The following is a 57,671-nucleotide window of genomic DNA, read 5'->3' on the forward strand; positions in this document are numbered from 1 at the left end:
CGATCTGGGCGTCTTCCTCGCCCAGCAGCTCGGCGGCGAGGTCGTCAACGCCGACTCCATGCAGCTCTACCGCGGGATGGACATCGGCACCGCCAAGCTGACGCCCGAGGAACGCGACGGGGTCACGCACCACCTCCTGGACATCTGGGACGTCACGGTCACCGCCTCCGTCGCCGAGTACCAGCGGCTGGCCCGCGCCCGGATCGACGCGCTGCTCGCCGAGGGCCGCTGGCCGATCCTGGTCGGCGGCTCGGGGCTCTACATCCGCGGCGCCGTCGACAACCTGGAGTTCCCCGGCACCGACCCCGAGGTCCGCGCCCGGCTGGAGGAGGAGCTCACGCTGCGCGGCTCCGGCGCGCTGCACGCCCGTCTCGCCGCCGCCGACCCCGAGGCCGCGCAGGCGATCCTGCCGAGCAACGGCCGCCGTATCGTGCGCGCCCTCGAAGTGATCGAGATCACCGGCAAGCCGTTCACGGCCAATCTGCCCGGCCACGATTCCGTCTACGACACCGTCCAGATCGGCGTCGACGTCGCCCGTCCCGAACTCGACGAGCGCATCGCCCGCCGCGTCGACCGCATGTGGGACGCGGGACTCGTGGACGAGGTGAGCGCGCTGGAGGCGCACGGCCTGCGCCAGGGGCGTACGGCGTCGCGTGCGCTCGGCTATCAGCAGGTCCTGGCGGCGCTGGCCGGTGAGTGCACGCTGGACGAGGCGCGCGTCGAGACCGTCCGCGCCACCAAGCGCTTCGCGCGCCGTCAGGATTCGTGGTTCAGGCGCGACCCGCGGGTGCACTGGTTGAGTGGGGCGGTCGCGGACCGCTCGGAACTTCCGCAGCTCGCGTTGACGTTGCTCGAACGACCGGTCACAGCCTGATCACGTCATGGCATCGGGACGCTCAGGCCGTCATCCGGGCCTCCGACAGCGTGCCATCATCGAGCTTCGATCGACCAAGTGGAGTCCGAGTTGGGAGGGCGCGTGGCGATGGAGGCCGGCCCTCGCGACACCGCACAAGGCACCGAGCACCTCACCACCGAGCGGGTGGAACCGGAGCCGGAGGAAGTACGTCTGAGCCCCGACGGGCCGGACGACGCCGGGAGCGGTGTGGACGACACCCAGGACGGCGTGACCGACGACGGTCCCGAGCCTGAAGAGATGTTCGCGGGCGGCCCCGAGGTCGAGGTCGAGCTGCGCCCGCAGCGTCGCCTGCGGATCTGGCAGCTCGCCCCGATCGTGGCCCTGGCCGCCACCGGCTCCCTGATGTTCGCGTTCCCCCTCGCCTTCGACTTCGGCGACAGCGGGGCCGTGATCGCCATGCTGGGGCTGCTGATCTGCTTCTGCGCGGCCGGCTGGGGGATGACGGCCGCACGCCGCGTCGGTTACACGTGGCCCGGACTCCCTGCGCGCGGCTCCGGCCGCCGCCCCGACTGGCGCGTCGTCCTCGGGTACGTCGTCCTGGTCGCCGCCGTGGTGGTGCTGGCGGTCTGGCGCGTGGCCCGCCTGCGCTGACCCCCGCGCGCTGTCCCTCGCCCGCGAGCGCGCTGATCCCGGTGTCCGGAGTCCTGTCGTACCCACCCCGTACGATCGAGGAATGAGCACGCGGATCGCCTTCCTCAAGGGGCACGGGACCGAGAACGACTTCGTGATCGTCCCGGACCCCGAGAACGCCATCGACCTCCCCCCGGCCGCCGTCGCCGCCCTGTGCGACCGCCGCGCGGGCATCGGCGGGGACGGGCTGCTGCACGTCGTGCGCTCCGCCGCCCACCCCGAGGCGAAGGACATGGCGGCCGAGGCGGAGTGGTTCATGGACTACCGCAACGGCGACGGCTCGGTCGCCGAGATGTGCGGCAACGGCGTCCGCGTCTTCGCGCGCTACCTCCAGCACGCCGGGCTCGTCCCCGAGGGCGACCTCGCCGTCGCCACGCGCGGGGGCGTGAAGACCGTGCACATCGCCAAGGACGGTGACGTCACCGTCGGCATGGGCGAGGCCCGTCTCCCCGAGGGGGACGTCACCGTGAGCGTCGGCGAGCGCAGCTGGCCCGCACGGAACGTGAACATGGGCAACCCGCACGCCGTGGCGTTCGTCGACGACCTCGCGCACGCGGGCGACCTGCTCTCCCCGCCGCCCTTCAGCCCCGCCGCCGCCTACCCGGACGGGGTGAACGTCGAGTTCGTCGTCGACCGCGGCCCGCGGCACGTCGCGCTGCGCGTGCACGAGCGCGGCTCCGGCGAGACCCGGTCGTGCGGCACGGGCGCGTGCGCCGTCGCCGTGGCGACCGCGCGCAGGGACGGCGCCGACCCGGCCGTGACCGGCGCCCCCGTCACCTACACCGTGGACGTCCCCGGCGGACGCCTGCTGATCACCGAGAATCCGGACGGCGGGATCGAGATGACCGGACCCGCGGTCATCGTCGCCGAGGGCGAGATCGATCCCGAGTGGCTGGAAAACGCCGCCCGTTGAGCCGCCCGCGGGCTTGGCATCGCAGGCCGTGAAGCCCGGCGGCGCACATGAACGCCGCCGGGAACGCCACACGGAGTTGGAATGCACGACAAGCCCAAAGTCGGTTGGCGCAAACGGTAAACCTCAAAAGCGTCGCTCGAATGGGTGATCCGTTTCACGCTCGGCGAGAGGCGGCCAGTTGGGCGTGATGGGCTCGGTAGCATCAAGCACCGGCCCGGACGGGGGCGATGCCAGCCCCCTGAGCCGTGTCCGCCCTGGGGCACTCCGTCCGCCGGTCCACGCAGCCGGAGGTGCCCATGAGTGCGGAGGCCACGAACCCCGCGACCCCAGGCCCGGTAGTGCCTGCCGCTCCCCGCAGGCGCAGCCGCCCCCGGATCGACCTGCGCCGCCTGGGCAAGGCCGCGCTGCTCGGCCCGGCCACCCGTGGCCGGCTCCCCGACGCCATCGGCCACGTCGTCGAGGCGCACCGCGCCCACCACCCCGACGCCGACCTCGAACCCCTGCGCCGCGCCTACGTCCTGGCCGAGTCCTCCCACCGCGGCCAGATGCGCAAGAGCGGCGAGCCGTACATCACGCACCCGCTCGCCGTGACGCTCATCCTCGCCGAACTCGGCGCGGAGACCGTCACCTTGACGGCCTCTCTGCTCCACGACACCGTCGAGGACACCGACGTGACCCTCGATCAGGTGGGCGAGCAGTTCGGCGCGGAGGTCCGTTACCTCGTCGACGGCGTCACCAAGCTGGAGAAGGTCGACTACGGCGCCGCCGCCGAGCCCGAGACCTTCCGCAAGATGCTCGTCGCCACCGGCAACGACGTCCGCGTGATGTCGATCAAACTCGCCGACCGGCTGCACAACATGCGCACCCTGGGCGTGATGCGCCCCGAGAAACAGGCCCGCATCGCCAAGGTGACCCGTGAGGTCCTCATCCCGCTCGCCGAACGCCTCGGCGTGCAGGCCCTCAAGACCGAGCTGGAGGACCTGGTCTTCGCGATCCTCCACCCCGAGGAGTACGAGCACACGCGCGGGCTGATCGTCGACAACGCCGCGCGCGAGGACGACGCCCTCGCCGAGTTCGCCGAGGCCATGCGCGTGGTCCTGCGCGACGCCGACATCCAGGCCGAAGTCCTCATCCGGCCGCGCCACTTCGTCTCCGTGCACCGGGTCTCCCGCAAGCGCGGCCGGATGCGCGACTGCGACTTCGGGCGGCTGCTCGTCCTCGTCAACGAGGACGCCGACTGTTACGCGGTCCTCGGCGAACTGCACACCTGTATGACGCCGGTCGTCTCGGAGTTCAAGGACTTCATCGCCGTCCCCAAGTTCAACCTGTACCAGTCGCTGCACACCGCCGTGGCCCGCGCGGACGGCCAGGTGGCCGAAGTCCTCATCCGCACCCACCAGATGCACAAGGTCGCCGAGGCCGGCGTGGTCGCGCTCGGCAATCCCTACGCCGCGCCGGCGGAGGAGCCGGGCGGCGAGGGCGGCCGGGCGGTCGGGGGTCGCCCGGAGTCCGGCGCGGTCGTCGACGGCGAGCGCGTCGACCCCACCCGCCCGGGGTGGCTCTCCCGCCTCCTCGACTGGCAGGAGGCCGCGCCCGACCCGGACACCTTCTGGTCCACCCTGCGCGAGGACCTCGCCCAGGACCGGGAGATCACCGTGTTCCGGCCCGACGGCGGCACCCTCGGCCTCCCCGACGGGGCGACCTGCGTGGACGCCGCCTACGCGCAGTACGGCGACGACGCCCACGCGTGCATGGGGGCCCGCGTCAACGGCCGCCTGGCGACCCTGAGCACCGTCCTGCGGGACGGCGACACCGTCCAGCTCCTGATGGGCCAGGACCCCGCCTCCGAGCCCTCCAGGGAGTGGCTGGAGCACGCCCACACCCCGGCCGCCCGCATCGCCATCCAGCGGTGGCTGGCGGCGCACCCGGGGGCGGACGCCGCGTCCTCGTCCTCGGAGTCCGAGAAGCCCGCGTCCTCCGGGGAGCGCACGGCTTCCGGGGCGGCCGCCGCCTTCGAGGAGCCCGTGCCGCGTCCCGACACCGCGATCACCGTCGTGGACCGCCCGGAGGCGAGCGTCCGGCTCGCCGGCTGCTGTACGCCCGTGCCGTCCGACGAGGTGACCGGCTTCGCCGTGCGCGGGGGCGTGGTGACCGTGCACCGCGTCGAGTGCGCCGCCGTGGCACGCCTGGCGAGCGCGGGGCGCGCGGAGGTCGACGTGCGCTGGGGGGACACCACCGAGTGCCGGGTCACGCTGGTCGCCGAATCGTTCGGCCGCCCGCATCTGCTGGCCGACCTCACCGAGGCGATCGCCGTGGAGGGTGCGGAGATCGTCTCCGCGACTGTCGAACCCCCGAGCCAGCAACGCGTACGCCACACCTACACGCTGCAACTCCCCGACGCGGGCCATCTGCCCACCCTGATGCGCGCCATGCGCGACGTCGCGGGCGTGTACGACGTGAGCCGGACCCAGCACCACGCACCGGCTTCCTGAGGCGGGGGGGCAGGGGAGGGCGCTCGTGGAGGCCGGCGGGAGGGTGCTCGGGAGCGCTCGGGAGACGAGGGGCGTACGCCGGCCGGCGCGCTCCCGTCCGCCCCCCGCACCCGGGCAACCCGTTCGGGTGGGCCGGTCGCGCGCCGTCGCCGAGGCGCACGCGCGCGCTGATAGCGGTGGTGCATGCTGCTCACCCCTCGCGCTCTCGCCCGAGCCGGATCCCTCGCCCCGCTCCCCGCGTCACCGCGCCCGCGTGCCGCCTCCTCCCGGCGTCTGAAGTCGGCCCTCCTCGCCTCCGCCGTCTCCGTGTGCCTCGTCGCCGCGAGCGCCCCGGCGACCCCGCTCGGCGTCGGCGACCGTCTCTTCCCGCACCTGGGCAACCCCGGCTACGACGTGGCCTCGTACGACCTGGCCTTCACCTACTCCGGCAGCAACAGCGAGCCCCTCCAGACGGTCACGACCATCGACGGCTGGACCACCGAGGCCCTGGACCGGATCAACCTCGACTTCGCCCACGGCGAGGTCTCCTCCGTCGAGGTCGACGGCGAGCCCGCCGGTTTCACGAGCGCCGGCGAGGACCTGGTGATCACCCCGAAGGACGCGCTGCCCCGCGGCGACTGGATGCGCATCATCGTGCGGCACACCAGCGACCCGGTGAGCGGCGACCGGGACGGCGGCTGGCTGCGCACCTCCGACGGCCTCGCGATGGCCAACCAGGCCGACGCCGCCCACCTGGTGTTCCCGTCCAACGACCACCCCTCCGACAAGGCGATGTTCACCATCCGCGTCACCGCGCCCGACGGCTACACGGCCGTCGCCAACGGTCTGCCGACCGGCGTGCGGCGGGCCGCGGGCGCGACCACATGGACGTACCGCACGCTGCACCCCATGGCCACCGAGCTGGCCCAGGTCTCCATCGGCCGCTCCGCCGTCGTGCACCGCGAGGGACCGCGCGGACTGCCGCTGCGGGACGTCGTCCCCGCCAAGGACCGCGACCTCCTGGAGCCCTGGCTGGCGAAGACCCCCGAGCAGATCACCTGGATGGAGAGCAGGGTCGGCCCCTACCCGTTCGAGACGTACGGCCTGCTCATGGCCGAGGCCACCACCGGCTTCGAACTGGAGACGCAGACCCTCTCCCTCTTCGAGCGGGACCTGTTCACCGAGCCCGCCTACCCCAAGTGGTACATCGAGTCGATCATGGTGCACGAGCTGGCCCACCAGTGGTTCGGCAACAGCGTCAGCCCCCGCACCTGGTCCGACCTGTGGCTCAACGAGGGCCACGCCACCTGGTACGAGGCTCTCTACGCGGAGGAGAAGGCCGGCCGCACGCTGGAGGCGCGTATGAAGGCGGCGTACGGCGCCTCCGACCGCTGGCGCACCGCCGGCGGACCGCCCGGGGCCCCCAAGCCGCCCGAGCCCGGCAAGAAGATCGGCATCTTCCGCGCGAACGTGTACGACGGCGCGGCCCTCGTGCTGTACGCCCTGCGCGAGGAGATCGGCAAGCAGGCGTTCGAGCAGGTGGAACGGGTGTGGGTGCAGGAGCACCGCGACGCCGTCGCGAGCACGGCCGACTTCCGCAGCCTCACCGAACGGATCTCCGGACGCGACCTCGACGCCTTCTTCCAGGACTGGCTGTACGCCGAGAAGACCCCGCCGATGCCCGGCCACCCGGAGTGGAAGTCGGCGACGCCCGCCGCCGGAGCCCCCGAATAAGCCGGTGACGAGACGGGCCGTGCCGTGCGACCATCGTCAGGTCGGCGCGGCACGAGGCGCGGGAATCTCCCGGGGCGCTCGTGCGTTGTCCACAGTGACCGCCGAGATGACGGCCACAACGGCATCCCCAACGACGTAAGGACCCAATGACCTCCTCTTCTTCCCCTTCCCAGGACACCAAGCGCTTCGCGAACACCAACCCCGAGGGTTTTCGGGCCGATGCCCTGATGGAAGAGGACGTCGCCTGGAGCCACGAGATCGACGGAGAGCGGGACGGCGACCAGTTCGACCGCTCCGAGCGCGCGGCCCTGCGCCGCGTCGCGGGCCTCTCCACCGAACTCGAGGACGTCACCGAGGTCGAGTACCGTCAGCTCCGCCTGGAGCGGGTCGTGCTCGTCGGCGTCTGGACCTCGGGGACCGCGCAGGACGCGGACAACTCCCTCGCCGAACTCGCCGCCCTCGCGGAGACCGCGGGCGCGCTCGTGCTCGACGGCGTGATCCAGCGCCGCGACAAGCCCGACGCGGCCACCTACATCGGCTCCGGCAAGGCCGACGAACTGCGGGACATCGTGCTCGAAACGGGCGCGGACACGGTCATCTGCGACGGTGAGCTCAGCCCCGGCCAGCTGATCCACCTCGAGGACGTCGTCAAGGTCAAGGTCATCGACCGTACGGCCCTGATCCTCGACATCTTCGCCCAGCACGCCAAGTCCCGAGAGGGCAAGGCGCAGGTGGCGCTCGCGCAGATGCAGTACATGCTGCCGAGGCTGCGAGGCTGGGGTCAGTCCCTGTCCCGTCAGATGGGCGGCGGCAAGGGCGGCGGCCTCGCCACCCGTGGTCCCGGTGAGACCAAGATCGAGACGGACCGGCGCCGGATCCGCGAGAAGATGGCGAAGATGCGCCGGGAGATCGCGGACATGAAGACCGGCCGTGAGATCAAGCGGCAGGAGCGCAAGCGCCACAGGGTGCCGTCGGTCGCCATCGCCGGCTACACCAACGCCGGCAAGTCCTCGCTGCTCAACCGCCTCACCGGCGCGGGCGTCCTGGTGGAGAACGCCCTGTTCGCCACCCTCGACCCGACCGTGCGCCGGGCCGAGACCCCGAGCGGCCGGCTGTACACGCTGGCGGACACCGTCGGCTTCGTCCGGCACCTGCCGCACCACCTGGTCGAGGCGTTCCGCTCCACCATGGAGGAGGTCGGCGAGTCCGACCTGATCCTCCACGTGGTGGACGGCTCGCACCCGAACCCGGAGGAGCAGCTCGCCGCCGTGCGCGAGGTGGTCCGGGACGTCGGCGCGACCGACGTGCCCGAGATCGTCGTCATCAACAAGGCGGACGCCGCCGACCCGCTGACGCTCCAGCGGCTGATGCGGATCGAGAAGCGCTCCATCGCCGTCTCGGCCCGCACCGGCCAGGGCATCGGCGAACTGCTCGCGCTGATCGACGCCGAACTGCCGCGCCCCTCGGTCGAGATCGAGGCGCTCGTGCCGTACACCCACGGCAAGCTCGTCGCCCGTACCCACACCGAGGGCGAGGTGATCTCCGAGGAGCACACCCCGGAGGGCACCCTGCTCAAGGCCCGGGTGCACGAGGAGTTGGCGGCCGACCTCGCACCGTACGTCCCGGCCCAGCTCGCCTGAGCCCGACGATCGCACCGCCGAGGGCCCGCCCCCTGCACCACGCAGGGGGCGGGCCCTCGTCACGCACGGACCGTACGGAGTGCGCGGGGTGTGCGGCGTGTACGGCGTGTACTGGGGAAGATCACTCCCCGGCGTACTTCTCGCTCACCGAGTCGTACAGGCTCTTCGCCACCTCGCCCAGCCGCGGCCCCGCGAGCCAGCCCGCCTTCACCGGACCGATCGACGTGTTGGACACCAGCGCCGGCCGTCCGTCCGAGCCCTTCGCCACCCAGCCGCCGCCGGAGGAACCCCCGGTCATCGTGCAGCCGATGCGGTACATCGTCGGGTCCGTCGTGTTGAGCGACAACCGCCCCGGCTTGTCCTCGCACCGGTACAGCCGCTGCCCGTCGTACGGCGCCGCCGCCGGGTAGCCCGTGGCGGTGATGCTCTGCACCTTCGGCACGGCGGGCGCCGCGAAGTTCACCGGCAGCGCCGAACCGACCGTCTCTTCCAGCGACTTGCCCGATCCGCCCTCCTCGGGCGTCACATGGATGACGGCGAAGTCGTACGAGGCGCCGTCGCCGCCCGTCTGCCCGCCCTGCGCGATCCACTGGTCCGAGGTCCGCGCCCAGTCCGCCCACCAGACCCCGTACGGCGCCACCTCCTCCTTGGTGGCCGTCTCCAACTGCGCCGCCGACTTGCCCGCGTCGTTGTACGACGGCACGAACGCGATGTTGCGGTACCAGCCGCCCTTCTTGCCCGCGTGCACGCAATGCCCCGCCGTCCACACCAGGTTGGACTTCCCGGGGTGGGCCGGGTCCTTCACGACTGTCGCCGAACAGACACTGGTGCCCTCGGGGGAGTCGAAGAGCAGCTTGCCCGCCTCGGGCGCGTTCGCGTGGTACGTGGTCGGCACGGCCGCCGCGTCCACCGCCGCCGGCGCCGGGTCGGTCACGCCCTGGTCGCCCGAGAGGTCGCTCTCGTCGACGGCCCGGTCCGGCTCCTCGGCCTCACGCATCCGGTCCGGGTCCCACAGGCCCTCGATGATCGGGTTGATGTAGTCCTGCGCCTCGCGCAGCCAGTCGTCCTTGCTCCAGTCCTTCCAGGCGCCGTTCCTCCACTTGTCGAGATCGATCCCGTGCTCCTTGAGCCGGTCCTTGATGTCGTCCGGGATCGTGATCTTCCCGTCGCCCTCGGCCGATGCAGACGCCGAAGCCGACGCGCCGGTCTGGGCTCCCGCGTCGGCGTCGCCCGAGTCGCAGGCGGTCGCGGTGAGCGCGAGCGCCGAGGCGAGGGCCACGGCGCCCAGCACGGGGGAGGTTCTGCGGCGGGCGTCCCCGCTCCGTCGAGCACCGGACGACGGTCGTATGGATCGCATGGTCTGACTCCCCCTGCTGTCAACGAACTTGGAGCGGTGGCCGTCCCCGCCGCGGTGACTCACGCCGATTTCACGCCGGGTTGACGCGGGTCTCACGGCCATGTGGAACGGCATCACACGATATGCGTTCGCTGTGGGGGACTTCCCACGGGAGGGCAACGGTTCCGTCACGGCATGGATCTTGAAGCAACCCGTAACCCGTCGGACCGTCCGGGGTTGAGAGCCGTGGGGGCCTGCCGCCGCGCAGGCCGACTCCCCTCGGGACAGCGGGAAGCGGGGTCCGGGAGGACAGGAGGGCAGGGAGCCGTGGCCGTGACCGAGCCTGCGGACGCCGAAGACGGGGCCGCCGCCATGACGGGCGGGGCTCTCGCCGGGGCGGTCGCGCGATCCGCGCCCGACGGGATTCCCCGGAGGCAGTCCGCGCGGGAGCCGGCGGCGCGCACCTACGCTCGCGCCCTGCCGATCGTGCCGGTGCGGGCCCGCGGACTGACCATCGAGGGCGCGGACGGCCGCCGCTACCTCGACTGCCTCTCCGGCGCCGGCACACTCGCGCTCGGCCACAACCACCCCGTCGTGCTGGAGGCCATCCGCGACGTCCTCGACTCGGGCGCGCCCCTGCACGCGTTCGACCTGGCCACCCCCGTCGAGGACGCCTTCATCAGCGAGCTGTTCCGCACCCTGCCGTCCGGTTTCGCCGACCGCGCCCGCGTGCAGTTCTGCGGTCCCACCGGCTCGGACGCCGTCGAGGCCGCCCTCCGACTCGTCCGCGCCGCCACCGGCCGCACGGACGTCCTGGCGTTCACCGGCGCCTACCACGGCATGACCACCGGCTCCCTCGAAGCCTCCGGCCCCGCCGTCGGCGTCGCCGACCTCGTCGATACCGCCGACCGTCGGGTCGTCCGGCTGCCCTGTCCGCAGGACTACCGCTGCCCGTTCGGCGTCGGCGGCGAACGCGGCGCCGAACTCACCGCCCGCTGGACCGAGTCCGTGCTCGACGCCCCCGAGTCGGGCGTGCGACCGCCGGCCGGGATGATCCTCGAACCCGTCCAGGGCGAAGGCGGGGTCGTGCCCGCACCGGACGCGTGGATGCGGCGCATGCGGCGGATCACCGCCGAACGGTCCATCCCGCTCATCGCCGACGAGGTCCACACGGGCGTCGGACGCACCGGCGCCTTCTGGGCCGTGGAGCACAGCGCGATCGTCCCCGACGTGATGGTCCTCTCCAAGGCCATCGGCGGCAGCCTGCCCCTGGCCGTCATCGTCTACCGCGAAGACCTCGACGTCGGGGAACCCGGCGCCCACGCGGGCGCGTTCCGCGGCAACCAGCTCGCCATGGCCGCCGGCACGGCCACCCTCGCCCACGTCCGCACCAACGGCCTCGCCGAACGCGCGGCCACCCTCGGCGCCCACATGCTGGACCAACTGCGCCGTGTCGCCCGGCACTTCCCGTGCGTCGGCGATGTGCGCGGCCGGGGGCTGATGATCGGGGTCGAGATGGTCCATCCGGCGGGGGACAGGGGGCCGGGTTCGCCGGGGTTGGACGGCGGAGGCGGGGGTGGGGGCGTGGGTCGGCTCGGTGACGCCGCGTCGGACCTCGGCCCGCCGACGCACGGGCAGAGCGCCCCGGCGTGGGCGGCTTCCGCCGTCCGTCCGCACCCCGCCGCCCCCGAACTGGCCGCCGCCGTCCAGCGCGAGTGCCTCCGACGCGGGCTGATCGTCGAACTCGGCGGACGCCACGCGAGTGTCGTCCGCCTGCTGCCACCCCTGACGATCACCGACGAGCAGACGGCCGCCGTACTCGACCGGCTCGCGGACGCGCTGGAGGCCGTTGCCCGCGCGATTCCCTAGGCGAGGCCCCGGAGGCCCCGCACCGGACGAGCGGCCCGCACCGGACGCGCTGCCTGCACCGGAGGGGAGGCCCGTACTGGAGGGGAGGCCCAGGCCGGAGGGGAAGCCTGTATCGGACGCGCGGCCCTTACCGGATGTGCGGGCCGGGCCCGACGAGCGGCCCGTGCCGGATGGGCGGCCGGGGCCGGACACGCCACCCCTGGCACCCCGTCCCCACCAGCTCCATGACAGCCATGACAGCCAGCCGAGCAACAGCAGTTGTACGGCAGTACCCGCACCCGCACCCGCACCCCTACCCCCACCAGCACCAGCACCCCTACCCCCACCAGCACCAGCACCCGCGCCGAAGCCGGGACGCCACCCGGCCGACCTCACCCCCCACCCCACGAGGAGCCACCGTGAACACGCCCCCACAGCAAGCCGGTTCGCCGCCCCCGGCACCCGCCGCTTCCCCCGCACAAGCATCGCCCTCCTCCATTCCGTCACCGAATCCCGAACCAGCCCTTCGCGTCCCCCGCCAACAGGGACCCGCCCCCTCCGTCGACCTCCTGGACCATCCCGACCCGCACACCGCCGCCCAGGCGGCGGCCGTCGAGAACCTGCTGCGCTGCTGGACCCGCGAGACCGGCCTGTCCGCGCCCGCCGACGGCATGCTGCGCGTTCCTCTGCCCGCCTCCGGCACCGCTCTGCTCGTCCCCGTCCTCTACTGGTCACCCACCGGCTGGCACCGCTTCGGCCTCCCGCGCCTGGCCGACGCCCCGGAGACGGCCCCGCCCGTCGACGCGGTCACCCTCGCCGCCCTGCTGGCCCGCGAGTCCGCGGCGGTGCGGTACCCGGCCGCAGCGCAGGGCACCGCCGCTGAACAGGCGAGCAGCGAGAGCGTCGATCTCGTCGCCCGGGTGGCCGACTCCGTCCGCCGCACCGCGGCCTTCGTCGGCACGCGCTGGGACCGCCCCGCAGACGGGCCCGACCTGTTCCTCTCCGCCGAGCAGGCACTGCTGCTCGGACACCCCCTGCACCCGACCCCGAAGAGCCGTGAGGGCCTCTCCGAGGCCGAAGCGCACCTGTACTCACCCGAGTCGCGCGGCTCCTTCCCCCTGCACTGGCTCGCAGTCGCCCCTTCTGTACTCGCCACCGACTCCGCCTGGACCGAACGCGGCCGACCCGTCACCGCGGACCAGTTGACGCTCCGGCTCGCCGGCGCCGGGCTGCCGCTGTCCGACGGCTGCGCCGCCCTGCCGGTCCACCCTTGGCAGTTGCGCGAAGTCCGTCACCGCCCCGACGTCGCTGCCCTGTTCGACGCCGGGCTCCTCCGGGACCTCGGTCCCCATGGCCTCCCCTGGCACCCCACCTCCTCCGTACGAACCGTCTATCGCTCCGCCACCCCGGCCATGCTCAAACTGTCGCTGGGGCTGCGCATCACCAACTCCCTCCGCCAGAACCTCCGTAAGGAACTCCACCGTGGTGTCGAGGTGCACCGGCTGCTCCGCAGCGGCCTCGGCCGGCAGTGGCAGTCAGCGAACCCGGGCTTCGACATCGTCCGCGACCCCGCCTGGATCGCGGTGGACGGCCCGGACGGCCTCCCCGTCACCGGACTCGACGCCGTGATCCGGCACAACCCCTTCACCCCTGCCGACGACGTCCACTGCGTCGCCGGCCTCGTAGCCCACCGGTCGTATGTCCGACCGGCCGCCGAACCGGAGCCGCGATCCCGGCTCGCCGAACTCGTCACGCGTCTCACCGGCAGGACGGCTCGTCCGCGCGCAGCCGTCGCGACCGAGTGGTTCCTTCGCTACCTGGAGCACGTCGTCCGTCCCGTCCTCTGGCTCGACGGGGAGGCGGGCATCGCCCTGGAGGCGCACCAGCAGAACACGCTGGTCCTGCTGGACCCCGACGGCTGGCCGAGAGGCGGCTGGTACCGCGACAACCAGGGCTACTACTTCCGCGAGTCCCACCGCGCGCACCTCGAGTCCCGGTTGCCGGGCATCGGCGAAGTGAGCGACACCTTCGTCTCCGACGAGGTCACCGACGAACGCTTCGCCTACTACCTCGCCATCAACAACGTGCTCGGACTCATCGGCGCTTTCGGCTCCCAGCGGCTCGCCGACGAACGCCTGCTCCTCGCCGCCTTCCGGCGCTTCCTCGCCACCGCGGCCTCCGGTCCCCACCGCCTGCGCAGTTCGCTGCCCGGCCGCCTCCTCGACTCACCCGTCCTGCGCTGCAAGGCCAACCTGCTGACCCGGCTGCACGGCCTCGACGAACTCGTCGGCCCGGTCGACACCCAGTCCGTCTACATCACCATCGCCAACCCCCTGCACACCTGAACACACCCCTTTCCACTCGCTGATGAGAGGAGCCGTGCGCTGCCTCCCCTCGATGTCGAGGACCCGCTCGACCGCATCGACGGCTGGGGGCCGGCCGCCACCCCCGCCGGTGACTTCCGCCTCGTCCCCGTACGGATGGAACGCGATCTCGTCCGTATCGCCGCGTGGATGAACGACCCGGCGGTCGCCGCCTTCTGGGAACTGGCCGGGCCCCGGTCCGTGACCGCAGCGCACTTGCGACCCCAACTGGTCGGACACGGGCACAGCCTTCCCTGCCTCGGCGTCCTGGACGGCACGCCGATGAGCTACTGGGAGATCTACCGGGCAGACCTCGACCCCCTGGCCCAGCACTACCCAGCCAGGCCTCACGACACCGGTCTCCACCTTCTTATCGGCGGTGCCGCCGACCGTGGGCGCGGGCTCGGCGGCGTTCTGCTCCGAGCCGTCGCCGACCTCGTACTCGACAAAAGGCCCGCCTGCGGACGCGTCATCGCCGAACCCGACCTGCGCAACATCCCCTCCATCGCCGCCTTCCTCGCCGCGGGCTTCCGCTTCTCCACCGAGATCGCCCTCCCCGATAAACCGGCGGCCCTGATGATCAGGGACCGGCCACCACTTCCTTTTCTGTGACGGTCAGTGATCGCGCCGTCACAGATGGAACGCGCCGGATCGCGGCCCGGTTCCCGGCCGCTCGATCTCCGGTGACTTTTTTCGGCCGGCACCGTCGCTCCCCCGGCTTCCTCCCCCCGCACTCCCTCCTCACTACCTCCCTCCACCTGCACGACCCCACGTTTGTCAGTGCCGCGCCGTAGGGTGGTCGCGCTATGACGAAGCCCTCACTCCCCGAACTCCTGAATGCCGCCGTCGCCGCCGTCGGCGGTACGGAGCGCCCCGGCCAGGTGACCATGGCCGAAGCCGTCGCGGAGGCGATCGACGACGGCACCCATCTGCTGGTCCAGGCCGGCACCGGCACCGGCAAGTCGCTGGGATACCTCGTCCCCGCGCTCGCCCACGGGGAGCGGGTCGTCGTGGCGACCGCCACCCTGGCCCTGCAACGCCAGCTCGTGGCGCGGGACCTGCCGCGCACGGTCGAGGCGCTGCACCCGCTGCTGCGCCGCCGCCCGGAGTTCGCCATGCTCAAGGGCCGGTCGAACTATCTGTGTCTGCACCGCCTGCACGAGGGCATGCCCCAGGACGAGGACGAGGGCCTCTTCGACCAGTTCGAGGCGGCGGCCCCGACCAGCAAGCTGGGCCAGGACCTGCTGCGGCTGCGCGACTGGGCCGACGAGACGGAGGACGGGGACCGTGACGATCTGACGCCGGGCGTCTCCGACCGCGCCTGGAGCCAGGTCTCGGTCTCCTCCCGCGAATGCCTGGGCGCGTCGAAGTGCGCCTACGGCGCCGAGTGCTTCGCGGAGATGGCCCGTGAGCGCGCCAAGCTGTCCGAGGTCGTCGTCACCAACCACGCCCTGCTGGCGATCGACGCCATCGAGGGCGCCCCGGTCCTCCCGCAGCACGAGGTGCTGATCGTCGACGAGGCGCACGAGCTGGTCTCCCGGGTCACCGGAGTGGCCACCGGCGAGCTCACCCCGGGTCAGGTCAACCGGGCGGTGCGCCGCGCGGCGAAGCTGGTCGACGAGAAGGCCGCCGACCAGCTCCAGACCGCCGCCGAGGGATTCGAGCGGCTGATGGAGCTGGCGCTGCCGGGACGTCTGGAGGAGGTTCCGGAGGACCTCGGCTACGCGCTCATGGCGCTGCGCGACGCCGCCCGCACCGTCATCTCCGCGATCGGTGCGACCCGCGACAAGTCCGTCCAGGACGAGGACGCCGTCCGCAAGCAGGCGCTCGCTTCCGTGGAGAGCGTGCACGACGTGGCGGAGCGCATCGTGAACGGCTCGGAGTACGACGTCGTCTGGTACGAACGGCACGACCGCTTCGGCGCGTCCCTGCGCGTCGCGCCGATGTCCGTGTCGGGGCTGCTGCGGGAGAAGCTCTTCGCGGACCGCTCCGTCGTCCTGGCCTCCGCGACGCTGAAGCTGGGCGGCGACTTCAACGGCGTCGGCGCCTCCCTGGGCCTGGCCCCGGAGGGCACGGAGGGCGAGGACGCGCCGCCGTGGAAGGGCATCGACGTCGGCTCGCCCTTCGACTACCGCAAGCAGGGCATCCTGTACGTCGCCAAGCACCTGGCGCGTCCCGCGCGCGACGGCGACCGCGGGGACATGCTGGACGAGCTGACGGAGCTGATCCAGGCGGCCGGCGGGCGCACGCTCGGTCTGTTCTCCTCCATGCGGGCCGCTCAGCTCGCGGCCGAGGAACTGCGCACGCGCATTCCCGAGTTCCCGATCCTGCTCCAGGGCGAGGAGACGCTCGGCGAGCTGATCAAGAACTTCGCCGCGGATCCGAGGACGTGCCTCTTCGGCACGCTGTCGCTCTGGCAGGGCGTCGACGTACCCGGCGCCGGCTGCCAGCTGGTGGTCATGGACAAGATCCCGTTCCCGCGTCCGGACGACCCGTTGATGAGCGCCCGCCAGAAGGCGGTCGAAGAGGCGGGAGGCAACGGCTTCATGGCCGTCGCCGCGACGCACGCCGCGCTGCTCATGGCCCAGGGAGCGGGCCGGCTCGTCCGCGCGTCGGGCGACCGCGGTGTGGTGGCGGTACTGGACCAGCGGCTGGCGACGGCCCGCTACGGCAGCTATCTGAAGGCGTCGATGCCCGACTTCTGGTACACGACGGACCGCAACCAGGTCCGCAAGTCGCTCGCGGCGATCGACGCGGCGGCGAAGCAGGCGGAGGCCTAAGCGAACCGAGGTCACAGGGCCCCGGACAGTGCAGGGCCCTGGACAGTGCAGGGCCCCGGAATCGGCGCAGGGATTCCGGGGCCCAGTCAGGGAGGCGGAGCGAGGAGGTCCGTCCGCCGCCGTCTCAGACGCGGCGCAGTACGGCCACCACCTTGCCGAGAATGGTCGCGTCGTCGCCGGGGATCGGCTCGTAGGCCGAGTTGTGCGGGAGCAGCCAGACATGGCCGTCCTCGCGCTTGAAGCGCTTGACGGTGGCCTCGCCGTCGAGCATCGCGGCCACGATGTCGCCGTTCTCGGCGACCGGCTGGCGGCGGACGGTGACCCAGTCGCCGTCGCAGATCGCGGCCTCGATCATCGAGTCGCCGACGACCTTCAGCACGAAGAGCTCACCGTCGCCGACGAGCTGCCGGGGGAGCGGGAAGACGTCCTCGACGGACTCCTCGGCGAGGATCGGGCCGCCGGCGGCGATCCGGCCGACCAGCGGGACGTACGACGCGGCGGGCTTCCCGGCCGTGTCGGTCGGCTGGACGGCGGCCGCCTGGTCGGAGCCGCGCACCTCGTACGCGCGCGGGCGGTGCGGGTCGCGGCGCAGGAAGCCCTTGCGCTCCAGGGCCATGAGCTGGTGGGCGACCGACGACGTGCTGGACAGCCCGACCGCCTGGCCGATCTCCCGCATGGACGGCGGGTAGCCGCGCCGCTGTACGGAGTCCCTGATGACCTCGATCACCCGACGCTGGCGGTCGGTGAGCCCCGAGCTGTCCGCCCGGATGCCTGGAGGTCGGCCCGGCAGGGAGCGCTTGTGCCCCTCGGGATTCGTGGCTTCGTTCATCGCATGCACCGGCTCGAGTCGGCCCTGGGAGCGGTCCTGGGCAGTGATGGTGGCACTGTCTGCGGTGGTGGTCACGTCGGCCCCTCTCGGTTGTCTCCCTGCTGGACAACGGTAGTTGCTTTCGAAAGGTTGCGCCAAACACACGTTCGAGTGAAAAAGCGTGTAGTGCCTGACTTGATCATGTGTCTGGGTGTATTGGCTGACGCGCTGCCTGGCGAACGAAGGGGCTCGTCGTTGTACCCTTCACCGCCGGGCCGGTGACCTTGTGAGTGCCGCCCCAGTCTGCCATCCGTCCTCCCGCGGGCCGGGGGCCAGGCCCGGCTCTGTGCGAGAGTCCCACCTCTTCCCCTTGTGGCGCTCACGGTATCCCCGCAGGAGCGGCGGCGATACGGGTGCGCACGCGCGTGTGCGCGCGAGTTCCCGGATGCTGCGCGTGACGGTGGAAACGCGTGCGGTGAAGCGGTGTGTCTGCGACACGCGCTACAGCCTGGATGTATGGGCCAAGCCCCACATCTAGTGGTTGGATTGAATCAGCAGCCCAGAAGTTGTGGTCCCCCGTGTCTTCGGATGGTCGTGGATCGCCTATGCTGGGGGCTGCTTCGCGGGGCTCATGAGGTCCGGCGAGGCTATTGAGTCTGCTGTGAGGAGGGTTGGAGTTCATGCACTGCCCCTTCTGCAGGCACCCCGACAGCCGCGTCGTCGACAGCCGTACGACCGACGACGGCACGTCGATCCGCAGGCGCCGCCAGTGCCCTGACTGCTCCCGTCGTTTCACGACCGTGGAGACGTGCTCGCTCATGGTGGTCAAGCGGTCCGGAGTCACCGAGCCCTTCAGCCGTACCAAGGTCATCAACGGTGTGCGCAAGGCATGCCAGGGACGGCCTGTCACCGAGGACGCGCTCGCCCAGCTCGGCCAGCGGGTCGAGGAGGCGGTGCGGGCCACCGGAAGCGCCGAGCTGACCACCCACGACGTGGGCCTGGCCATACTCGGTCCGTTGCAGGAGCTCGACCTCGTCGCCTATCTGCGGTTCGCCTCCGTCTACCGGGCCTTCGACTCGCTCGAGGACTTCGAGGCGGCGATCGCGGAACTCAGGGAGACGGGACGCCCCACCGCGGACGACGACGACCGCGAGGACGACAAGGGCGCTGTCACGGGGAGCCGGGAAGACGACGCAGGGCCCGGAGGGACCGCACAGGTCCCCGAGCCCGCGCACGCCGCCGACTGACCGACGGGCCGGACCGGGCGGAGACCCCGGGCCCGGCCGGGCGGCGGCGGACGAGGATTTGTTGCGGGCGGCATGAGGGCGTCCGCAACCCAGACACAACACCGTGCCACGGGAACATCGTGGCATTTCAGGGCGTTTTTGCCTGTACAGGGAGGCGGCATGACAGAGACGGCGAGCGGTCCGGCACGAGGTTCCCGAGCGAAGGGCGCCAAGGCCACCAAGGGGCTGCGTATCGAGCGCATCCACACCACCCCCGGCGTGCACCCGTACGACGAGGTCGAGTGGGAGCGCCGTGACGTCGTCATGACCAACTGGCGCGACGGCTCGATCAACTTCGAGCAGCGTGGCGTCGAGTTCCCCGGCTTCTGGTCGGTGAACGCGGTCAACATCGTCACCAGCAAGTACTTCCGGGGCGCCGTCGGCACGTCCCAGCGCGAGGTCAGCCTCAAGCAGCTGATCGACCGCATCGTGAAGACGTACCGGCAGGCCGGCGAGGACTACAAGTACTTCGCCTCGCCCGCCGACGCCGAGATCTTCGAACACGAGCTGGCCTACGCCCTCCTGCACCAGATCTTCAGTTTCAACAGCCCCGTCTGGTTCAACGTCGGCACCCCGCAGCCCCAGCAGGTCTCCGCCTGCTTCATCCTGGCCGTCGACGACTCCATGGAGTCGATCCTCGACTGGTACAAGGAAGAGGGCATGATCTTCAAGGGCGGCTCCGGCGCCGGCCTGAACCTCTCCCGCATCCGTTCCTCCAAGGAACTGCTCTCCTCCGGCGGCAACGCCTCCGGCCCGGTCTCCTTCATGCGCGGCGCGGACGCCTCCGCCGGCACCATCAAGTCGGGCGGCGCCACCCGTCGCGCGGCCAAGATGGTCGTCCTGGACGTGGACCACCCGGACGTCGAGGACTTCATCGCCACCAAGGTGAAGGAGGAGGAGAAGATCCGCGCCCTGCGTGACGCGGGCTTCGACATGGACCTGGGCGGCGACGACATCACGTCCGTCCAGTACCAGAACGCGAACAACTCGGTCCGCGTGAACGACGAGTTCATGCAGGCCGTGGAGAACGGCACCGAGTTCGGCCTCCGCGCCCGTATGACGGGCGAGATCATCGAGAAGGTCGACGCCAAGGCGCTGTTCCGCAAGCTCGCCGAGGCCGCGTGGGCCTGCGCCGACCCGGGTATCCAGTACGACGGTGTGATCAACAACTGGCACACCTGCCCGGAGTCCGGCCGCATCACCGCGTCGAACCCGTGCAGCGAATACATGCACCTGGACAACACGTCCTGCAACCTCGCCTCGCTGAACCTGATGAAGTTCCTGAAGGACGACGGCAAGGGCAACCAGTCCTTCGAGGCCGAGCGCTTCCAGAAGGTCGTCGAGCTCGTCATCACCGCGATGGACATCTCCATCTGCTTCGCCGACTTCCCCACCCAGAAGATCGGCGAGAACACGCGCGCGTTCCGCCAGCTCGGCATCGGCTACGCCAACCTCGGCGCCCTGCTGATGGCCACCGGTCACGCCTACGACTCCGACGGCGGCCGCGCCCTGGCCGGCGCCATCACCTCCCTGATGACGGGCACGGCCTACCGCCGCTCCGCCGAACTGGCCTCGGTCGTCGGCCCGTACGACGGCTACGCCCGCAACGCCGGCGCCCACAACCGCGTCATGAAGCAGCACGCGGACGCCAACGGCGTGGCCGTCCGCAAGGACGACCTCGACACCCCGGTGTGGGCCGCCGCCACCGAGGCGTGGCAGGACGTGCTGCGCCTCGGCGAGAAGAACGGCTTCCGCAACTCCCAGGCGTCCGTGCTCGCCCCGACCGGCACCATCGGCCTGGCGATGTCCTGCGACACCACCGGTGTCGAGCCCGACCTCGCCCTGGTCAAGTTCAAGAAGCTGGTCGGCGGCGGCTCGATGCAGATCGTCAACGGCACCGTCCCGCAGGCCCTGCGCCGCCTGGGCTACCAGGAGGAGCAGATCGAGGCGATCGTCGCCCACATCGCCGACCACGGCAATGTGATCGACGCCCCCGGTCTCAAGCCCGAGCACTACGAGGTGTTCGACTGCGCCATGGGCGAGCGCGCCATCTCCCCGATGGGCCACGTGCGCATGATGGCCGCGATCCAGCCGTGGATCTCCGGTGCCATCTCCAAGACGGTCAACATGCCGGAGTCGGCGACCGTCGAGGAGGTCGAGGAGATCTACTTCGAGGCCTGGAAGCTCGGCGTCAAGGCGCTCGCGATCTACCGCGACAACTGCAAGGTCGGCCAGCCCCTCTCCGCGAAGACGAAGGACACCAAGGAGCAGGAGAAGGCCGAGATCACGGAGAAGGCCGAGGACACGATCCGCACGGCGGTCGAAAAGGTCGTCGAGTACCGCCCGGTCCGCAAGCGCCTCCCCAAGGGCCGTCCCGGCATCACCACGTCCTTCACGGTCGGCGGCGCCGAGGGTTACATGACCGCCAACTCCTACCCGGACGACGGTCTCGGCGAGGTCTTCCTGAAGATGTCCAAGCAGGGCTCCACCCTCGCGGGCATGATGGACGCCTTCTCCATCGCGGTCTCCGTCGGCCTCCAGTACGGCGTGCCGCTGGAGACGTACGTCTCGAAGTTCACCAACATGCGCTTCGAGCCGGCCGGTATGACGGACGACCCGGACGTGCGGATGGCCCAGTCGATCGTCGACTACATCTTCCGCCGCCTGGCGCTCGACTTCCTGCCCTTCGAGACCCGCTCCGCGCTCGGCATCCACTCCGCCGAGGAGCGCCAGCGTCACCTGGAGACCGGTTCGTACGAGGCGTCCGAGGAGGACGTCGACGTCGAGGGCCTGGCCCAGTCGGCCCCGCGCCAGACGGAGCTGAAGGCCGTCGGCACGCCCAAGGCGGAGAGCGAGGCCGCCAAGCCCGCCCCGACGCAGGCCCACACCAGCGCCGAGCTGGTGGAAATGCAGCTGGGCATCCAGGCCGACGCCCCGCTGTGCTTCTCCTGCGGCACGAAGATGCAGCGCGCCGGCTCCTGCTACATCTGCGAGGGCTGCGGCTCAACCAGCGGTTGCAGCTGACACCGAGCGCCCTGAGGGCGTGAAGTAGCTGGTCAGGGCGGTGGAGCCGGTCTCGTGGTTCCACCGCCTTGACGCGTGGGACGCCTTGCCGTTGCGTCTGATGCAACGCTCCGCCGCGGCGAGCTTGTCGCGGCGATTGGTGTCGTGGCATGCTCCCGACCATGATCAAGAGAATCGAGTCCTCCGTCCGCCGATGAGCGAGACGACCGGGACAGGACTGCCCGGGTCACCGACATCGCTGTTCGATCACGCACTCCGGCTACATCGGTTGGCTCCAGGGGATCCGCTTCCGCGCGACGGAGAACCCTATCCCGACGACGAGTCGCACTGTCGCCGGCGAGGTCCGAAGGCACCTGAGGACCGGCACTCGGCCGGCAAGGACGTTGCCCTCCTCTTGGACACGCATTTCGCCAGGGCTTCTGCTCTGCCCAGCGAATTGGCCGATGCCTTCCATGACGTCTACGTCCCGATTCACCAGAACGGGCACATCGCTGCCGCGGCTGAGCGGGCGGGCAGAGAACGCGTTCGCCGAACAGGCCGCTGGTTGGTCCGATACGGGACCGATCGATGCTCAGTCACCGTTGGACTTGCCCTGCTCGCTGCCGTGGGTACAGTCGACGACATTCCGCTGATTCAAACGATCGGGCTGCTTTCCAACCGCTTCGGGCCCCTGGCGGCGCACGCATTCGAGCGGCAGACAGGGGGAGTCGAGGCCCTGCTCTGGCTGGCCGAGCGCGTCACCGGCTGGGGACGTGTCTATGTCGTTGAAGCTCTCTGCAGACTCGACGACCCGACTGCCCGACCTTGGCTGCTTCGCAGAGCCTGTGACGGCGACTTCCTGAATGGATACTTCGCCGGCAACGTCGCTACAGTCGCCAAACTCCATGAGGCACTGGCAGACCTCGACACTGACAGCGAGATGGTTGACCACGTCGGTCGCCTACTCCATCTGATGAGTGGCTGCGGGGGGATGGGGCTCACCCTCGCTCACTACCCCCATTCGGGAGCGGTCCTGGAAGCTCACGCTCGCCATGTGGGGCTGCTCACCCCGACGATCGAGCGCTATTTCACGATCGCGCTGCTCGCCCAGCACCTGACCACAGAGCCGCCCGAGGCTGCGGGATGCACTGCGGCGCAGCAGGAGGCGCTCCGGGAGAAGTACCTCGAAGTCCTCGACCAAGACGAATGGACGCAGGTCGCACGCGCCGGGGTCGTCGAGGATGACAACCGGATGCGGTGGCTCGCCGACCACCGGGCGCCACAGTTGTGGCTGCGTGCGTTCCCTGATCGAGAGCCAGATGCCGAGGAACAGCGCACGCCAGGAACAAGTGGTCTGCGCCAGTACACCGAGCGCTCGGAGGGCGTGAAGTAGCTGGGCAGGGCGGTGGAGCTGGGTTGCGGCTCTGCCGCCCTTGTGGTTGGGGTGGTGTTGGTCAGGTGTGGCGTAGGCGGCCCATGATTCTGCTGAAGGTGGCCGGGTCGTCCTCGAAGCCCTGGACGCCGGGGCGGAACGTCCAGCCGACGGACGGTACGCGGACGAACTCCGCCACGGTCGCGGCCGTGGAGCCGAGGACGCCGCCGAAGTCGTCCGTCGCGAGGTCCGTGTAGCCCTCGCGGATGCGCATGGCGGGGTTGGCCACGCTCACGAAGGTCCGGTGGTCGGAGCGCTGCTGTATGACGACGCCGACCACCACGCGCGCGTACCGCGCGTCCAGCCGGTCCAGCTCCAGCGTCATGACCTCGTCCCAGCCGAAGCCCTTGCCGTCCTTGCTGTCACGGTTGAGGTAGATGGTGCCGTCGGGGGAGCGGCTGTCGAAGTGCACGACATAGGCGGGCTCCGCCTGCGGGTCGTCCGTCAGGTAGGTCGCGGCGACGATGTCCAGGTCGGTGGGCGGTTGCCCCGCCGGACTCGGGTCCCACTTCACCGCTGTCTCGACCTTGCCGATCGCCTTGTTGAGGCCGTTCACCGGACCGTCCCTCCCCGTCGCGGTCTGCTGTCACCCTGAACTGCCGGATCATCAGGGCAGGTTGCCCATCCTGCCACGCGCGCGTGACCGCCCGCACGGCCGCATCGTGTACGAACGTGACCGACGCCACGTCCGGTGGCCTTACCATGGCGCGGTGCTGGTCAAGTGGATTCGCTGCACCGTGGTGGACCGCCGCGGTTTCGAACGGGGGCAGCGGAAGTGGGCGGGGCTTCCGGGGGAGCCGGGGTTTCGGGGACAGGGCGGGGGCTGGAGCAGAGGACGGCCCTCGGTCGCGCATGTCTTCGCCTTCTGGGAGAGCCGTGCGTTCTACGACTCCTTCATGGCCCGCTCCCACGACCGGCTCGCGGCGGCCCAGGCGGGCACCTACAAGGACGCCCAGGTGCGGCTCTTCGACTACCGCTTCGACGTGAAGACGGGCTTCGAGCCCCGCTTCACCGACTCCGACCTGCTCCGGGTCGCTCTGTGCCGGGTCCACGAGGAGCGGGCCGAGCACTTCACGCTGATGCAGGAGAAGGTCTGGAACCCCGCCATGGCCGGTTCACCCGGCATGATCCGCGGGCTGTTCGCCGAGGCGCCGGGCCACGAGTTCCTGGTGCTGTCGATGTGGCGCTCGGAGGCCGAACACGGCAAGTACCGGACCGAACGCGTCGAGCGACTCGCGCTGCGCGCCCAGACGGAGGCGGACATCTCCTCCCTGACCGGTGACATCGTGCAGCTCGAACCGGCCTGGACGGTCTGATCGTCGGCCTGTCGTTCGGGCTTGCACGGGCGCGCACGGGCGTCCGCCCGTGTCACCCGGTGCAGACTTTGTGTGACCTACGCTGTATGAAGGGCTTACGAGTGCTCGATCAGCCGCCATCCGATCTAGGGTTTTGGCATGGCACGACCACGGCGCATCGTCCTTGTCCGGCACGGGGAGTCAACGGGCAATGTTGATGACACCGTTTACGAGCGTGAACCCGACCACGCTCTGGCTCTGACCGAGCGGGGCCGGCTACAGGCGGAGGAGACGGGCAAGACACTGCGGGAGCTGTTCGACCGCGAGCAGGTCAGCGTGTACGTGTCGCCCTACAGACGCACGCACGAGACCCTCAAGGCCTTCCACCTCGACCCGGAGCTCATACGGGTGCGCGAGGAACCCCGGCTGCGGGAGCAGGACTGGGGCAACTGGCAGGACCGCGACGACGTCCGCCTCCAGAAGACCTACCGCGACGCCTACGGGCACTTCTTCTACCGGTTCGCGCAGGGGGAGAGCGGAGCCGACGTGTACGACCGCGTCGGCGGGTTCCTGGAGAGCCTGTTCCGCAGCTTCGAGGACCCCGACCACCCGCCGAACGTGCTGATCGTGACCCACGGTCTCGCCATGCGACTGTTCTGCATGCGCTGGTTCCACTGGACGGTCGCCGAATTCGAGTCGCTGTCGAACCCGGGGAACGCCGAGACGCGGATGCTCGTTCTCGGTGACGACGGCAAGTACTCCATCAACCGGCCGTTCGACCGCTGGCGAGACCCGGAATCGTACGGGATCTCCGGATAGAGTGGCAGGGCGATGACCGCTGACTCCTCTTACGACGGGCGCATGGGCCGCGCCCTGGCCGCCCTGCGCGGACTCGCGGTGGGGGACGCGCTCGGCTCGCAGTTCTTCGTGCCGGTGAACTACCCGCTGCTGAAGCGCCGTGAGCTGCCGCCCGGCCCCTGGCAGTGGACGGACGACACGGAGATGGCCTGTTCCGTGGTCGCCGTTCTGGCCGCCCACCACCGCATCGACCAGGATGCCCTGGCCCGCTCCTTCGCCGAGCACCACGACTTCGACCGCGGCTACGGCCCCGCCGTCAACCGACTCCTCAGGCTGGTCCGGGAGGGCGGCGACTGGCGCGAGCTGTCCGCCGCCCTGTTCAACGGACAGGGCTCCTGGGGGAACGGGGCCGCCATGCGGATCGCCCCGCTCGGTGCCTGGTACGCCGACGACCCCGAACAGGCGACCCACCAGGCGGAGATCTCCGCCTACCCCACGCATCAGCACCGGGAGGCCGTGGTCGGGGCCATGGCCGTCGCCGCGGCCGCCGCCCTGGCCGGATCGCCGGGCGGCCCGCCCGGCCCCGAGGCGCTTCTCGACGGCGTCATCGCCCTCGTCCCGAAGAGCGCCGTCGGCGCCGGTCTGCGGCGGGCCCGCGACATGCTCGACTACGCCGACGCGGCCACCGTCGCGGCCGTCCTGGGCTGCGGGCGGCGCACGACGGCGCACGACACCGTCCCGTTCGCGCTGTGGTCCGCCGCTCGCGCCCTCGGTGACTACGAGGAGGCGTTCTGGACGACCGCGCAGGTGGGCGGGGACGTGGACACGACCTGCGCCATCGTGGGCGGTGTGATCGCCTCCGGCAAGGCCGGGACGCCTCCCGGGGCCTGGGTGGAGCAGGTCGAGGCACTGCCCGGGTGGATGCCTCGGGACGGCGATCGCGGGATGTGATCGCGAGGTGCGGTCGGGATCGAAAAATTTGGAACTCTCCGTGTTCGTCGGGAACTCTGCGTGACCGGCCGGGCGTTCTTCCTGTATCCGCGGTGTGCGATGGGTGTACACGGGACGCGGACGTCCGAGGAGTGTGGAGCGGTGCGGGAAGGTGTCGGGGGTGGTCATGCGATTCACGCAGGTCGTGTGGTTCATGTGGTGTGTGGCGTTGATGCTGTCGCTCGAGGTGGCCAGGGGGCGCGGGCAGTTGAGGTCTGCGGGCGAACTCGGCCCGCCGTTCCGCCTGTCCCTCGGCAAGAAGCCTTGGCGGCTGCTTCTCCGGCGAGTCCTCGGTGGGCGGTCGGGAGGCGGTCGTCGGGGTGGCCGGCCTCGGGCAACTCCCTACCGGCCGGACGTCGTTGAGCTGGGCGAATGCGCAGTGACGCGGGTGCTGGACGGCCCTGGACCGTGGGGTGATCGGGGACCTCGCGCGGGCTCCCGGACGCTCGCCGTGCGCGCTTCGGGAAACCGGGGTGTCGCGAGGGGATCCAGGCGGCGTACCCTAAGTGCGCCATGCCGTACGAACCACCTACTCACACCGTCGAGCGCTCCCTTCGCGCCACGACCGGAGCGAAGGTCATTGCCGGTGTCGACGAGGTGGGTCGCGGCGCCTGGGCCGGACCCGTCACCGTCTGCGCGGCGGTCACCGGACTGCGCCGGCCGCCCGTCGGCCTCACCGACTCCAAGCTTCTCTCCGTCAAGCGACGCGACCAGATGGCCGAGGCGCTGGAGAAGTGGGTCACGTCCTATGCCCTCGGTCATGCCTCCCCGGAGGAGATCGACGGCCTCGGGATGACGGCCGCGCTGCGGCTCGCCGCGGTGCGCGCTCTGGACGCCCTACCGATACGTCCCGACGCGGTGATCCTTGACGGGAAGCACGACTACCTCGGCGTCCCGTGGAAGGTCCGCACGGTCATCAAGGGCGACCGGTCGTGCGTCGCGGTCGCGGCGGCCTCGGTGATCGCCAAGGTTCGGCGCGACAAAATGATGGCCGAACTGGGTGCCGAGCATGCAGACTTCGGTTTTGCGGACAACGCCGGGTATCCGTCGCCCGTGCACAAGGCCGCACTGGAGGAACGGGGACCCACCCCGTACCACCGGATGTCGTGGGCGTATCTTGATGCGCTGCCCCAGTGGCGGCACCTCAAGAAGACCCGCAGCTGGGCGGACGGAAGCGTTCCGGAGATCGAGGGTCAGCTCGGCTTCGACTTCTGACGATTCCGCTCGCACTGATGTGCCACCCGCTGGCGCGAGCCGCACCAACGTTTGATAGATAACAGCCCATGCCTCTCATTCCCGAGGAGCCTCAGATTCACGAGAGTGCCCAGGGTCCCCGCGCCACTCCGGCCAGCGGCCGCACCGCGCCGACCCCTCGTCCCGTACCCGGTCCCCGTCCCGCGGCTCCGTCGCGTCCGGGTCGTCCTGGTCCCGTCCGGCCCACGCCGCCCGTGCAGCGCACGCAGCGAGACGTGGCCGCCAAGCCCGGGCCCTCGGCCCCGGCCGTCCCCGCCGCCCCGGCATCCGCCTCGGCCGCTCCTCAGATCCAGTTGATCCCGGCTTCCGCCGAGGGCGCTCTGGACGCCGCCGAGGAAGCTGTGGACCTGCTCCTGGACTCGGGGCGCGCCCCGGGTGAGGTGCTGGTGATCACCACTGGTGAGCAGCACCCCTGGGCGGCCCACGAGCTCAGCTTCGGCGAGGCGGCCTACTGGGCGCAGCACGACGCGGGAGACGACGTCTTCTACGCCGACGCCGCCGCCCTGGAGCGTGCCGCCGTGCGGCCCGTGGTCGTGGTCGCCGTCAACGGCGGTTCCGACGCCGGCGCCGCGACCGCCCTGCCCCTGGCCCGCCTGCGGGCCGGCACGCTGCTGATCGTCTGCGGTGACCCGCAGCGGATCAACGCCGCGCTGGGCGCGGGCGTCTAGCCCGGCCGGTTCCGGTCACCCCGGGGAACACCGGGGTGCGGGAGGCGTCGCGGTCGCGGCCGCCCCCAAGGCGCGCTTCGGCGCGCCCGGATGACGGGGGATCACGGCGCGCGGTTGCGGGATCCCGGGGGTGGGTCTTCGGTACCCCGTGGGCCGGCGCTGTCGCCGTCGTCGCCTCCGCCGTCGTCGCCTCCGATGATCGGGGGGCGTGGCGGGCGTGGCGGGCGCGGACACCGTCCCGGTGTGCCTCCCGGTACTCCGTCTCGGTGACGTGGCTTGGCATGCCGGTGCTCGACCGTGCCGGTGCTTGCTCGCGCCGGTTCCGGTGCCCCGCCAGTGCCTACTGATGCCGGTTCCGGTGCCCTCGCCAGTGCCTGCTGATGCTGGTGCCGGTGCCCCTGACGGGTGCCTACTGGTACCGGTGCCCGGGCTGGTGCTGTGGTCCCGTTTCCGGGGCGGCACGGGCCGGTCGGGTAGGTGCGTGCGGCCGGCGGGGGCCGGCCGTGGAGCCTCGCCGTGGCTCAACTCGCCATGGCTGAACTCCTCGGCACTCCTCGGCCCGGCGGAGAGCCGCCGCTTCGGGCCTGCGGCGCGTCAGATGTCGCTGTCGCGCGGCCCGATGCGTGCCCGGCGAGGGCAGTCGCTTCACCCGACGCGCGCTTGGCGAGGGCGTCGCTCACCCGATGCGCGCTCGGCGAGGCGTCGCTGCAACCGATGCGCGCTTGACGAGAGCAGCCGCTTCAACCGATGTGCGCTTGGCGAGAGCAGCCGTTTCAACCGATGCGTGCCCGGCGAGGGCAGCCGTTTCAACCGGTAGGAAGTCGACGCGGCTGCTGGTGGTCGGGGTCGCGTCGTGCTGGGCCGGCCGGTCAGCGGGCGGCGGCTCGGCGTAGGACCTCTGAGGCGACGCCGCCCGTGCGGGGGAGCGGGGGCGGAGCCTCGGACAGTGCGAATGGTTCCGGAGACGAGTCCGAGTTGGGGCGGCGGCCGCCGCGGCCCTCACCGAGCACCTGCCAGCCGTCCCGGGTCAGCGTGATGTACGACCCGCAGCGCAGCCCGTGCAGCGTGCAGGCGTCACGCAGGCCCCACATCCACGCGCCGTCCTCCTCCGTCCAGCGGGCGTCGCCCTCACGGCAGTACAGCAGTACGGCGGTGCGGACCGGTGTGCGGCGGCGCAGGTCGTGCGGGATGACCCGGCGCAGTTGGGCGAGCAGCGTGTTGCGGAACATCCAGCCGTCGGCCGGCGCCTGGCGGCGTATGAACGAGGCGCTGGCGAGCAGCCGTTCGTCCGGATCGAGGACGGCCACGACCGCGGTGGCCGGCCGGGGCCGGTGGCGCGCGTGCAGGCCGCTGACGACTTCCCGCGGATTGCGCAGCAGCGGAATCCCCGCCGCGGCCCACTCGGCAGGCTCGAGCAAGCGGTTGGCGGAAGCGGCGGACGAGGACGTCGACAAGGATGCCGCCGAGGACGGAGCGAATCCGAAGGTCACGAGCCTCCCTTCGGCTACGGCCCACACAGGGGGCGGGTCGGATTCGGGGGGGAGCGCACACCGCAGCAGGGCCCTGCCGGACCACGGACGAGCCGTGCGGGGAGCGGAACTCAATTCTTCCTGTCGAACTTGGATGCGGCAACGAGCAATTGGGGCCACCGACCGATATATGGCGGTGCGCGTCTTATATCCCTACCCCAGGAGGAGCGCCGTGACGCGTGTGCCCGCCGTACACGGCCCGTTAACCCCCTGTGGGGGCCATGTTTCCCCGGCGGCGCGGTCGGGGAACCGCTCGGGCGGTCGGCGGGAGCGCTCGGCCGGTTGCACACAGTAGTCGCATCCGTCGCCGTTCGGGGAGTGGCGCCGGTCGAAGTGGCCGATTGTCCGTGCCGTCGGGTTGCATGGGGGCATGGACGTTACGGAGCTGCGCGCTGAAGCCGATGCCATCCTCGCCGAGCTCGTCGGCGCCGCCGCGGGGGTGGCGCGGCTGCGGGAGGACCAGTGGCAGGCGGTGGCGGCTCTGGTGCGGGAACGCCGGCGCGCCCTGGTGGTGCAGCGCACCGGCTGGGGCAAGTCCGCGGTGTACTTCGTGGCCACCGCCCTGCTGCGGCGGCGCGGCTCCGGGCCCACCGTGATCGTCTCCCCGCTGCTGGCGCTGATGCGCAACCAGGTCGAGGCGGCGGCGCGGGCCGGTATCCGGGCGCGCACCATCAACTCGGCCAACCCGGAGGAGTGGGACGCCATTCACGAGGAGGTCGAGCGGGGGGAGACCGACGTCCTCCTGGTGAGTCCGGAGCGTCTCAACTCCGTCGACTTCCGTGACCACATGCTGCCCAAGCTCGCGGCCACGACCGGTCTGCTGGTGGTCGACGAGGCGCACTGCATCTCCGACTGGGGGCACGACTTCCGGCCGGACTACCGTCGGCTGCGGGCGATGCTGGCCGAGCTGGCCCCCGGCGTGCCGGTGCTGGCGACGACCGCGACGGCCAACGCGCGGGTCACCGCCGACGTCGCCGAGCAGTTGGGCACCGGGGCCGGTGAGGCGCTGGTGCTGCGCGGTCCGCTGGAGCGCGAGAGCCTGCGGCTGGGCGTGGTCCGGCTGCCGGACGCGGCGCACCGGCTGGCCTGGCTCGCCGAGCACCTGGAGGAGCTGCCGGGCTCCGGGATCGTCTACGCGCTGACGGTGGCGGCGGCCGAGGAGGCCACCGCCTTCCTGCGGCAGCGCGGCTTCCCGGTGGCTTCGTACACCGGGCGCACGGAGAACGCCGACCGGCTTCAGGCCGAGACGGATCTCCAGGAGAACCGGGTCAAGGCGCTGATCGCGACCTCGGCGCTCGGGATGGGCTTCGACAAGCCGGACCTGGGGTTCGTGGTGCACCTCGGCTCGCCGTCCTCGCCGATCGCCTACTACCAGCAGGTGGGCCGTGCGGGGCGCGGGGTGGCCCACGCGGACGTGCTGCTGCTGCCGGGCAAGGAGGACGAGGCGATCTGGCGCTACTTCGCCGACACCGCGTTCCCGCCCGAGACGCAGGTCCGCCAAACCCTCGCGGCCCTCGCCGACGCGGGCCGGCCGCTGTCCGTGCCGGCGCTGGAGGCGCTGGTCGATCTGCGGCGCACCCGGCTGGAGACCATGCTCAAGGTCCTCGACGTGGACGGGGCGGTCAAGCGGGTGAAGGGCGGCTGGATCTCCACCGGCGAGCAGTGGGTCTACGACTCCCAGCGGTACGCGTGGGTCGCCGAGCAGCGGGCGGCCGAGCAGCAGGCCATGCGGGACTACGTGGGCACGGCCGGGTGCCGGATGGAGTTCCTGCGCCGGCAGCTGGACGACGAGGGGGCCGCGCCGTGCGGGCGGTGCGACAACTGCGCGGGCGCCTGGGCCGACTCCGAAGTCTCCGCGGAGGCGCTGACCGGGGCGGCGAAGGAACTGGACCGCCCGGGGGTGGAGGTCGAGCCGCGCCGGATGTGGCCCACGGGGATGCCCGCCCTGGGCGTCGACCTCAAGGGGCGTATCCCGGCGGCCGAGCAGTGTTCCACCGGGCGGGCCCTGGGGCGGCTCTCGGACATCGGCTGGGGCAACCGGCTGCGGCCGCTGCTGGCGGAGAACGCGCCGGACGGGCCGGTCCCCGACGACGTCCTGCGGGCCGCAGTGGCGGTCCTCGCGGACTGGGCGCGCTCTCCGGGAGGGTGGGCGCCGCAGGTTCCGGACGCGATCGACCGGCCGGTGGGAGTGGTGGCCGTGCCGTCGCTGGCCCGTCCGCAGCTCGTCGGCTCTCTCGCCGAGGGCATCGCGACCATCGGCCGACTGCCCTTCCTGGGGGCCCTGACGTACGCGGGACCGGACGGCGCGCACGCCGCGCGCCGCAGCAACTCCGCGCAGCGCCTCAGGGCGCTGTCCGACGCCTTCACGGTCTCCGAGGAACTGTCCCGGGCGCTGACGCTCTCCCCGGGGCCCGTCCTGCTCGTCGACGACCGCACCGACTCCGGCTGGACCCTCGCCGTCGCCGCGCGGGTGCTGCGCAGGGCGGGCAGCGGGCCGGTGCTGCCGCTGGTCCTGGCGGCGGCGGGCTGAGCGACCGCGGCCGACTGCCAGGCTCCCCTCGGGCGGCTGCCAGACTCCCGTCGGCCGGAGCGAGGCCCGTCGGCCGGAGTGGGGCTCGTCGGCCGGAGTGGGGCCCTTCACCGGGGTGAGGCGACCCTCACCGGAGTGAAGCGACCTTCGTCGGAGTGAAGCGACCTTCGCCGGAGTGAGGCGACCCTCACCGGAGTGGCGCAGGCCCTCAGGTGAAGCGGTTCGGGGAGAGGAAGTCCAGCGGGGTCTTCGGCGGGACGCCTTGGACCAGGTCGGCCACCGTCTCGCCCACCGCCGGTGCCTGGGTGAGGTCGTCGGGGGCGGTGGGCGTGGCGACGATCAGGCGGGGGTCCCCGTCCGGGCGGCCGATGACGGGGCGGTCGTCCGGGGTGCGGGTCCGGACGCCTGCCGCGATCCGGGCGGGGGAAGGGGCCAGGCCGGGGATCTTGGCGGGGAGGAGGCGGGCCAGGTCTCGCCAGTCGTCCGGGGTCACCGAGCGGTCGTCCTCCTCGGGGTCCACCGGCTTGGCGGCGACGCCGCGGTCCTCCAGGCCGAGCCTGACGTCGTGTCCGCCTTCCCGGCCGCTGCCCCACAGCGTCCGGCCGTCGTCCAGTTCGCGCAGGAACGGCGGGAAGCAGTCCACCTCGAAGTCGCCGGACGGCTCCAGCGGCCGGAACCAGGTGACCGAGGTGCGCACGGTGTCCAGCGGCAGGCCGGGCAGCAGCGCGGGCAGCCCGGGGCCGGCGGCCAGGACGGCCTGGCGCACCCTCACCGGGCCGTGCGGCGTGTGCAGCTGGACACCGCCGGGCACCGGCTCGACGGACGTGACCCGGGTGTCGGCGGACACGCGCGCGCCCGCCGTGCGGGCGACGGCGATCGTGGTCCGTACGGCGTGATCCGCGCGGACCAGGCCCGCGCAGGGGTCCCAGACGCCCATGTGGTGGCCCGGCACGCCGGTGTGCCGCGGGTGCTGGAAGCGCAGGGCGGTGGCCGTGTACGTGCGGACCCGCAACCCGTGCGCGCGGGCCGCGCGCAGGGCGCCCCCGGCGACCCGCCCGTGCTCCGGGCCGATCAGCAGTCCGCCCGACGGCACGAACAGCTTCGTCCGCCCGGTGTCTTCCAGCTCCGTCCACAGCTCCCTGGAACGGTGGGCCGACGGGACCAGTCCCGGATGCTCCGGGCCCGCCACACGGAACGCCAGGGAGCCGCCGTGCGACGAGCCCGGCGCCTGTCCGGGCGGGCGGCGGTCGATGCCCAGGACGTCGACGCCCCGGACCGCCAGCCGCCACAGCGCCGCGGCTCCCCACGCCCCGAGCCCTACGACCGCGGTCTCGGCATCCCACTGGGGCATGTCCCTCAACTCCCCTCGTCGTCAAGCTGCCTGGCCCCAAGACGACCACGCGTGGTGATGCGCGGGCCTGAGTAACCGGCACTCAGCTTCCGGCCGTTCGCCGCCCCGAGGGCCGCCGCTGCGGCCGGGCGGTGTGACCGAGGCCACTCGTGATGGTGCGGGTTTGGAGTACCTGAGTACTCATGTGGCGGGGCGGCGGCCCGTGATCACCTCGATATGCCGCGCGGTTCGTGACCGCGACGACGTGTGGAGGTTTCTGATGCAGTTCCGGGTACTGGGCCCCCCTGGGATCCACGACGACGTCCGGCAGCGCGGCGTCCCGCTGACGAGTCCCAAGCAGCGGGTGCTGCTCGGCGCGTTGCTGACGCGCGCGGGGGCGCCGGTGCCGACCGACGAGCTGATCTTCGAGCTGTGGGGCAACAACGCGCCCGACAAGGCGGGCAACGCGTTGCAGGCGCACGTCTCCCGGCTGCGCCAGCAGTTGATCGAGGCGGAGCCGTCGCGTGCGAGCTGCCCGCGTCTGGTGGCGCGCGGCCAGGGGTATCTGCTTCAGGCCCGGCCCGAGGAACTCGACAGCGTGCAGTTCCGGCTCCAGGCCGCGCGTGCGCAGCGGCAGTTGGGGTCCGATCCGCGCACCGCGTCCGTGCTGCTGCGCAGGGCGCTGGGGCTGTGGCGCGGTCGGGCGCTGGAGGGGGCCGCGCACGGCCGGCTGTGCGCGGCGCCCGCGGCCCGGCTGGAGGAGGAGCGGCTGCTCGCCGTGGAGGATCTGTGCGAGGCCTCGCTGAGTCTGGGGCAGCATCGGCAAGTCGTCGATGACTTGCAGGAGTTGGTCGCCGCACATCCGTTTCGCAAGCGGTTTCGCGAGCAGCTCGTGCTCGCGTTGCAGCGCTGCGGGCGGGAGAGCGAGGCGCAGGCCGTGCAGGAGCCGGCGCGTCGTCGGCGCAGCGGAGAATCGAGCAACGGCAACGGCAACGGCAACGGCAACGGCAACGGCGGTGGCGCGGTGCTCGTGGGTGCGGCCGTCGGCCGGCCCGGCAACGTACGGCTGCTCAGCGAGGCGGCGCACGGCCGGACCGCCGGGTACCCGGTCCCGGGGCACCTCACAGCCGAGCACGCGCCCACCGGACACGCGCCCACCGGACACGCGCTCACTGAACACTCGCCCGCTGAACACGCCTCCGCCGACCCCGAGTCGGACGGGCGGAACGCCGTGCCCGGTCACGAGCTGCTGCGGCTGCGCCGGCGCGTCGACGAGCTGACCTCGCAGCAGGACGAACTGCGCTCCGAAGTGGCCCGGCTGATGGCCCTCATGGAGGAACGCTCCCTGAGCCAGAGCCGGGACTCGGCCTGACGGGACGGCACCCGGACCGGGCCGGGACACGCGCTCGCGTCAGGGTGTCAATTCCGTGTCAGGTACGGGTCTTCGACCGGTCCCGTGAACTGTTATCGACCTTAAACTGCGGTGCGCCGCAGGGCGGTTGTCCGTAATTTCCCGTGTTTTTCGAAAGGAAGATTCCCATGGCCGTACTGCACACCACGCGCAGAGGCGCCGGAACACCGGAACAGGTGTGGAAGGTGCTGCGGGACATCGAGGCGTTCCCCGATTTCATGGAGGGCGTCAACGAGGTGACGGTCACCGGGGAGGACGGGGACCGCCGCACCAGCAGCTGGATCGTCGAGCTCAAGGGCTCCGAGATGGAGTGGGACCAGGAGGACGTGCTCGACCCGGAGCGGCGGCGCTGGGAGTTCCGGCAGACCGAGGGCGACCTCGCCCACTACCAGGGTTACTGGCAGATCCACGAGGACGAGGCGGGCACGGCGCTCGAACTCAGCGTGGAATTCGACATCGGCCTGCCCATGGTGGAGGAGATGATCCACCCCGCGGTGGCGAAGGCTCTCGAGGGCTATCAGCAGGAAATCATCGACCAGAGCGTGTGAGAGGGGGCGACGGAACATGGAGAACATCAGAGAAATCACCAAGGACAGCGCCAAGGACACCTTCCGGCGCGTCAAGCGCCATTTCTCCCCCGCGCTCGCCCTCGCCGGCAAGTTCACCGGGCGTGGCGCCGTCGAGGCGTCCGCCGAGGGCAGCCGGGTGACCCTGTCCGACGGCCGGTCCATGCTGGACTTCGGCAGTTACGCGGTCGCCCTCCTCGGGCACCGCAACCCCGCGGTCGTGGCCGCGGTCCGGGCCCAGCTGGACGTGATGCCCGCGTCGACGAGGACCGTGCAGAGCCCGGTGCCGCCGCTCGCCGCGGAGCGCCTCACGGGGTACCTCGGCGGCGGCCTGGACCGGGTGTTCTTCGGCTGCGGCGGGGCGGACGCCGTCGAGGTGTCCGTCAAGCTCGCCCGTATGGCCACCGGCCGCACGACGGTCATCGCGGTCGAGGGCGCCTTCCACGGCAAGACCCTCGGCGCGCTCGCGCTGACCGACAACCCCCGCTTCAAGAAGGGCATCGAGCCGCTGCTCCAGGGCGTCGTGCACATCGCGCCGGACGATCCGGACGCGGTCGCGAAGGTCGTCCGGGAGCAGGAGGTCGCGGCCGTGATCTTCGAGCCGGTGCAGGCCGAGAACGGCGTGCGCCTCCTCGACGAGACGGTGCTCGCACGCTGGTGCGAGGACGCCCACGCGCACGGCGCGCTGGTCATCGCCGACGAGATCCAGGTGGGCCTGCGCCGCTGCGGCCCCCGCTCGGTCGCGCTGGCCGCCGGGCTGCCGGTGGACGGCGTCCTGCTCGGCAAGCCGCTGGGCGGCGGCGTCGTGCCGGTCTCGGCGGCCGTCTGCAACGACCGGCTCTACGCGCCGCTGCTGTCCGACCCGCTGCTGCACACCGCCACCTTCAGCGGCCACCCGCTGGGCACCGCGGTGATCCCGGCGGCGCTCGACGCCGTCGAGGGGCAGGCCGAGAACGGGGCGCGGATCGCCGCGGCGATGGAACGCGGCCTGGCCGACCTGCGCGGTCAGTACCCGGACGCGCTCGTCGAGGTGCGCGGACGCGGGCTGCTGTGGGGCATGGACTTCCGCTCGCCGGAGATGGCGGGCGACGTGCTGACCGGGCTCGCGCAGGCCGGTCTCGTCGTCTCGCCGTGCATCAGCCGGCCCACCACGATCCGTCTCCTGCCGCCGATCGTCGCCACCGACCAGGACGTCAAGGAAGCGCTCTCGCTGCTCGGCGAGGCCATAGCGAAGGCCGCCGCCGCGGCCTAGGGCGTGCTTTCGACAGTCCCGCCTGCCCGGCGGACCAGGCCGCGGACGCGGGGACCGGCACACACGCCCGCCCTCGCTCGCGGCACCCCGCTCACCCGCGTTGGAAGGAACGTACACACGTCATGACTTCGACGACGCTCAAAGGAGTCGCCGAGGAGTTCGCCGCCGACGCCGTGCTCGCCGACGACATCACCGGTTTCGAGGCACCGGAGCCGCACGAGGTGTCCGAGGTGCTGCTCACCGGCGCGACCGGCTTCCTCGGCGCATTCCTGCTGCGGGACCTGCTGGCGCACGGCCTCGTCGTGCACTGTCTGGTGCGCGGCCCGGACCCGGTCACGGGCCTGGCCCGGCTCCGCGAGAACCTGCGCGGGTACGAGCTGCTGGACGGCCTCGACCTGAGCCGGGTGCGGGTGCACAACGGCGACGTGGCCAAGCCCCGCCTCGGCATGACCGACGCCGCCTACGCCGAGCTGGCCGACCGGGTCGACGCCGTCTACCACTCCGCGGCCAAGGTCAACTTCCTCACCGTCTACAAGTGGCTGCGCCGGGCCGTCGTCGACGCGACCCACGAGATCCTGCGGTTCGCCGGCGCGGCCCGCGCCACGCTCCACCACGTCTCCACCACCGGGGTGTTCCTGCCGGCCGAGGACGGCGTCCCGCGCGGCGAGCTGGACCGGACCGGGCCGCCGGAGGACCTGGCGCTCGGCTACACCAAGAGCAAGTGGGTCGCCGAGCAGCTGGTGCTGGAAGCCCGGCGGCGGGGCGTGCCGGTGACGATCCACCGCCCCGGGCAGGTGTGGGGCGACTCGCGCACCGGGGCCTGCCAGCCGAACGACTTCGTGTGGCGGTTCATGAAGGGCTCCATCCAGGCCGGCTGCTACCCGCGCAGGTTCCGGCTCAGGATGAACATGGTCCCGATCGACTACGTCAGCCGGGCCATCGTCGCCCTGTCCCGGGATCCGCAGGCGCTCGGCGGGGTCTATCACCAGGTCAGCCCAGGCTCCCTGGACGCGGCGGACCTGCTGAGGCTGCTGCGCGGCGCGGGCTACGAGCTGACGGAGCTCAGCACGCTGCGGTGGATGAAGGCCGTGTCGGCGGACGTCAACAACTCGATGGTGCCGCTGATGCGGGTCCTCGTGGACACGGAGAAGACCGAGCTCGCGGAGTTCTCCGACGACATCACCCGGGAGCGCCTGAAGGGCACGGACGTGACCTGCCCCGCCATCGACGACCGGGTGTTCGCGGCATACGTGGACTACTTCGTGCGCCAGGGAGTGCTGCCCGGCCCCGGTCAGGCCGCGCCGCCGGTTCCGAAGCCGTGAGGCGTCAAGGATGAGGGCGGTGCCCCGCGAGGCTCCCTCGCGGGGCACCGCCCTCAGACGCGTCAGGCGACCCGCTCCGCCCCGGCGGCGGACATCAGCGGGAGCGACGCCGTCAGCGCGGCGCCCTCCGTGCGCGCGATCACCGTCTCCAGGCCGCGTTCGAGATCGCTGCGCGCGGTGATGCCGAGCTTGTGGTAGATGCGGTGCAGATGGTTCTCGACCGTGCGCACCGAGACCACCAGCCGGTCGGCGATGACCCGGTTGGACAGGCCGATCGCGGCGAGCGCGGCGACCTCCCGCTCACGCGGCGTGAGCGGCGCGACGTCCCGCTCCTGCGTGCTGTCCCGGTCCAGCCACGGCGGCAGCCCCGCGTCGCAGCCGCGCAGCAGGTCACGGCAGGCCGCCCATGCCTCGCGGCCCTTGCGGCGCTGGCCCGATGCCCGGTGGGCGCGGACCGCCTGGGCGGCGGCCTCGGCGGCCAGCGGCAGCGCGCCCATGTCGCGGAACTGCGCCGACACCTTCGTCAGCGCGTTGCCGTCGGCGTCGGCGAGCGCCCGGACATGGTCGGCGACGACGCGCACGATGCCGCCGGTGGTGCGGGCCGACAGCAGCAGGGCCTGGTCGCGGAACCGCAGCGCCGCGCCGTCGGTGAGCCGGGCCGCGAGGTGCAGCGCGAACACCGCCCGGACCGTGCGGCCCGCGCCGCCGGCCCGCTCGGCCACCTCCAGGGCCTGGGCGACGGCCCCGGAGTGATCGCCTGTGTGCGCGAGGACGAGCGCGCTCTCGTACTCGATCTCGTCCTCCGCGATGGGGGAGGAGAGGACCTCGCTGCGCACCGAGCGGACCTCGACCAGGGTGCGCAGGGCCTCCGCGTGGCGGCCCGACTCGGCGAGCGCGCCCGCCAGTTGGGCCAGCGGCCAGGCCCTGGTCGCGGGGAACTCGTGGGTGGTCTCCACGGCGATGGACTGGCGCAGCAGGACGACCGCGCGCTCGGGCTGGCCCAGCAGCCGCAGCAGCCGGGCGCGGTCGAGGACGCTCTGCATCGGCATGGGCCGGCGGTCGGCGGCGTCGCGGTGGATGGCGTCGAGCGCCTCGGCGGCGCCCCTGAGGTTGCCGAGGAGGTAGGAGCAGCGCGCGGAGACGGCGTTGGCGAGGAGCATGGCGTCGGTGTCCCAGTCGAGGGAGACCTCCCGGTAGCGGTCCAGCACCTCCAACGCGCCCGCCGGGTCGCCGAGTTCGGTCCGCGCGAACGTCACCGTCGGCAACAGCGTCTGGGTGACCGGCAGTTCAGCGGACTCGTCGCACAGCACCGAGTCCCCGATGGCCACCGCGTCGAGCAGCCGGTCCGACAGGACGGCGATCATGGCCCGGGTGGCGTGCAGCATCCCGGCCCGTTCGGCGCCGACCGCGGTGACGGCGTGGGCCAGCACGGCGCCGGCGTCGGCGACGCGCTGGAGGCTCCAGGCCATGTTGATCACGCGGGCGTGGGTGGCGACGACGTACTCGTCGAGCGGCACCTCGACGCCCGACTCCAGGGCCGTGGCCAGGACCGTCTCGGCGTCGTCGTGGTCGCCCTTGCCGACGAGGACCTGGCCGAGCAGCAGGGCCGCCCGGACGCAGTCCACCGCGTTGACCGGGTCGCGTGCGACGCGCGTCAACACGCGGCGCAGCCCCAGCCCGTAGCGGGCCGAATGGGGGACCGGGTCGTACAGGGAGGTCTCCACGTCGGAGGGGGAGTCCCGCAGGGCGAGCAGGCACAGACGTTCGGCGAGCGGGTGGTCCTTGCGCCGGATCGCGGTGCGGGCCGCGGTGAGCAGCTGCTCGCGGCCGGGGACGAGCCCGGCCTCCATGCGCAGCGAGACGATGCGCAGGACGTCGTCCTCGCGGCGGGCGCCGGTGCGCTCCAGGGCGTCGGCGACCTGACGGCGCAGCCGCTGCGCGGTGAGGTCGGACATCCGGGAGGCCACCACGACCCGGCTGAGGGGGACGGCGAGGCGCAACCGGACCCGGGCGCGGGTGCGTTCGACGCTGATGATGCCGCGCAGGTCGAGCGACTCGGCGGCCTTGGCGAGGCCGAAGGAGGCGACGATCTCGGCCTCCAGCGGCTCTGCGACGGCGAGCATGTGGACCAGCTCGTGCTCGTCGTGGCTGAGGTCGCGCAGTCCGACGCGGATGACGTCCGAGAGCCGCTTGCCCGGCCGCTCGGTCAGACCGCGCCATCGCCAGGTGCCGTTGACGCAGGTCAGGGACTCGTCCTCCAAGGCGTGCTCGACGAGTTCACGCAACATCAGGGCGTTGCCGTGGGTCGCGGCCCACAGCCGTTCCAATGTCGAGGTGTCGATATGGCCGCCGAGCCGGGCGTGCAGCACGGTGCCGAGCGCCGTGCTGTCGAAGCTCGCCACCTCGATGTGCTCGACCAGCCCCTCGACCCAGAGTTTGTCGATTCCGGCCGGCGCGGAGGCGTCCTGCCGGACCGTGGCCAGGACGCTGATGCGTCCGGCGGCCACCAGCCGGTGCAGCCGGTCCCCCGCGACGTCGTCCACCAGGTGCGCGTCGTCGACGCCCACGAGCGGGCGGTCGGCCGCGCCGCCCCCCGGTTTGGACGGGTCGAGGGACTCCAGGCACTCGGCGAGCGAACCGAACCCGCGCGCACTGGTACCGCTGACCCAGCTCGCTCCGCCGACCGAGAGGACCATCCTGCCCTCGTCGGCCGCGTGCTGGAGCGCGGCGGAGAACAAGCGGCTCTTGCCGACGCCCGTGGGGCCCACGAGCAAGGCGCCGCCGCGGCCGACGGCTGTTCTGATGTCGTGCAGTTCGTTTTCGCGCGCGGTTATTGGCCAGTGAAATGAACTCTCCGTTGACATCCGTTTCAAACCCCCGCTCGAATATGTCAACACGTGCTGATCAATGTCCGAAACCCGTCGGGCGGCAAGGTCACTCCAGTTTCGGTCAAGAATGAGTGTAAGACGACTTGACGGCAGTGAATCTGGAATGCACGGGACGAGTGGCTGAACTATTGAAGTGCCTGGTGGTGCGGCCATTCGGAACCGGTCTTCGCGCCTCGGGCGGCAACTTCGACCGGCAATTCATCGCTATCGGTCGAGCTGCCGCCCGGCGGTGGCCGAACCATTTCGTTGAATGGCGAAATCACTGCTTACCCGAGAGGGCGGCCCGTCAGGCGTCCTGCCGGACGAGACGCCATCCCTCGGCCTTGTTCCGCTCCGCCCAGAACGACGCGTAGCGGCCGCCGGCGGCCACGAGAGCCGCGTGCGAGCCGCTCTCGACGATCCGGCCCTCGTCGAGGAAGAGGATCTGGTGGGCCGCCGCCACGGTCTGGAGGCGGTGGGCGATGACGAGCAGCGTGCGCCCCGCGGTCAGGGCGCTCAGCGCGTCCTGCACCGCCTGCTCGTTCTCCGGGTCGAGCGAGGCGGTGGCCTCGTCGAGCAGCACGATCGGCGCGTCCTTGAGGATGGCGCGGGCGATCGAGACCCGCTGGCGCTCACCGCCCGAGAGCAGCGCGCCGCCCTCCCCGACCTTTGTGTCCCAGCCGTCGGGCAGCCGGTGCACGATCTCCTCGACCCGGGCGAGCCGCGCGGCCTCGCGCACCTCGGCGTCGCTCGCCGAGGGGCGCCCGACGCGGATGTTGTCCAGGACGGTGCCCTCGAAGAGGTACACGTCCTGGAACACCACCGAGATACGGGACATCAGCACCTCCGGCTCGACGTCCCGCACGTCCACCCCGCCCACGCGCACCACGCCCGAGTCCACGTCCCAGAACCGCGGGATCAGCTTGCCGATCGTGGTCTTGCCGGACCCGGACGGGCCGACGAGCGCGGTCATCGTGCCCTCGGCCAGGGTCAGGCTCACGTCGTGCAGCACCGGCTTGCCGTCGTAACCGAAGCCGACGCCGTGGAACTCGACGTCGTTGCCCTCGGGCACGCGCGGGTCGTCGGCCTGCGGCAGCACGGGCTGCGCCAGCAGGTCGGCGACCCGGTCGAGCGCGGAGCGGGCCGTGCGCAGGGTCGAGCCGAGCACGGCGGTCTCGGCGATCGGCTCGGTGAAGCGCACCGCGAGCACCAGGATCGCCAGCAGCTTGGCCACGCCCAGGTCGCCGTCGAGCGCCAGATAGGTGCCGGTGACCAGGATGACGGTGAACGCCGCCTGGATCACCAGCGCGAAGCCGATCAGCCCCGGAACCCCGGTGACCAGAGACCGGCGGGACGCCTCGGTCTGGGTGCGCAGCGCCTCGTCGAGCCGGGTGCCGGAGTGCGCGCCGCCGCGGCCGAACACCCGCAGCACCGGCTGGAGCTGGGCGAACTCGACCACCCGGCCGCCGGTCTCGGCGTGCGCGGCGGTGCGGACCTCGTCGGCGGCGCGGGTCAGCCGGGTGCTCCACCGGTAGACCGCGACGATCACCGGCACGGTCAGCGTGGCCGCGAGCGCGAGGCGCCAGTCGAAGACGTACATCAGCGCGACCACCGTCAGGGGCGTCACATAGCTGGTCACCAGGGGGCGCAGCAGATGCGCCGGTACGCCCATGATGTCCATGACGCTCTTGGTGGCGAGCTGCCCGAGCTGCCCCACCCGCTCCGGGGCGAACCAGCCGAGCGGCAGCGAGGACACCTGGTCGCCGATGCGGTGGTGCAGGCTCCGGGAGAGCGCCGCGCCCGCGTCGAACCCGGTGCGCATGCTGTCGAAGTACGCCACGCAGTACAGCAGCGACACCCCGAGCATCGCCCAGATCCAGGGCCAGACCTCGTCCGGGTCGTCGCCGAGGAGCGCTTCGAGGACCGGGACGAGCAGGGCGAAGGCGACGCCCTGGAGCACCGCGCCCACGACCAGGCCGGTGACCATCCTGCGCAGCGGACGCGCGTGCTCGGGGCCCACCACGTCGATGAGTTGACGGATCATCAGCTCTTGCCTCCTGTCGCGGTGCTCGCGACGCTCGCGGTGCCGGTGGGGGAGACGGCCGTGGGGTCGGGTGTGAGGTCGGGTGTGAGGTCGGGTGTGGCGGTGACGCCGGTCGCGGTCGTGGTCGTGATGGCCGGCCGGGGCGCGGCGGCCGGGGCCGGGCCGTGCGGCTGCCAGCGGGCCGTGCGCTCGTGGGCGCGCCACATCCGGGCGTACCTGCCGCCCGCCGCGACCAACTCCTCGTGCCGGCCCCGCTCGACGATCCGGCCGTCCTCCAGCACCGCGATCTGGTCGGCGCCGACGATGCTGGACAGCCGGTGTGCGATGACCAGCACGATCTTGCCCCGGGTCAGCTCGGACAGGGCGTCCTGCACGGCGGCCTCGGAGTGCGGGTCGGCGTAGGCGGCGGCCTCGTCGAGGACGATGATCGGGGTGTCCGCGAGCAGCGCGCGGGCGATCGAGACGCGCTGCGCCTGACCGCCGGACAGCCGGGCGTCCTGCCCGATCACCGAGTCGTAACCGCGCGGCAGCGCCTCGATCACGTCGTCCACGCAGGCCGCGCGGGCCGCGGCGCGCACCTCGTCGAGCGATGCGTCGGGCCGCGCCGTGCGGATGTTGTTCGCCACGGTGTCCTGGAGAAGCCGCACGTCCTGGAAGACGAACGCGACCCGGCGGTACAGGTCTTCGAGCGGCATCTCCCTGATGTCGACGCCGCCGATGCGCACCGCGCCGTCGGTCACGTCCCCGAACCGGGGCAGCAGCGTGGCCAGGGTGCTCTTGCCCGAGCCGGACGGGCCGACCAGCGCGGTGACGGTGCCCGGCGCCAGCTCCAGGTCGACGCCGGCGACCGCGTCCTGCTTGCCGTCGTAGCTGAAGCGCACGCGCTCGTAGCTCACGTGGTTGTCGACCGGGACGCGCGGATCGGCCGGCACCGGGAGTTCCTCGGTGCCGAGGATCCCGGTGACCCGCTCGGCCGCGCCCTTGGCGATGCGCAGGTCGTAGCTCGCGTAGAACAGCGAGAGGATCGGCGCGGTCAGACCGACGCCGAGCAGTGCGAAGGGCAGCAGGTCGACGGCGTCGAGCCAGCCTCGGGTGACGAACAACGCGCCGCCGACGAGCGTGGCCACGAGCCCCGCGACCGGCGACAGCACCATCTCCGCGGCGGCCTTGGAGCGGTGCGTCGACTTCACCCAGGACCGGAAGAACGAGGAGAAGTCGTCGGCCGCCTCGGCGAACTCGCGGTGCGCCCGCCGGGTCTGGCCGAAGGTCTTGACCACGGCGATGCCCTGCACGAACTCGACGGCGCTGCCGTTGATGCGGCCCATCGCCCGGTCGTACTCGGGCAGGTGCTTGGACATCCCGGCCATGGTGGCGCTGTACAGCGACAGGCCGACGAGCAGCGGCGCGACGGTCACCAGCGTCATCCGCCAGTCCACCCAGAAGAGGTAGGCGAGCGAGGTCGCCGGGACGACGGTCGCCGCGGTCATGTCGAGCAGGGAGTGCGCGATCAGGTGGTGCATCGCCTCGACGTCGTCCTGGACGGCCTTCTTCACCTGGCCGGAGTTGCGGGACGAGAACCAGCCCAGCGGCACCCGGCCGAGCCGGTCCACCAGGTCGCGCCGGACGTGCAGTTGGAGCTCGTTGTCGGCGAAGTGGGAGACGGCGCCCGACGCCAGCAGGAAGATCAGCCGGACCAGCAGTGCGCCCGCGCCGATCGCGGTGACGGTCCAGGCGTCGCTGTCGCGGTCGGGTCCGTCGTCGAGCAGTATCCGGCCGAGCTCGGCGATGGCGATGAAGGGCACGACGCCGGCGGCGGCCGAGACGGCCTGCGCCGCGATCGCCCACCGCAGCCTTCCCTTGATCGGGCGGAGAATCGCGCCAAGTGCGGCCTTTTCCGCGGCCATCGGGTCCTCCATGTCCTTGGCTTGGACAGCTGTTAGACGGTGTCTAACAGTTGTGACGACTGTAGCGGAAGCCCGACACGGCGCGTCAAGCGCCGGCGGGCGGGGCGAGGGGGAATCCGGAAGGCGAGGGGCGGTCCGGAAGTGGGAGCGGGGCCGAAGTGGGAGCGGGGCCGAAGTGGGAGCGGGGCCGAAGTGCCGCGGGGGATACGGCGCTTCGGCCCCCGATGGGGGAAGAGGTCAGCCGGCGACGGTGACGCGCTCGGGCGCCTCCGGCACCGCGTCGGTCTCCTTGATGCCGTACCGGGTGTAGAACCGGGCCAGCGGACCCGGGGCCCACCAGCCGGCCCTGCCCATCAGCTTCATGACGGCCGGGACCAGCAGGATGCGGACCACGGCCACGTCCAGCAGGATCGCGAACACCATGCCGACGCCGAACAGCTTCATGGTCAGCACCCCGCTGGTCGCCATCGCCGCGAGCGGCACGATCATCAGCAGCGCGGCGCTCGCGATCAGCCGTCCGATGCTCTGGAGGCCGGTGGCGACGGCGGCCGTGGGGTCGCCCAGGGTGTCGTACTGCTCGCGGATCCTGGACACCAGGAACACCTCGTAGTCCATGGAGAGACCGAAGATCAGCGCGAACAGCATGATCGGCATGTTGGGCTCGATGTTGCCCGTCGGGTCGAAGCGCAGCAGACCCGTCAGATGGCCGTCCTGGAAGATCCACACCAGTACGCCGAAGGTCGCCGACAGCGACAGCAGGTTCATCGCGATCGCCTTCAGCGGCAGCAGCACCGAGCCGAACGACAGGAACAGCAGCAGGTACGTAGCCACCGCGATGTAGAGCAGCATCCACGGCAGGACCCGGCCGAGCGCGTCCAGCGTGTCGTCGAACACCGCCGTCTCACCGCCGAAGTACGCCTTCGCGCCCGGCGGCGGGGCCACGTCCTTGAGGCGGTTCACCAGGTCCCGGGCCTCCGGGGAGACCGCGGTGCCCTCGAACGTCACCGACACCCGGGCCGTCGTGCCGGTGGCCCCGGTGATCTGCGCGCCCTTCGCGCCCTCGACCGCGCCCAGCCGGTCGGCGTACGCCTGCACGGCCGCGCCCTCCTGCGGGGAGGTGGCGTCGCCCTTGAGCGTCAGCAGCGCGTCGATCGACTTGGCGGCGTCGCCGTCGAAGTCGCGCTCCAGCGAGTTGTGCACCTTGCGCCCTTCGGCGCTGTTCGGCAGCTGGCGCGCGTCGTTGGCGCCGAACTCGATGCGCAGGGACGGCAGCGCGAGCGCCACCAGGACGACCAGCGTGCCGAGTCCCACCAGGACCGGACGGCGCATCAGACCGTGCGCCAGCCGGTACCAGGCGCCCTGGCCGTTCGCCGAGGCGGCCGGTGCGGCGCTCTTCTTGCGGCGCAGCGACAGGGCGTTGACCTTCGGGCCCAGGACCGCGAGGGCGGCGGGCAGCGCGATCAGCGAGAAGAACACCGACAGCACGACCGCGGCCATGCCGCCGTACGCCATCGACTTCAGGAAGCCGAACGGGAAGAACGTCATGCCGGCCAGCGCCACGGCGACCGTGATGCCGGAGATGACGACGGTGCGCCCGGCGGTGGCCACCGTGCGCGCGAGGGCGTCCTCGCCGGTGAGGCCGCGCGCCAGTTCCTCGCGGTAGCGGCTCACGATCAGCAGGCCGTAGTCGATGGCCACCGCGAGACCGAGCACCGTCACCAGGCTCATGGCGAACACCGAGACATCGGTGACCTGCGCGATCACCCGCAGGACGGCCATGGAGCCGATGATGGACAGACCGCCGACGACCAGCGGCAGACTGGCCGCGGCCAGACCGCCGAAGACGACCACCAGCAGGATGAACAGCACCGGGAACGACAGGCCCTCGGCCATCCCGAGGTCCTTGCCGATCTCGTCGCCGGCCTGGTGCCCGGTGGGGACGGGCCCGCCGCGCAGGGTCGTCAGGCCCGGCACGTCGAGCTTGTCCTTGATCGCCTTGTACGACTCCTCCTTGCCGTTGTCGTCGCTGCCCTCGAGGTTCATCACCACGTAGGTCGCGTGCCGGTCCCGGCTCACCTGCTGCGGCATCTCGGTCATCCAGAAATGCGCGTAGCCGGTGACCTCGGACTTCGGCAGCGCCTCGACGCTCTCGACGACCGCGGTGCGGAACGACGGGTCGTCGACCGTGCGGTCGTCGTCCCGGTAGACGATCACCGCGTCCGGCGCCCGCTGCGGGAAGGCCTGTTCGGCCAGCCGCGCCGCCGTACGGCTCTCCGAGCCCGGATCCTCGAATCCGCCCGGTTTCATGTCGCCGAAGACGCCCACGCCGTAGGCGCCGGCCAGGACGGCGAACAGCAACGTCAGAGCTAACAGAGGCTTCCGCCTCCGGTGGATGAAACGCCCCAACCCCTCAAACATGGGTCTCCCTAGATCGTTCACGAGCGTGCCGCTGACGGCGGCCCGGATCTGGCGCCGCGGCAAACGTAACACCGTTTTTATCGCCCCCTCCAGCCCTATTGGACACTGTCTAATCGGTTGATCTTCGAAGTACCGGGTGTGACCTGCGAAGATGGGTCGAAAAAATTCGCTGACATGGGGTTCAGCGGTGTCAGGCGGATGCTGACAGCAGCCTGACGCGACCTGACCGGTTGATTGAAAACAGTGTTGCGATAACGTTGAGGAATGATGGCCAGGCCAAAGACACATGACGAAGCCCTCCGTCAGCGCCTGCTCCACCGCGCGGCCGCCACGGTCTTCGACCGCGGCCCGACGGCGTTGAGCCTGCGGCAGCTCGCGGCGGACGTGAAGACCTCGACCACCGCGGTCTACTCGCTGTTCGGCAACAAGGCGGGGCTGCTCGACAGCCTGCTCCAGGAGGCGGCCCGCCTCTTCGTGGCCCGCCTCGGCGCCGTGCAGCCGACCCCCGATCCGGCCGGCGACGTCATCCGGCTCGGTCTCGCCTACCGCGAGTACGCCGTCGCCAACCCGCATCTGTACGCGATCCTCTTCTCCGCCCGCACGGGCAGCTTCGAGGCCACGGACGAGCGCCAGGGCGAGGTGCTGGAGACCTACCGGCCGCTCGTCGACGCGGTGCGCCGGGGGCAGGACGCCGGGCAGTTCACGACGGAGTTCGACGCCGAGGCCGTCGCGCTGGCGTGCTGGGCGACGGCGCACGGGCTCGTCTCCCTCGAACTCGCGGGACACGAGCCGCCCGGGGTCAGGACCGCCGACTGCTACGAGCGCACGCTCCGGTCGGTGGTGCTGGGGTGGGCGGCGGATCGGGTGGCGGTGTGAGGGGTGGTCGGTAGGGCGGTGGGTCGGGGCGCTCGGTGTGCATAGACCGGGGCGCTCAGTGCGCGTGGGCGGGGGGCGCTCGGTGTGCGGGGGCCGCGCGTCGGTGTGAGCGCGTGTTCCGGTGTGCTTCCTCGTCCGTATTTCAGTCCTCTGTCGGTGAGGTCTGAGGATCCTTGTGTGAATCCTGAGGCATTGCGCGTGGCCGGATGTTGCCCCTGTTCACGGAAGTGCGTTTTTTCGCCGCCGTGACTTTCTCGCGTCCGAGTTCCAACTCCTCGCACTTGCCGTGCAATCCCCATACTTGAGCGGTCGTCGCCGTATAACCTCCGAACAGGGGGTTGACGGATGTGCGTCGCTTCCGGGTCGTTATGCCGGCCGCCGCGGCCGGCAGAAAACGATTGCTGGCGAAAGGCGGGGGGATGGCTGAGGGCAGCTGGGGAGGCGTTCTGCGCAGCGCTCGGATCCGGGCGCGCCTGACCCAGGACGAGGTGGCTCGGCGGGCCGGGATCAGCGTCAGGACCGTGCGTCATATCGAGCGCGGCCACGTCACTCCGCGGGCCGCCACGCTGGAGCGCATGTCCGAGGTCTTCGGCTACGACGTCACCGACGGCGGCCGCGGGCCGGGAAGCTCCCGACTCCCCTGTGAGGTACGGGTGTTGGGGCCGATGTCGGTGCGGTGCGCGGGGCTGCCGGTGGACATGCCGCTGAAGCAGCGCATGCTGCTCGGGCTGCTGGCGGTCCAGCCCGACCAGGTCGTCGGCATCGAGGAGATCACCGACGCGCTGTGGGGCGACGGGGCCCAGCCGGACTCCCGGCACCTCGTGTACACGTATGTCGCCCGACTGCGCCGGCTCATCACGCCGGGCGACGACCGGCAGGGGGTGGACGGGCGCCGGATCCGTACCGTGCACGGCGGGTATGTGCTGAGCAGCCGTGGCATGGGGCTCGATCTGTGCCGGTTCGAGGAGCGGGCGGCGCGGGCGGCGGTCATGGCGGGCGTGGATCCGATGGCCGCGCTCGACCTGTACGCGCAGGCGTTGGACGGCTGGCAGGGGCGGCTCCTCCAGGACCTGCCCCAGCTGCGTCAGCATCCCGCGGTGGTGCAGGTGGCGCAGCGGCACATCGACGTGGCGATCGACTTCGCGGACCTGGCGCTGAGCCTCGGCCGGCCGGCCCGCGCGCTGGAGCAGCTCACCGTCGCCGCGTCGGAGGAACCGCTGCACGAGGCGTTGCAGGCGCGGATCATCCTGGTCCTCGCCGGCATCGGCCGCCGGGCGACCGCGCTGCGTCTCTTCGACGACCTGCGGCTGCGGCTGGGCAGGGAACTCGGCGTCGAGCCGGGGGACGAGCTGCGGGAGGCGCGGCGGGCGATCCTGCGGGAGAGCGGCGCGGGGCGGCGTACGCAGCCGCTGGAGCGGGAGCCGCCGGCCGCTGCCTCGCTCGCGTCGGTGCAGGGGGCTGACGAGCCGGTGGGCGCGGGCGTGGGGTCGTTCGGGGTCGTCCGTGGGCTGCGGTCGGCCCTTTGGCCGTGTCCGTCGGCTGTCGTTGGCCGTTGATCTTCATATCGCGTTCATGCCGTCTTGTGGACGGCTGTATTCGCCTGCCCGCACGGCCTGTTGATCGCGCGGGTCCCCCTTCGGGTGTTCGGGTGTTCGGGTGTTCTCTTGTTTGCGCGTCGCGCGTGCTCTGTTCAGGCGTTCGTCGCGGAATTCGCCATGCGGCGGCGCGGAATTCGTCGTGCGGGGGTTGGTGGCACATGTGTGCCGCGGGTCGGCGGGGCCGGTCGGCTGACACGGGCGCTGACAGGCTTGCGTGAGGCTGACGCGCGGATCGGGCCTTCTCGGGGCGGTCGTCGTCGCCGCAGCTCAGGGGTGGGGGCACCGAGCGATTTTGGCCGTCCGGCGGTGTCCTGGAGGCTCTGTTCCCTTGTGCGGGCGGGGAGTTCGGTTGCTCGTGGTGAGGCGTCGGCCTACGTTCACAGCCTGCCGGCACGGCCCGCGTCGGGGCCCGTTGCGGCCCTTGCTCGTGAATCCCATGTCGGCGCCGAGAGGCGGACCGCGGGTTCTTCCCGGCGTCCCGGCAGGCGTGCGACAAGCCGTTCGGAGAGGATCTTAAATGGTTAGGATTACGGCCGACGAAGCCCAGAAATGGCTGATCGAGGAGATCGCCAAACGTCTGGGCGTCGACCCGTCCGAGGTTCCGCCGGACCAGTATTTCGACGAACTCGACCTCGACAGCACCGCCGCGCTGATCATCGCCGGCGAGATGGAGAGCTGGCTGGGCTTCGAGCTCGGCACCACGGCCCTCTGGTACCACCCCACGATCGAAGCCCTGTCGACCCACATCGCCGAGGAATGCGAACGACGCGCGACGGTGGGGTAGCCCGCGACCTCAGCCCCCGGGCGCCTCGGCCCTGCCCGGGCCCGAGCGGCGGCCTCCGGCCCGGTTGGGGGCGGGGCGCGGCTGGTGCCGGGTGCGTTGTCCCTGCCGGGGGCGGTGCTCGTGCCGGGTGCGGTGCCTGTGCTGGGGGTGTGTGCCCCTGCCGGGTGCGTGTGCTCGTGGCGGGTGCTTGGCCTGGGGGCGCGTCTCCGGTTCGCCGGGAGTGTGCCTTCGGCGGGAGCACATCCCGGCGTTGGAGTCACGTCCCCCGTCGGGGTGTGACTCGCCGGCGGGTGTGGTTCCGGTTCGCCGGGGCTCCTGCCGGGAGCGTGACTCGGCACCCGGGGTGCGGCGCTCATCGGGGCGCGCGCCCGGTGGGAGCCCCCTCCGGTTCCGGGGGCGTGACTCCGGGCAGCGCCCGGAGGGGATTCAGTCCCCCGTTGGCTGTGTCACTCCGGCGGCAGCTCGTCCCCGCTGGGTGCGTGACCCGTCGGGAGGGCCCGCCCCGACGGGGCACCTTCTGGCGGGAGGCCTCCGCGCCGCCCGGGAGGTGCCCGCCGCCGGGAGTGTGACCCCCCGTAGGGACGCCCGTCGGGGAGGTGGCCCTTGGCGGGGACTTGAGCCCCGGTGGGGGTGGCCCCTGCCGGGGACCTGACCCCCGTCGGGGTCGCGTCCCCTGCCGGGAGCGTGCCCCCATCGGGGACGTGGTCCCTGCCGGGGTCGTGACCCCTGTCGGGGACCTGACCCCCGGCGGGAGCTTGACTCCCGGCGGGAGCCTGCCCCCCAGCGGGGACCTGACCCCCGTCGGGGTCCCTGCCCCCGTCGGGGACGCTTCCCCTGCCGGGAGCGTGCCCCCGACAGGGGTCGTGGTCCCTGCCGGGGTCGTGACCCCTGTCGGGGAGTGGCCCCTGCCGGGGACCTGACCCCCGGCGGGAGCCTGACCCCCGTCGGGAGCCTGCCCCCCAGCGGGGACCTGACCCCCGTCGGGGTCCCTGCCCCCGTCGGGGTCGCGTCCCCTGCCGGGAGCGTGCCCCCATCGGGGACGTGGTCCCTGCCGGGGTCGTGACCCCTGTCGGGGAGTGGCCCCTGCCGGGGACCTGACCCCCGGCGGAAGCCTGACCCCCGTCGGGGACCTGACCCCCGGCGGGAGCCTGACCCCCGGCGGGAACCTGACCCCCGGCGGGAGCCTGATCCCCGGCGGGAGCCTGATCCCCGGCGGGAGCCTGATCCCCGGCGGGAGCTTGACCCCCAGCGGGGACCTGGTCCCCGGCGGGGACGTACCCCCTGCCGGGAGCGTGCCCCCATCGGGGTTGCGGCCCCTGTCGGGGACGTGACCCCGGCGGGGGCGTGACCCCGGCGGGGGCGTGACCCCGGCGGGGGCGTGACCGCCGTCGGGGGCGTGGCCCCTGGCGGGAGCGTGACCCACGGCGGTGCGGCTGGTGCCGTCGTCGGCGCAGGCCCGTTCGGGGCTTGTGTTCGGCTTTTGGGCCCGTGGTTGTGGGCTCCGTATTGCGACCTCATCGAAGTCCCTGTTCGCCCAGATCCAGAGAGACTTGCCGTGAACCCTTCGCAGGAATCCGACCTCGACCGTCGGCTCGCCCGGGACCCCATCGCCATCGTCGGCCTCTCCGCGCTCTACCCCAAGTCCAGCAATCTGCGGGAGTTCTGGGCGAACGTCGTCTCGGCCGCCGACTGCATCGACGACGTGCCCGCCGATCACTGGGACGTCGCCGAGCACTACGACCCCGACCCCGCCGTCCCGGACAAGACGTACTCCACCCGTGGCGGCTTCATCCCCGACGTCCCCTTCAACCCCCTGGAGTTCGGCCTCCCGCCGAACACCCTGGAGGTCACCGACGTCCTCCAGCTGCTCAGCCTGGTCGTCGCCCGGGACCTGCTGAAGGACGCCGGCGCCGAGCAGCCCTGGTACGACAAGTCCCGCACCGGCGTCGTCCTCGGCATCACCGGCGCCAACCAGCTCACCCAGCCGCTGACGGCCCGCTTGCAGAGCGGCGTGCTGAAGGAGGTCGTCCGCAGCTGCGGGCTGAGCGACCGCGACGCCGAGGAGATCGTCGCCAAGTTCCGCCTGGCGTACGCCCCTTGGGAGGAGAACTCCTTCCCCGGCATGCTCGGCAACGTGGTCGCCGGCCGTATCGCCAACCGGTTCGACCTCGGCGGCATCAACATGACGATCGACGCCGCCTGCGCCAGCTCGCTCGGCGCCGTGCGCACCGCCGTCAGCGAACTGCTGGAGCGCCGCGCCGACACCATGCTGGTCGGCGGCTGCGACGCCGAGAACACCATCTTCATGTACCTGTGCTTCAGCAAGACGCCCGCCCTGTCCAAGTCCGGCCGCATCCGCCCCTTCGACAAGGACGCCGACGGCACCCTCATCGGCGAGGGCATCGGCATGCTCGCCCTGCGCCGCCTCTCCGACGCCGAACGCGACGGCAACCGCATCTACGCGGTCCTGCGCGGCATCGGCACCTCCAGCGACGGCCGCTTCAAGTCCATCTACGCCCCCCGCAAGGAGGGCCAGATGGTCGCCCTGCGCCGCGCGTACGAGGACGCCGACTGCTCGCCCGCGAGCATCGAGCTCTTCGAGGCGCACGGCACCGGCACCGCCGTCGGCGACGCCACCGAGCTCAGCGCCCTGTCCGCGGTGCTCTCCGAGACCGCCGACACCGCCCGCTACGCGGCCGTCGGCAGCGTCAAGTCGCAGATCGGGCACACCAAGGCCGCGGCCGGCGCGGCCGGCATGATCAAACTGGCGCTCGCGCTGCACGACAAGGTGCTGCCGCCCACCATCAACGTCGACGAGCCCAACCCCGCCGTCGACTTCGTCACGGGCCCGTTCTACGTCAACACCGAGGCCCGCCCCTGGATCCGCACCCCGCAGCGCCCCGAACGCCGGGCCGCCATCTCCTCGTTCGGCTTCGGCGGCACCAACTTCCACATGGTGCTGGAGGAGCACGGCGACGGCGACGACGTCCGTGTGACCCATCCCGTGGCCGCGGTGCACCTCTGGCACGCGCCCGACCCGGCCGCGCTCACCGAGGCCCTCGCCTCCGGCGCGCCCGCGACCGGCGGCCCGGCCCCCGACGGCGACGCACGGATCGCGTTCGTCGCCCGCACCGACGCCGAGCTGACCGCCCTGCGCGAACTCGCCGTCCGCGAGCTGCGCGCCCGCCCCGACGCCGAGGCCTGGTCGCACCCCAAGGGCGTCCACTTCCGCCGCCGCGCCGCTCAACTCGGCAAAATCGCCGCGCTGTTCGCCGGTCAGGGCAGCCAGTACGTCGGCCTCGGCCGGACCGCCGTCATGGCGCTGCCGCCGCTGCGGGCCGCCTTCGACGCCGCGAACCTGCACTTCGAGGGCGTCGAGCCGCTGTCCCGGGTCGCGTTCCCGCCGCCCGTGTTCAGCGACGCCGAGCGGGCCGGGCAGGAGACTGCGCTGCGAGCCACCGCCTACGCCCAGCCCGCCATCGGCGCGCTCTCGGCGGGGCAGTTCCGCTATCTGACCGAACTCGGCTTCACCGCCGAGGGGTTCCTCGGCCACAGCTTCGGCGAGCTCACCGCCCTCTGGGCCGCCGGCGCGCTCGACGACGACGCCTTTTACGCGCTGGCCCGCGCCCGCGGCCGGGCGATGGCCCCGCCGAGTGACGCCGGGTTCGACGCCGGCGCGATGGCCGCCGTCTTCGCCCCCGAGGAGCGCGTGAACCAACTCCTCGTCGAGGGCGAGGACTTGGCGGTCTGCAACCGCAACGCCCCCGACCAGGTGGTGATCGGCGGCGCCACCGAGGCGATCGACCGCCTGGTCGCGCGGGCCAAGGAGGCCGGGCTGCGGGCGAGCCGGCTGCCCGTGTCGGCCGCGTTCCACACCCCGTACGTCGGCCACGCCGTGGAGGCGTTCCGCGCCGATGTCGAACGGGTCGAGGTGAGGCGGCCCGACGGCGTCGTCTTCGCCAACACCCGGGGTGCGGCCTACGGCGACGACGTCGCCGCCAACCGCGCCGTCCTCGCCGAACAGCTCATCCACCCGGTGGACTTCGCCACGCGCGTCGAGGAGATGTACGCCGCCGGGTACCGGGTGTTCGTCGAGTTCGGGCCCAAGTCGGTGCTCACCCAGCTCGTGGGCCGTGTTCTCGGCGACCGCGAGCACACCGTCCTCGCCCTGGACGCCGGGCCCGGCAAGGACGCGGACGCCGCCCTGAAGCAGGGCGTCGCCCAGCTCGCCGTCCTCGGCCTGCCGCTCGCCACCGCGGACCGCTACGTCGCCGCGCCGGTCGTGGCCGAGCCGTCCAAGGGCATGTCGATCCTCCTCAACGGCATCAACTACGTCTCGCCCGAACGACGCGCCGCCTACCGCGACGCGATCGAGAACGGCTACCGGATCGCGGTGCCGACGACGCCGACAGCGCCGACAGCGCCGAGGACACCGGCACCGATACCGACGCCGACAGCGCCGGCAGTGCCGGTGACGGCTGCCGGGCAGGCGTCGGGCGCTACGGCTACCGCCTCCGGCGCGCCCGTGACCAACTCCGGTCCGTCCGTGACCGGTTCCGGTTCGGTTCCGGTCGTGCGTCCGGTGTCGCCCGCTCCCGTCGCCCCGGCCCCACTCGCCCCGGCGGCCTCGGCCGCCCTCGCCGGATCCGCGCCGGGCGCGGTCGGCACGGCCGTCGCACCGACGCCGGCCGCGACGGCTTCCGCTCCCGCTCCCGCTCCTTACGCCTCACCCTCATCCGCCCCCGTTCCCATCGCCATGGAGACAGCCCACGTGGACAGTGACCGCCTGGCCGGTCTGGTGGCCGACCACCTCGCCCTGCACGACGACTATCTGAACAGCCAGCTCCAGAGCGCCGAGCGCCTCACCGGTCTGCTGGAGCGCGCCGCCGAGCAGGGCCGAGTCGGCCAGGTGCTCCCCGGCGTCAACGCCGTGAAGGAACACGGCCTGGACATCGGACGCAGCCACCTGCGGGCCAACGAGATCCTGCGCGACCTGGCCGCCCTGGAGCTGGGCGCGGCTGCCCCGGCGACCACGCGCCCGTCCGCTCCCGCGACGGCGCCGGCCGCACTCCAGCCGACCCCGCAGCAGCCAGCCCTCCCGGCCTCGGCCCCGGCCCCGGTCGTCACCGCACCGGCGCCCCTCGTCCCGGCCGCCCTCGCCCCCGCACCCGCACCGGCCCTCGCTCCCGCCGTGGCGACCGCCCCGGCCGTCGTCGCCTCCGCGGTGAGCGTCGCCGACCCGCTGCCCACCGCCGAGCCCACCGGCCCGGACGCGGCAGGCGTGGAAGCGGCCCTCCTGGAGGTCGTGGGCGAGAAGACCGGCTACCCCGCCGACATGCTGGATCTGGACCTGGACATCGAGGCGGATCTGGGGATCGACTCGATCAAGCGGGTCGAGATCATGGGCGTGATGCAGGAGCGGTTCGGTGGTGGAGTGGGCGCGGGGCCTGAGCAGTTGGCCGAGCTGCGGACCCTTCGCCACATCGTCGAGTTCATGGCGGGTGGCGTCGGCGATGCCGGTGCTGTCGCCCCGCAGGTCGCTTCCGCCCCGACGGCTGATGCTGCCGGTGTGGAGGCTGCTCTGCTGGCCGTCGTGGGCGAGAAGACCGGCTACCCGGCCGACATGTTGGATCTGGATCTGGACATCGAGGCGGATCTGGGGATCGACTCGATCAAGCGGGTCGAGATCATGGGGGTGATGCAGGAGCGGTTCGGTGGTGGTGTGGGTGCGGGGCCTGAGCAGTTGGCCGAGCTGCGGACGCTGCGTCACATCGTCGAGTTCATGACCGGCGGCTCCAGCGACCCCGGCAACGACAGCAACTCCGGGCACTCCAACGCCTCCAGTGGCACCGACACCCCCGCCCCCCACACAACTCCCGCCCCGGCCAAAGGAATAGGCCGCGCCCAAGCCGCCCTCGTCGAACTGCCCACGCCGGACCTGCTGGTCGGCGCGTACCCGCAGGGGTCCGGTGCGCTCGTCGTGGACGACGGGTCGGAGCTGGCGCCGGCGGTGGCCGCCGCGCTCGTCGAGTCGGGGCGGCACGTGCACGTGCTGCGGCTGCCCGGCGTGCCCCAGCGGATCGCCGGGGTCAAGGACCACGCCCTGTCCGGCTGGGGTGTGACGGAGCTGGCCGAGCGGGTCGAGTCCGTCCTCGCCGACCGGATCGGCCTGGTCGTCGACCTGTCCGCCGCGCACCTCGACGACTGGGCGGAGGGCACGCGACGCCTGGCGCACACGCTGCTCGTGGCCAAGCACGCCGTGGAGCCGCTGACCGCAGCCGCCGAGGCCGGCCGTGCCGCCTTCGTCACCGTCACCCGGCTCGACGGGGCCTTCGGCCTCGGCGGAGTGAGCGAGTCGCTCGCCCCGGCCGCCGGTGTGACCGGCCTGGTCAAGACGCTGGCCGTGGAAGCCCCCCGGCTGTTCTGCCGGTCGGTCGACCTGGCCCCCGCGCTCACCCCGGAGGCCGGCGCGGCCCTCGTCCTGGCCGAGCTGAACGACGTCGTCACCGACATCACGCAGGTCGGCCACGACGGCGCCCGCCGCGTCGGACTCGGCCTCGCCGAGAAGCCGTCGACCGTGACGGAGGCCGACGTCCCGGCCCTCACCGCCGACGACCTGCTCGTCGTCACCGGCGGCGGTCGCGGCATCACCGCCGCTTGCGTCACCGAACTCGCCCGGCAGCACCGTACGGGCCTGCTCCTCCTCGGCCGCACCCCGCTCGCGGAGGAGCCGGCCTGGGCTCAGGGGGTCGAGGACGCCGTCCTCAAGGCCGCCGCCGCCGCGGAGCTGAAGGCGGCCGGCGAGAAGCCCACCCCGAAGCGGGTCGAGCAGCTCTACGGCGCCGTCGTCGGCGCCCGCGAGATCCACGCCACCCTGGCGGCCGTCCGCGCCGCCGGCGGCACGGCGGAGTACCTCGCCGTCGACATCACCGACCCGGCCGCCACGGCCGCCGCGCTCGCCCCCTACAAGGCGCGCGTCACGGGGCTCGTGCACGGCGCGGGCGTCCTCGCCGACCAGCTCGTCGCCAACAAGAAGGCCTCCGAGATCGAGCGGGTGTTCGCGCCCAAGCTGGCC

The 57,671-nt window shown here is 72.0% G+C and carries 35 protein-coding genes and 1 pseudogene (2 of these 36 cut by a window edge); 27 read left to right on the top strand and 9 right to left on the bottom strand.

Annotation, left to right across the window (positions count from 1 at the left end; genetic code table 11):
• The 6 genes from miaA to hflX all read left to right on the top strand — a co-directional run.
• Window positions 1-874, top strand: partial view of a tRNA (adenosine(37)-N6)-dimethylallyltransferase MiaA gene (gene miaA, locus ACFYX4_RS35550; RefSeq protein WP_389342547.1) — the 3' portion only. It extends 65 nt beyond the left edge of the window; the window shows 874 of its 939 coding nt (coding positions 66-939); the start codon falls outside the window, past its left edge; the stop codon is at window positions 872-874.
• A 108-nt stretch (window positions 875-982) separates the two neighbouring features.
• Window positions 983-1,507 carry a hypothetical protein gene (locus ACFYX4_RS35555; protein ID WP_389342659.1) on the top strand — a complete coding sequence of 175 codons (525 nt, stop codon included), beginning with the start codon at window positions 983-985 and terminating at the stop codon, window positions 1,505-1,507.
• Window positions 1,508-1,589: 82 nt separating this feature from the next.
• On the top strand, window positions 1,590-2,459 hold the full coding sequence (gene dapF / locus ACFYX4_RS35560; protein WP_389342550.1) for a diaminopimelate epimerase: 870 nt from the start codon (window positions 1,590-1,592) through the stop codon (window positions 2,457-2,459).
• Window positions 2,460-2,755: 296 nt separating this feature from the next.
• Window positions 2,756-4,951, top strand: a complete 2,196-nt coding sequence (locus ACFYX4_RS35565) for a RelA/SpoT family protein (protein WP_389342553.1) — start codon at window positions 2,756-2,758, stop codon at window positions 4,949-4,951.
• Window positions 4,952-5,134: 183 nt separating this feature from the next.
• A complete protein-coding gene (locus ACFYX4_RS35570; RefSeq protein ID WP_389342556.1) occupies window positions 5,135-6,664 on the top strand; it encodes a M1 family metallopeptidase in 1,530 nt (509 codons plus the stop codon).
• A 146-nt stretch (window positions 6,665-6,810) separates the two neighbouring features.
• A complete protein-coding gene (gene hflX, locus ACFYX4_RS35575; protein WP_389342559.1) occupies window positions 6,811-8,304 on the top strand; it encodes a GTPase HflX in 1,494 nt (497 codons plus the stop codon).
• A gap of 121 nt (window positions 8,305-8,425) precedes the next feature.
• Here the strand turns inward: hflX and ACFYX4_RS35580 are convergent, their stop codons facing one another.
• Window positions 8,426-9,661: a trypsin-like serine peptidase gene (locus tag ACFYX4_RS35580; RefSeq protein WP_389342562.1), complete on the bottom strand. Its 1,236-nt coding sequence runs from the start codon at window positions 9,659-9,661 to the stop codon at window positions 8,426-8,428.
• Window positions 9,662-10,012: 351 nt separating this feature from the next.
• Here ACFYX4_RS35580 and ACFYX4_RS35585 point away from each other — a divergent pair, with 351 nt between their 5' ends.
• From ACFYX4_RS35585 to ACFYX4_RS35600, 4 genes and pseudogenes are all read left to right on the top strand, one after another.
• Window positions 10,013-11,509: a diaminobutyrate--2-oxoglutarate transaminase family protein gene (locus tag ACFYX4_RS35585; RefSeq protein WP_389342663.1), complete on the top strand. Its 1,497-nt coding sequence runs from the start codon at window positions 10,013-10,015 to the stop codon at window positions 11,507-11,509.
• Between the two features lie 398 nt (window positions 11,510-11,907).
• The gene (locus ACFYX4_RS35590) at window positions 11,908-13,833 is read left to right on the top strand and encodes an IucA/IucC family protein (protein ID WP_389342565.1); all 1,926 of its coding nucleotides are present in this window, start codon (window positions 11,908-11,910) and stop codon (window positions 13,831-13,833) included.
• Window positions 13,728-14,463: pseudogene (locus ACFYX4_RS35595) on the top strand (GNAT family N-acetyltransferase). Before ACFYX4_RS35590 ends, ACFYX4_RS35595 begins: the two are co-directional and overlap by 106 nt.
• 194 nt (window positions 14,464-14,657) lie before the next feature.
• Window positions 14,658-16,631 (top strand): ATP-dependent DNA helicase, encoded by a 1,974-nt coding sequence (locus ACFYX4_RS35600; RefSeq protein WP_389342568.1) that lies wholly within the window; start codon window positions 14,658-14,660, stop codon window positions 16,629-16,631.
• A gap of 124 nt (window positions 16,632-16,755) precedes the next feature.
• On the opposite strand, the gene lexA is transcribed toward ACFYX4_RS35600, so the two are convergent.
• Window positions 16,756-17,535: a transcriptional repressor LexA gene (lexA, locus tag ACFYX4_RS35605; protein WP_389342572.1), complete on the bottom strand. Its 780-nt coding sequence runs from the start codon at window positions 17,533-17,535 to the stop codon at window positions 16,756-16,758.
• A 584-nt stretch (window positions 17,536-18,119) separates the two neighbouring features.
• Between lexA and nrdR the strand changes: the two genes are divergently transcribed.
• The 3 genes from nrdR (at window position 18,120) to ACFYX4_RS35620 (ending at window position 23,121) form a co-directional block, all read left to right on the top strand.
• Entirely contained in the window at window positions 18,120-18,686 is a 567-nt protein-coding gene (nrdR, locus tag ACFYX4_RS35610) for a transcriptional regulator NrdR (protein WP_389342575.1), read from the top strand.
• A 159-nt stretch (window positions 18,687-18,845) separates the two neighbouring features.
• A complete protein-coding gene (locus ACFYX4_RS35615; protein ID WP_389342579.1) occupies window positions 18,846-21,749 on the top strand; it encodes a vitamin B12-dependent ribonucleotide reductase in 2,904 nt (967 codons plus the stop codon).
• 394 nt (window positions 21,750-22,143) lie between these two features.
• Window positions 22,144-23,121, top strand: coding sequence for a hypothetical protein (locus tag ACFYX4_RS35620; RefSeq protein WP_389342582.1), 978 nt, complete (start codon window positions 22,144-22,146; stop codon window positions 23,119-23,121).
• Window positions 23,122-23,182: 61 nt separating this feature from the next.
• On the opposite strand, the gene ACFYX4_RS35625 is transcribed toward ACFYX4_RS35620, so the two are convergent.
• Window positions 23,183-23,716 (bottom strand): TerD family protein, encoded by a 534-nt coding sequence (locus tag ACFYX4_RS35625; protein ID WP_389342585.1) that lies wholly within the window; start codon window positions 23,714-23,716, stop codon window positions 23,183-23,185.
• Window positions 23,717-23,870: 154 nt separating this feature from the next.
• Here ACFYX4_RS35625 and ACFYX4_RS35630 point away from each other — a divergent pair, with 154 nt between their 5' ends.
• The 5 genes from ACFYX4_RS35630 to ACFYX4_RS35650 all read left to right on the top strand — a co-directional run bounded on the left by ACFYX4_RS35630 (window position 23,871) and on the right by ACFYX4_RS35650 (window position 28,165).
• Window positions 23,871-24,476 (top strand): YdbC family protein, encoded by a 606-nt coding sequence (locus ACFYX4_RS35630; protein WP_389342588.1) that lies wholly within the window; start codon window positions 23,871-23,873, stop codon window positions 24,474-24,476.
• A 138-nt stretch (window positions 24,477-24,614) separates the two neighbouring features.
• On the top strand, window positions 24,615-25,274 hold the full coding sequence (locus tag ACFYX4_RS35635; protein WP_389342591.1) for a histidine phosphatase family protein: 660 nt from the start codon (window positions 24,615-24,617) through the stop codon (window positions 25,272-25,274).
• A gap of 12 nt (window positions 25,275-25,286) precedes the next feature.
• The gene (locus tag ACFYX4_RS35640; protein WP_389342594.1) at window positions 25,287-26,204 is read left to right on the top strand and encodes an ADP-ribosylglycohydrolase family protein; all 918 of its coding nucleotides are present in this window, start codon (window positions 25,287-25,289) and stop codon (window positions 26,202-26,204) included.
• Between the two features lie 552 nt (window positions 26,205-26,756).
• Window positions 26,757-27,458: a ribonuclease HII gene (locus tag ACFYX4_RS35645; RefSeq protein ID WP_389342602.1), complete on the top strand. Its 702-nt coding sequence runs from the start codon at window positions 26,757-26,759 to the stop codon at window positions 27,456-27,458.
• A gap of 68 nt (window positions 27,459-27,526) precedes the next feature.
• Window positions 27,527-28,165, top strand: coding sequence for a hypothetical protein (locus ACFYX4_RS35650; protein ID WP_389342605.1), 639 nt, complete (start codon window positions 27,527-27,529; stop codon window positions 28,163-28,165).
• 869 nt (window positions 28,166-29,034) lie between these two features.
• Here ACFYX4_RS35650 and ACFYX4_RS35655 read toward each other — a convergent pair.
• The gene (locus ACFYX4_RS35655) at window positions 29,035-29,655 is read right to left on the bottom strand and encodes a hypothetical protein (protein ID WP_389342608.1); all 621 of its coding nucleotides are present in this window, start codon (window positions 29,653-29,655) and stop codon (window positions 29,035-29,037) included.
• 409 nt (window positions 29,656-30,064) lie between these two features.
• On the opposite strand from ACFYX4_RS35655, the gene ACFYX4_RS35660 reads away from it, so the two are divergent.
• On the top strand, window positions 30,065-32,224 hold the full coding sequence (locus ACFYX4_RS35660) for a RecQ family ATP-dependent DNA helicase (RefSeq protein WP_389342611.1): 2,160 nt from the start codon (window positions 30,065-30,067) through the stop codon (window positions 32,222-32,224).
• A gap of 208 nt (window positions 32,225-32,432) precedes the next feature.
• Here ACFYX4_RS35660 and ACFYX4_RS35665 read toward each other — a convergent pair whose 3' ends face one another.
• On the bottom strand, window positions 32,433-33,575 hold the full coding sequence (locus ACFYX4_RS35665; RefSeq protein ID WP_389342614.1) for an FAD-dependent oxidoreductase: 1,143 nt from the start codon (window positions 33,573-33,575) through the stop codon (window positions 32,433-32,435).
• Window positions 33,576-33,834: 259 nt separating this feature from the next.
• On the opposite strand from ACFYX4_RS35665, the gene ACFYX4_RS35670 reads away from it, so the two are divergent.
• The 4 genes from ACFYX4_RS35670 (at window position 33,835) to ACFYX4_RS35685 (ending at window position 38,105) form a co-directional block, all read left to right on the top strand.
• Window positions 33,835-34,926 (top strand): BTAD domain-containing putative transcriptional regulator, encoded by a 1,092-nt coding sequence (locus ACFYX4_RS35670; protein WP_389342617.1) that lies wholly within the window; start codon window positions 33,835-33,837, stop codon window positions 34,924-34,926.
• Between the two features lie 167 nt (window positions 34,927-35,093).
• Complete coding sequence (locus tag ACFYX4_RS35675) at window positions 35,094-35,513, top strand: type II toxin-antitoxin system RatA family toxin (RefSeq protein WP_389342620.1); 420 nt, start codon at window positions 35,094-35,096, stop codon at window positions 35,511-35,513.
• Between the two features lie 16 nt (window positions 35,514-35,529).
• Entirely contained in the window at window positions 35,530-36,783 is a 1,254-nt protein-coding gene (locus ACFYX4_RS35680; RefSeq protein ID WP_389342623.1) for an aspartate aminotransferase family protein, read from the top strand.
• 122 nt (window positions 36,784-36,905) lie between these two features.
• A complete protein-coding gene (locus tag ACFYX4_RS35685; RefSeq protein ID WP_389342626.1) occupies window positions 36,906-38,105 on the top strand; it encodes a thioester reductase domain-containing protein in 1,200 nt (399 codons plus the stop codon).
• A gap of 62 nt (window positions 38,106-38,167) precedes the next feature.
• Here ACFYX4_RS35685 and ACFYX4_RS35690 read toward each other — a convergent pair whose 3' ends face one another.
• The 4 genes from ACFYX4_RS35690 to ACFYX4_RS35705 all read right to left on the bottom strand — a co-directional run bounded on the left by ACFYX4_RS35690 (window position 38,168) and on the right by ACFYX4_RS35705 (window position 47,278).
• Window positions 38,168-40,873 carry a LuxR C-terminal-related transcriptional regulator gene (locus ACFYX4_RS35690; protein WP_389342629.1) on the bottom strand — a complete coding sequence of 902 codons (2,706 nt, stop codon included), beginning with the start codon at window positions 40,871-40,873 and terminating at the stop codon, window positions 38,168-38,170.
• Window positions 40,874-41,279: 406 nt separating this feature from the next.
• On the bottom strand, window positions 41,280-43,016 hold the full coding sequence (locus ACFYX4_RS35695; RefSeq protein WP_389342632.1) for an ABC transporter ATP-binding protein: 1,737 nt from the start codon (window positions 43,014-43,016) through the stop codon (window positions 41,280-41,282).
• Window positions 43,016-44,920: an ABC transporter ATP-binding protein gene (locus tag ACFYX4_RS35700; RefSeq protein ID WP_389342635.1), complete on the bottom strand. Its 1,905-nt coding sequence runs from the start codon at window positions 44,918-44,920 to the stop codon at window positions 43,016-43,018. Before ACFYX4_RS35700 ends, ACFYX4_RS35695 begins: the two co-directional genes overlap by 1 nt.
• 237 nt (window positions 44,921-45,157) lie before the next feature.
• Window positions 45,158-47,278 carry an MMPL family transporter gene (locus ACFYX4_RS35705; protein WP_389342638.1) on the bottom strand — a complete coding sequence of 707 codons (2,121 nt, stop codon included), beginning with the start codon at window positions 47,276-47,278 and terminating at the stop codon, window positions 45,158-45,160.
• 324 nt (window positions 47,279-47,602) lie between these two features.
• On the opposite strand from ACFYX4_RS35705, the gene ACFYX4_RS35710 reads away from it, so the two are divergent.
• The 4 genes from ACFYX4_RS35710 to ACFYX4_RS35725 form a co-directional block, all read left to right on the top strand.
• Window positions 47,603-48,214, top strand: a complete 612-nt coding sequence (locus ACFYX4_RS35710; RefSeq protein WP_389342641.1) for a TetR/AcrR family transcriptional regulator — start codon at window positions 47,603-47,605, stop codon at window positions 48,212-48,214.
• A gap of 419 nt (window positions 48,215-48,633) precedes the next feature.
• Window positions 48,634-49,770: a BTAD domain-containing putative transcriptional regulator gene (locus ACFYX4_RS35715; protein WP_389342644.1), complete on the top strand. Its 1,137-nt coding sequence runs from the start codon at window positions 48,634-48,636 to the stop codon at window positions 49,768-49,770.
• A 559-nt stretch (window positions 49,771-50,329) separates the two neighbouring features.
• On the top strand, window positions 50,330-50,596 hold the full coding sequence (locus ACFYX4_RS35720; RefSeq protein ID WP_389342647.1) for an acyl carrier protein: 267 nt from the start codon (window positions 50,330-50,332) through the stop codon (window positions 50,594-50,596).
• Window positions 50,597-52,151: 1,555 nt separating this feature from the next.
• Window positions 52,152-57,671, top strand: the 5' portion of a protein-coding gene (locus tag ACFYX4_RS35725) for an SDR family NAD(P)-dependent oxidoreductase (protein ID WP_389342650.1). Its footprint extends 1,251 nt past the window's final position; the window shows 5,520 of its 6,771 coding nt (coding positions 1-5,520); it begins with the start codon at window positions 52,152-52,154; its stop codon lies beyond the right edge, outside the window.

The organism is Streptomyces sp. NPDC002328, assembly GCF_042890065.1.
Classification (GTDB): domain Bacteria; phylum Actinomycetota; class Actinomycetes; order Streptomycetales; family Streptomycetaceae; genus Streptomyces.

What these genes read in the sequence shown, in the direction of transcription:
- ACFYX4_RS35685 (WP_389342626.1), top strand. Translation starts at nt 36,906, where the DNA reads ATGACTTCGACGACGCTCAAAGGAGTCGCCGAGGAGTTCGCCGCCGAC.
- ACFYX4_RS35695 (WP_389342632.1), bottom strand. Translation starts at nt 43,016, where the DNA reads ATGATCCGTCAACTCATCGACGTGGTGGGCCCCGAGCACGCGCGTCCG.
- ACFYX4_RS35570 (WP_389342556.1), top strand. Translation starts at nt 5,135, where the DNA reads ATGCTGCTCACCCCTCGCGCTCTCGCCCGAGCCGGATCCCTCGCCCCG.
- ACFYX4_RS35615 (WP_389342579.1), top strand. Translation starts at nt 18,846, where the DNA reads ATGACAGAGACGGCGAGCGGTCCGGCACGAGGTTCCCGAGCGAAGGGC.
- ACFYX4_RS35600 (WP_389342568.1), top strand. Translation starts at nt 14,658, where the DNA reads ATGACGAAGCCCTCACTCCCCGAACTCCTGAATGCCGCCGTCGCCGCC.
- ACFYX4_RS35710 (WP_389342641.1), top strand. Translation starts at nt 47,603, where the DNA reads ATGATGGCCAGGCCAAAGACACATGACGAAGCCCTCCGTCAGCGCCTG.
- dapF (WP_389342550.1), top strand. Translation starts at nt 1,590, where the DNA reads ATGAGCACGCGGATCGCCTTCCTCAAGGGGCACGGGACCGAGAACGAC.
- ACFYX4_RS35670 (WP_389342617.1), top strand. Translation starts at nt 33,835, where the DNA reads ATGCAGTTCCGGGTACTGGGCCCCCCTGGGATCCACGACGACGTCCGG.
- ACFYX4_RS35720 (WP_389342647.1), top strand. Translation starts at nt 50,330, where the DNA reads ATGGTTAGGATTACGGCCGACGAAGCCCAGAAATGGCTGATCGAGGAG.
- ACFYX4_RS35580 (WP_389342562.1), bottom strand. Translation starts at nt 9,661, where the DNA reads ATGCGATCCATACGACCGTCGTCCGGTGCTCGACGGAGCGGGGACGCC.
- ACFYX4_RS35675 (WP_389342620.1), top strand. Translation starts at nt 35,094, where the DNA reads ATGGCCGTACTGCACACCACGCGCAGAGGCGCCGGAACACCGGAACAG.
- ACFYX4_RS35700 (WP_389342635.1), bottom strand. Translation starts at nt 44,920, where the DNA reads ATGGCCGCGGAAAAGGCCGCACTTGGCGCGATTCTCCGCCCGATCAAG.
- ACFYX4_RS35640 (WP_389342594.1), top strand. Translation starts at nt 25,287, where the DNA reads ATGACCGCTGACTCCTCTTACGACGGGCGCATGGGCCGCGCCCTGGCC.
- ACFYX4_RS35665 (WP_389342614.1), bottom strand. Translation starts at nt 33,575, where the DNA reads ATGCCCCAGTGGGATGCCGAGACCGCGGTCGTAGGGCTCGGGGCGTGG.
- ACFYX4_RS35585 (WP_389342663.1), top strand. Translation starts at nt 10,013, where the DNA reads ATGACGGGCGGGGCTCTCGCCGGGGCGGTCGCGCGATCCGCGCCCGAC.
- ACFYX4_RS35635 (WP_389342591.1), top strand. Translation starts at nt 24,615, where the DNA reads ATGGCACGACCACGGCGCATCGTCCTTGTCCGGCACGGGGAGTCAACG.
- ACFYX4_RS35645 (WP_389342602.1), top strand. Translation starts at nt 26,757, where the DNA reads ATGCCGTACGAACCACCTACTCACACCGTCGAGCGCTCCCTTCGCGCC.
- ACFYX4_RS35715 (WP_389342644.1), top strand. Translation starts at nt 48,634, where the DNA reads ATGGCTGAGGGCAGCTGGGGAGGCGTTCTGCGCAGCGCTCGGATCCGG.
- ACFYX4_RS35660 (WP_389342611.1), top strand. Translation starts at nt 30,065, where the DNA reads ATGGACGTTACGGAGCTGCGCGCTGAAGCCGATGCCATCCTCGCCGAG.
- nrdR (WP_389342575.1), top strand. Translation starts at nt 18,120, where the DNA reads ATGCACTGCCCCTTCTGCAGGCACCCCGACAGCCGCGTCGTCGACAGC.
- ACFYX4_RS35565 (WP_389342553.1), top strand. Translation starts at nt 2,756, where the DNA reads ATGAGTGCGGAGGCCACGAACCCCGCGACCCCAGGCCCGGTAGTGCCT.
- ACFYX4_RS35650 (WP_389342605.1), top strand. Translation starts at nt 27,527, where the DNA reads ATGCCTCTCATTCCCGAGGAGCCTCAGATTCACGAGAGTGCCCAGGGT.
- ACFYX4_RS35555 (WP_389342659.1), top strand. Translation starts at nt 983, where the DNA reads ATGGAGGCCGGCCCTCGCGACACCGCACAAGGCACCGAGCACCTCACC.
- hflX (WP_389342559.1), top strand. Translation starts at nt 6,811, where the DNA reads ATGACCTCCTCTTCTTCCCCTTCCCAGGACACCAAGCGCTTCGCGAAC.
- ACFYX4_RS35680 (WP_389342623.1), top strand. Translation starts at nt 35,530, where the DNA reads ATGGAGAACATCAGAGAAATCACCAAGGACAGCGCCAAGGACACCTTC.